Source organism: Peribacillus sp. NPDC097264 (assembly GCF_050277925.1).
Lineage (GTDB): Bacteria > Bacillota > Bacilli > Bacillales > DSM-1321 > Peribacillus.
The window spans coordinates 346,030-403,700 of record NZ_JBNNSR010000001.1 but is presented as its reverse complement, the minus strand read 5'-3'; the positions used below and the strand labels follow the sequence as shown (position 1 = coordinate 403,700).

At 42.1% G+C, this 57,671-nt stretch carries 48 protein-coding genes and 1 pseudogene (1 of these 49 running past the window's edge); 34 read left to right on the top strand and 15 right to left on the bottom strand.

The window, feature by feature from the left end; genetic code table 11:
- From nuoL to spoIID, 7 genes are all read left to right on the top strand, one after another.
- Positions 1 to 1,700 carry the 3' portion of an NADH-quinone oxidoreductase subunit L gene (gene nuoL / locus ACQKL0_RS01905; protein WP_427685922.1) on the top strand. It extends 172 nt beyond the left edge of the window, so 1,700 of the gene's 1,872 nt are visible here — the last part of the coding sequence; its start codon lies beyond the left edge, outside the window; it ends in the stop codon at positions 1,698 to 1,700.
- The gene (locus ACQKL0_RS01900; protein ID WP_427685920.1) at positions 1,697 to 3,220 is read left to right on the top strand and encodes an NADH-quinone oxidoreductase subunit M; all 1,524 of its coding nucleotides are present in this window, start codon (positions 1,697 to 1,699) and stop codon (positions 3,218 to 3,220) included. The genes nuoL and ACQKL0_RS01900 overlap by 4 nt, the downstream gene beginning before the upstream one ends.
- Before the next feature lie 2 nt (positions 3,221 to 3,222).
- Positions 3,223 to 4,749: an NADH-quinone oxidoreductase subunit NuoN gene (gene nuoN / locus ACQKL0_RS01895; RefSeq protein WP_407408706.1), complete on the top strand. Its 1,527-nt coding sequence runs from the start codon at positions 3,223 to 3,225 to the stop codon at positions 4,747 to 4,749.
- Positions 4,750 to 4,898: 149 nt separating this feature from the next.
- Positions 4,899 to 5,141, top strand: a complete 243-nt coding sequence (locus ACQKL0_RS01890) for a DUF1146 family protein (protein WP_403079706.1) — start codon at positions 4,899 to 4,901, stop codon at positions 5,139 to 5,141.
- Positions 5,142 to 5,305: 164 nt separating this feature from the next.
- Entirely contained in the window at positions 5,306 to 6,055 is a 750-nt protein-coding gene (locus ACQKL0_RS01885; protein ID WP_402954858.1) for a YwmB family TATA-box binding protein, read from the top strand.
- A gap of 32 nt (positions 6,056 to 6,087) precedes the next feature.
- Complete coding sequence (gene murA, locus ACQKL0_RS01880; RefSeq protein ID WP_407408705.1) at positions 6,088 to 7,386, top strand: UDP-N-acetylglucosamine 1-carboxyvinyltransferase; 1,299 nt, start codon at positions 6,088 to 6,090, stop codon at positions 7,384 to 7,386.
- Between the two features lie 207 nt (positions 7,387 to 7,593).
- Positions 7,594 to 8,628 (top strand): stage II sporulation protein D, encoded by a 1,035-nt coding sequence (gene spoIID / locus ACQKL0_RS01875; RefSeq protein ID WP_402954852.1) that lies wholly within the window; start codon positions 7,594 to 7,596, stop codon positions 8,626 to 8,628.
- A gap of 21 nt (positions 8,629 to 8,649) precedes the next feature.
- Here spoIID and ACQKL0_RS01870 read toward each other — a convergent pair whose 3' ends face one another.
- Positions 8,650 to 9,075 (bottom strand): VanZ family protein, encoded by a 426-nt coding sequence (locus tag ACQKL0_RS01870; protein WP_407408704.1) that lies wholly within the window; start codon positions 9,073 to 9,075, stop codon positions 8,650 to 8,652.
- Positions 9,076 to 9,227: 152 nt separating this feature from the next.
- On the opposite strand from ACQKL0_RS01870, the gene ACQKL0_RS01865 reads away from it, so the two are divergent.
- From ACQKL0_RS01865 to ACQKL0_RS01830, 8 genes are all read left to right on the top strand, one after another.
- Entirely contained in the window at positions 9,228 to 10,127 is a 900-nt protein-coding gene (locus ACQKL0_RS01865; protein ID WP_402954846.1) for a peptidoglycan DD-metalloendopeptidase family protein, read from the top strand.
- Between the two features lie 438 nt (positions 10,128 to 10,565).
- The gene (gene spoIIID, locus ACQKL0_RS01860; protein WP_402870395.1) at positions 10,566 to 10,838 is read left to right on the top strand and encodes a sporulation transcriptional regulator SpoIIID; all 273 of its coding nucleotides are present in this window, start codon (positions 10,566 to 10,568) and stop codon (positions 10,836 to 10,838) included.
- 298 nt (positions 10,839 to 11,136) lie between these two features.
- Positions 11,137 to 12,138 (top strand): rod shape-determining protein, encoded by a 1,002-nt coding sequence (locus tag ACQKL0_RS01855; RefSeq protein WP_402870397.1) that lies wholly within the window; start codon positions 11,137 to 11,139, stop codon positions 12,136 to 12,138.
- A gap of 285 nt (positions 12,139 to 12,423) precedes the next feature.
- Positions 12,424 to 13,260 carry a flagellar hook-basal body protein gene (locus ACQKL0_RS01850; RefSeq protein ID WP_427650258.1) on the top strand — a complete coding sequence of 279 codons (837 nt, stop codon included), beginning with the start codon at positions 12,424 to 12,426 and terminating at the stop codon, positions 13,258 to 13,260.
- Positions 13,261 to 13,314: 54 nt separating this feature from the next.
- A complete protein-coding gene (locus ACQKL0_RS01845) occupies positions 13,315 to 14,163 on the top strand; it encodes a flagellar hook-basal body protein (RefSeq protein WP_427591717.1) in 849 nt (282 codons plus the stop codon).
- A 180-nt stretch (positions 14,164 to 14,343) separates the two neighbouring features.
- Positions 14,344 to 14,607 (top strand): DNA-directed RNA polymerase subunit beta, encoded by a 264-nt coding sequence (locus ACQKL0_RS01840; protein ID WP_402870404.1) that lies wholly within the window; start codon positions 14,344 to 14,346, stop codon positions 14,605 to 14,607.
- A 129-nt stretch (positions 14,608 to 14,736) separates the two neighbouring features.
- On the top strand, positions 14,737 to 15,165 hold the full coding sequence (gene fabZ, locus ACQKL0_RS01835; RefSeq protein WP_402870407.1) for a 3-hydroxyacyl-ACP dehydratase FabZ: 429 nt from the start codon (positions 14,737 to 14,739) through the stop codon (positions 15,163 to 15,165).
- 274 nt (positions 15,166 to 15,439) lie between these two features.
- Positions 15,440 to 15,754 (top strand): hypothetical protein, encoded by a 315-nt coding sequence (locus tag ACQKL0_RS01830; protein WP_402954837.1) that lies wholly within the window; start codon positions 15,440 to 15,442, stop codon positions 15,752 to 15,754.
- Positions 15,755 to 15,818: 64 nt separating this feature from the next.
- On the opposite strand, the gene ACQKL0_RS01825 is transcribed toward ACQKL0_RS01830, so the two are convergent.
- Positions 15,819 to 16,265 carry a YwpF family protein gene (locus tag ACQKL0_RS01825; protein ID WP_402870411.1) on the bottom strand — a complete coding sequence of 149 codons (447 nt, stop codon included), beginning with the start codon at positions 16,263 to 16,265 and terminating at the stop codon, positions 15,819 to 15,821.
- A 320-nt stretch (positions 16,266 to 16,585) separates the two neighbouring features.
- On the opposite strand from ACQKL0_RS01825, the gene ssb reads away from it, so the two are divergent.
- The 9 genes from ssb to ACQKL0_RS01780 all read left to right on the top strand — a co-directional run bounded on the left by ssb (position 16,586) and on the right by ACQKL0_RS01780 (position 27,799).
- Positions 16,586 to 16,951 (top strand): single-stranded DNA-binding protein, encoded by a 366-nt coding sequence (gene ssb / locus ACQKL0_RS01820; RefSeq protein WP_427685916.1) that lies wholly within the window; start codon positions 16,586 to 16,588, stop codon positions 16,949 to 16,951.
- Positions 16,952 to 16,969: 18 nt separating this feature from the next.
- The gene (locus tag ACQKL0_RS01815) at positions 16,970 to 17,242 is read left to right on the top strand and encodes a hypothetical protein (protein ID WP_402954828.1); all 273 of its coding nucleotides are present in this window, start codon (positions 16,970 to 16,972) and stop codon (positions 17,240 to 17,242) included.
- 322 nt (positions 17,243 to 17,564) lie between these two features.
- On the top strand, positions 17,565 to 18,569 hold the full coding sequence (locus ACQKL0_RS01810) for an ABC transporter ATP-binding protein (RefSeq protein ID WP_427685914.1): 1,005 nt from the start codon (positions 17,565 to 17,567) through the stop codon (positions 18,567 to 18,569).
- Positions 18,550 to 19,518 carry an ABC transporter ATP-binding protein gene (locus tag ACQKL0_RS01805; protein ID WP_402954822.1) on the top strand — a complete coding sequence of 323 codons (969 nt, stop codon included), beginning with the start codon at positions 18,550 to 18,552 and terminating at the stop codon, positions 19,516 to 19,518. The genes ACQKL0_RS01810 and ACQKL0_RS01805 overlap by 20 nt, the downstream gene beginning before the upstream one ends.
- A 41-nt stretch (positions 19,519 to 19,559) precedes the next feature.
- A complete protein-coding gene (locus ACQKL0_RS01800; protein ID WP_427685912.1) occupies positions 19,560 to 21,179 on the top strand; it encodes an ABC transporter substrate-binding protein in 1,620 nt (539 codons plus the stop codon).
- Between the two features lie 116 nt (positions 21,180 to 21,295).
- Positions 21,296 to 22,300: an ABC transporter permease gene (locus ACQKL0_RS01795; RefSeq protein ID WP_427686050.1), complete on the top strand. Its 1,005-nt coding sequence runs from the start codon at positions 21,296 to 21,298 to the stop codon at positions 22,298 to 22,300.
- Between the two features lie 12 nt (positions 22,301 to 22,312).
- Positions 22,313 to 23,215, top strand: coding sequence for an ABC transporter permease (locus ACQKL0_RS01790; protein ID WP_402870427.1), 903 nt, complete (start codon positions 22,313 to 22,315; stop codon positions 23,213 to 23,215).
- Positions 23,216 to 23,436: 221 nt separating this feature from the next.
- A complete protein-coding gene (locus tag ACQKL0_RS01785) occupies positions 23,437 to 27,177 on the top strand; it encodes a S8 family serine peptidase (RefSeq protein WP_427685910.1) in 3,741 nt (1,246 codons plus the stop codon).
- Positions 27,178 to 27,376: 199 nt separating this feature from the next.
- Positions 27,377 to 27,799, top strand: coding sequence for a hypothetical protein (locus tag ACQKL0_RS01780; RefSeq protein ID WP_402954813.1), 423 nt, complete (start codon positions 27,377 to 27,379; stop codon positions 27,797 to 27,799).
- A 35-nt stretch (positions 27,800 to 27,834) separates the two neighbouring features.
- On the opposite strand, the gene ACQKL0_RS01775 is transcribed toward ACQKL0_RS01780, so the two are convergent.
- Positions 27,835 to 30,807 carry a DEAD/DEAH box helicase gene (locus tag ACQKL0_RS01775; RefSeq protein ID WP_427685908.1) on the bottom strand — a complete coding sequence of 991 codons (2,973 nt, stop codon included), beginning with the start codon at positions 30,805 to 30,807 and terminating at the stop codon, positions 27,835 to 27,837.
- Positions 30,800 to 32,422 carry a hypothetical protein gene (locus ACQKL0_RS01770; RefSeq protein ID WP_427685906.1) on the bottom strand — a complete coding sequence of 541 codons (1,623 nt, stop codon included), beginning with the start codon at positions 32,420 to 32,422 and terminating at the stop codon, positions 30,800 to 30,802. Before ACQKL0_RS01770 ends, ACQKL0_RS01775 begins: the two co-directional genes overlap by 8 nt.
- 145 nt (positions 32,423 to 32,567) lie before the next feature.
- Between ACQKL0_RS01770 and ACQKL0_RS01765 the strand changes: the two genes are divergently transcribed.
- Positions 32,568 to 33,116: an REP-associated tyrosine transposase gene (locus ACQKL0_RS01765; protein WP_427685905.1), complete on the top strand. Its 549-nt coding sequence runs from the start codon at positions 32,568 to 32,570 to the stop codon at positions 33,114 to 33,116.
- A gap of 200 nt (positions 33,117 to 33,316) precedes the next feature.
- Here ACQKL0_RS01765 and ACQKL0_RS01760 read toward each other — a convergent pair whose 3' ends face one another.
- On the bottom strand, positions 33,317 to 34,210 hold the full coding sequence (locus tag ACQKL0_RS01760) for a helix-turn-helix domain-containing protein (RefSeq protein ID WP_427685903.1): 894 nt from the start codon (positions 34,208 to 34,210) through the stop codon (positions 33,317 to 33,319).
- A gap of 196 nt (positions 34,211 to 34,406) precedes the next feature.
- Between ACQKL0_RS01760 and ACQKL0_RS01755 the strand changes: the two genes are divergently transcribed.
- A complete protein-coding gene (locus tag ACQKL0_RS01755; RefSeq protein ID WP_427685901.1) occupies positions 34,407 to 34,535 on the top strand; it encodes a hypothetical protein in 129 nt (42 codons plus the stop codon).
- A 218-nt stretch (positions 34,536 to 34,753) separates the two neighbouring features.
- Positions 34,754 to 35,086, top strand: coding sequence for a hypothetical protein (locus ACQKL0_RS01750; protein WP_402870447.1), 333 nt, complete (start codon positions 34,754 to 34,756; stop codon positions 35,084 to 35,086).
- A 31-nt stretch (positions 35,087 to 35,117) separates the two neighbouring features.
- Here ACQKL0_RS01750 and ACQKL0_RS01745 read toward each other — a convergent pair whose 3' ends face one another.
- The gene (locus ACQKL0_RS01745) at positions 35,118 to 35,264 is read right to left on the bottom strand and encodes a hypothetical protein (RefSeq protein WP_402954797.1); all 147 of its coding nucleotides are present in this window, start codon (positions 35,262 to 35,264) and stop codon (positions 35,118 to 35,120) included.
- A 223-nt stretch (positions 35,265 to 35,487) separates the two neighbouring features.
- Here ACQKL0_RS01745 and ACQKL0_RS01740 point away from each other — a divergent pair, with 223 nt between their 5' ends.
- Together ACQKL0_RS01740 and ACQKL0_RS01735 are read left to right on the top strand one after the other, a co-directional pair.
- Positions 35,488 to 36,927 (top strand): hypothetical protein, encoded by a 1,440-nt coding sequence (locus ACQKL0_RS01740; protein ID WP_427685899.1) that lies wholly within the window; start codon positions 35,488 to 35,490, stop codon positions 36,925 to 36,927.
- A 152-nt stretch (positions 36,928 to 37,079) separates the two neighbouring features.
- The gene (locus ACQKL0_RS01735) at positions 37,080 to 39,092 is read left to right on the top strand and encodes a penicillin-binding transpeptidase domain-containing protein (RefSeq protein WP_427685897.1); all 2,013 of its coding nucleotides are present in this window, start codon (positions 37,080 to 37,082) and stop codon (positions 39,090 to 39,092) included.
- A gap of 95 nt (positions 39,093 to 39,187) precedes the next feature.
- Here ACQKL0_RS01735 and ACQKL0_RS01730 read toward each other — a convergent pair whose 3' ends face one another.
- The gene (locus tag ACQKL0_RS01730; RefSeq protein ID WP_427686059.1) at positions 39,188 to 39,385 is read right to left on the bottom strand and encodes a hypothetical protein; all 198 of its coding nucleotides are present in this window, start codon (positions 39,383 to 39,385) and stop codon (positions 39,188 to 39,190) included.
- Between ACQKL0_RS01730 and ACQKL0_RS01725 the strand changes: the two genes are divergently transcribed.
- Both ACQKL0_RS01725 and ACQKL0_RS01720 read left to right on the top strand, forming a co-directional pair.
- The gene (locus ACQKL0_RS01725) at positions 39,318 to 39,470 is read left to right on the top strand and encodes an SH3 domain-containing protein (protein WP_427686048.1); all 153 of its coding nucleotides are present in this window, start codon (positions 39,318 to 39,320) and stop codon (positions 39,468 to 39,470) included. The two genes, ACQKL0_RS01730 and ACQKL0_RS01725, sit on opposite strands and share 68 nt — an antisense overlap.
- 187 nt (positions 39,471 to 39,657) lie before the next feature.
- The gene (locus ACQKL0_RS01720) at positions 39,658 to 40,872 is read left to right on the top strand and encodes a right-handed parallel beta-helix repeat-containing protein (protein WP_427685895.1); all 1,215 of its coding nucleotides are present in this window, start codon (positions 39,658 to 39,660) and stop codon (positions 40,870 to 40,872) included.
- Between the two features lie 49 nt (positions 40,873 to 40,921).
- Here the strand turns inward: ACQKL0_RS01720 and ACQKL0_RS01715 are convergent, their stop codons facing one another.
- The 3 genes from ACQKL0_RS01715 to ACQKL0_RS01705 form a co-directional block, all read right to left on the bottom strand.
- Positions 40,922 to 41,497, bottom strand: coding sequence for an undecaprenyl-diphosphatase (locus tag ACQKL0_RS01715; protein WP_427685893.1), 576 nt, complete (start codon positions 41,495 to 41,497; stop codon positions 40,922 to 40,924).
- A gap of 115 nt (positions 41,498 to 41,612) precedes the next feature.
- Positions 41,613 to 43,031 carry an alkaline phosphatase gene (locus ACQKL0_RS01710; protein WP_427685891.1) on the bottom strand — a complete coding sequence of 473 codons (1,419 nt, stop codon included), beginning with the start codon at positions 43,029 to 43,031 and terminating at the stop codon, positions 41,613 to 41,615.
- A 92-nt stretch (positions 43,032 to 43,123) separates the two neighbouring features.
- Positions 43,124 to 46,633 carry a YhgE/Pip family protein gene (locus ACQKL0_RS01705; RefSeq protein ID WP_427685890.1) on the bottom strand — a complete coding sequence of 1,170 codons (3,510 nt, stop codon included), beginning with the start codon at positions 46,631 to 46,633 and terminating at the stop codon, positions 43,124 to 43,126.
- Positions 46,634 to 47,220: 587 nt separating this feature from the next.
- On the opposite strand from ACQKL0_RS01705, the gene ACQKL0_RS01700 reads away from it, so the two are divergent.
- Positions 47,221 to 49,011, top strand: coding sequence for an IS1182 family transposase (locus ACQKL0_RS01700; RefSeq protein ID WP_427686046.1), 1,791 nt, complete (start codon positions 47,221 to 47,223; stop codon positions 49,009 to 49,011).
- Here the strand turns inward: ACQKL0_RS01700 and ACQKL0_RS01695 are convergent.
- The gene (locus ACQKL0_RS01695) at positions 48,972 to 49,628 is read right to left on the bottom strand and encodes an NlpC/P60 family protein (protein WP_427685888.1); all 657 of its coding nucleotides are present in this window, start codon (positions 49,626 to 49,628) and stop codon (positions 48,972 to 48,974) included. The genes ACQKL0_RS01700 and ACQKL0_RS01695 overlap by 40 nt on opposite strands.
- Before the next feature lie 241 nt (positions 49,629 to 49,869).
- On the opposite strand from ACQKL0_RS01695, the gene secA2 reads away from it, so the two are divergent.
- Positions 49,870 to 52,254, top strand: coding sequence for an accessory Sec system translocase SecA2 (gene secA2, locus ACQKL0_RS01690; RefSeq protein ID WP_427685887.1), 2,385 nt, complete (start codon positions 49,870 to 49,872; stop codon positions 52,252 to 52,254).
- The gene (locus ACQKL0_RS01685; RefSeq protein WP_427685885.1) at positions 52,254 to 53,135 is read left to right on the top strand and encodes an accessory Sec system S-layer assembly protein; all 882 of its coding nucleotides are present in this window, start codon (positions 52,254 to 52,256) and stop codon (positions 53,133 to 53,135) included. Before secA2 ends, ACQKL0_RS01685 begins: the two co-directional genes overlap by 1 nt.
- 88 nt (positions 53,136 to 53,223) lie before the next feature.
- Here the strand turns inward: ACQKL0_RS01685 and ACQKL0_RS01680 are convergent.
- From ACQKL0_RS01680 to ACQKL0_RS01665, 4 genes and pseudogenes are all read right to left on the bottom strand, one after another.
- Positions 53,224 to 53,643 (bottom strand): annotated as a pseudogene (locus tag ACQKL0_RS01680) (transposase).
- A gap of 69 nt (positions 53,644 to 53,712) precedes the next feature.
- Positions 53,713 to 54,174 (bottom strand): hypothetical protein, encoded by a 462-nt coding sequence (locus tag ACQKL0_RS01675; RefSeq protein WP_427685884.1) that lies wholly within the window; start codon positions 54,172 to 54,174, stop codon positions 53,713 to 53,715.
- 524 nt (positions 54,175 to 54,698) lie between these two features.
- Complete coding sequence (gene galU / locus ACQKL0_RS01670) at positions 54,699 to 55,583, bottom strand: UTP--glucose-1-phosphate uridylyltransferase GalU (RefSeq protein WP_427685882.1); 885 nt, start codon at positions 55,581 to 55,583, stop codon at positions 54,699 to 54,701.
- Between the two features lie 336 nt (positions 55,584 to 55,919).
- Positions 55,920 to 57,464 (bottom strand): right-handed parallel beta-helix repeat-containing protein, encoded by a 1,545-nt coding sequence (locus tag ACQKL0_RS01665; protein ID WP_427685880.1) that lies wholly within the window; start codon positions 57,462 to 57,464, stop codon positions 55,920 to 55,922.
- Positions 57,465 to 57,671: the final 207 nt, after the last annotated feature.

The following is a 57,671-nucleotide window of genomic DNA, read 5'->3' as shown; positions in this document are numbered from 1 at the left end:
ATAAGATGGCGATGGATTGGCTTTCTATCAGTGGGACGCAACTCACGGCAGGATTTGAAATCAATCAGCTGAATGCCTTGATGCTTGTGGTCGTATCTCTGGTGAGTCTGCTTGTTCAAATTTATTCGGTGGAATACATGAAAGGGGAAGAGCGGTTTTCCACTTTCTATGCTTACCTTGGTTTCTTTACCTTTTCCATGCTTGGGCTTGTCATAGCACCGAATTTACTGCAGCTATATATCTTCTGGGAGCTTGTTGGAGTTGGCTCATTCCTATTAATCGGATTTTATTTTCATAAACAGGAAGCAAAGCTCGCTGCAAAAAAGGCATTTATCATGACCAGGATTGGCGATGTGGGGCTTCTCATTGGAATTATTCTATTATTCTGGGAAACTGGAAGCTTCGAATATGGGGATATTTTCTCAGCTGTTCAAACGGGGGAAATCTCGATGGGAAGGTTGACGCTAATCGCCATTCTGATTTTTATCGGGGCTGTCGGAAAATCCGGACAGTTTCCACTTCACACATGGCTTCCTGACGCGATGGAAGGGCCCACACCGGTCTCCGCTTTGATCCATGCGGCAACTATGGTAGCGGCAGGCGTTTACTTGGTAGCCACGATGTTTCCTCTGTTTCTTGCAAGTTCGGCAGCTATGCAGGTCGTAGCCGTGACGGGTGGCTTTACCGCGATCTTCGCCGCTAGCATTGCTCTCGTCCAAAAAGACGTGAAGCGAGTGCTGGCCTACTCAACCATCAGCCAGCTTGGATTCATGATGCTGGCGTTGGGCACGGCGGGGTATGTCGCAGGGGTGTTTCATTTAATGACCCATGCTTTCTTTAAAGCTTTGCTGTTCTTGGCAGCAGGTAGTGTTATTCATGCTTTACATACACAAGATGTAGAAAAAATGGGTGGGATATGGAAGAAGTTGAAGGTAACGGGTCCGTTGTTCCTAATTGGTACGCTCTCGATATCGGGGTTTCCCCTTTTATCAGGATTTTTCAGTAAGGATGAAATCTTGATGTCGGCCTGGGGGAATGGGAGCTACTTTCTATTCACGCTCGCTTTGATTGCCTCCTTTTTGACGGCCTTTTATATGTTCCGTTTGTTTTTCATGATTTTCGCCGGAGAATCAAGAGGTCCTGCCAATCAAGTCGAAGATCCTTCTTCTTTCATGTTGGTTCCAATGATGGTCCTTGCGGTGCTTGCCGTGCTCAGCGGATATATACAAACTCCATGGTTTGGGGCCTTTCTTGGAGACTGGCTCATCGATGGAAATGAATCGCTGTTAGGCGTCAGTCATCATGAGGGACCGGTTTGGATCATGTTGTTAGCCATTCTCGTTTCAATTGCTGGTATATTCCTGGCGTATCTCATCTACGTAAAAAGGGCGCTATCACGGAGTTGGCTGGTGGGAGAGGACTCCATGATATATAGAGTTTTAGATAATAAGTACTTCATAGATGAGATGTACTACTTTACCGTAGGCTATCTTACCAGAGGCCTTAGCTTGTTTCTATCTTATATGGAAAAGTTCATTATCGGAGGATTGGTGTCCACAGTGAGTAACTCCATAGAAGGTTTAGGGAAAATGGGGGCTAAACTTCAAACGGGACAGGTACAGCAATATGGCGTTATAGCCTTTCTCGGACTTGCGGTTCTGATGGTCATCTTTGCGTTCACTGGGGGGTATTTAAGATGAACGGATACTTACTCACATTGTTGGTGGCTTCCCCGCTGCTTGGTATGGTGATGGTGGCCCTCATGCCTAGGACCGAGGAAAGGACCATTAAGCAATTTGGTTTCTTTGGGACACTGCCGCCCCTTATACTGACGTTATTTTTACTTGTACAGTACTATTCAGGGATAGCACTCTCTTCTTTTGACATCAAGGTGAACTGGATTCGATTTGGGAATCTTTCGATGTATGACCCAAATTTATTCGCGGTGAATTTTGAATTGGGTCTGGATGGTTTAACCCTCGTCTTTCTATTGTTGACGACAATCATTTCCTCTTTGGCGGCCCTGGCATCCTTTTCCATAAAGAGGGAGTGGAAAGGGTATTACCTATTATTTTTACTTTTAGAGATTGGGATGCTTGGCGTCTTTACGGCGGAAAACCTCATCTTGTTTTTCATCTTCTTTGAAATGACCTTGGTCCCGACGTTCTTCTTGATTGGCAAGTGGGGATATCTTGAGAAAGAAAAAGCTTCTTATCAGTTTTTGATCTATAACGGAATAGGATCGGCCATTTTATTGGTGGTGATTCTGATATTGTTCGCCCGGACAGGTACGACGAATATCGCGGCTTTGACACAGATGATGACAATGGGTGGTGTATCTCTATTCGCACCGGTTTCCGACTCGATGAAATATGGACTATGCTTGGCCCTCCTGATTGCTTTTGCCATTAAACTGCCCATGTTTCCCTTCCATACTTGGATGGTGCGGGTTCATGCCGAGGCGCCACCATCGATTGTCATGATCCATGCAGGGATTCTCTTGAAGATAGGCGCTTACGGAATCATCCGGTTTGGAATGGGAATCTTTCCAGACCAATATCAAACGCTTGCCTCCATCATTGTTCTCTTTGGGGTCATCAGCTTGTTGTATGGTGCCTTCTTAGCGTTAGTGCAGACAGATTTCAAGCTTGTTTTAGCCTATTCGTCCGTTTCACATATGGGAATCGTGATGATGGGGCTTGGTGCCTTGAATGAAGCGGGTTTGCAGGGGGCTATTTTTCAAGTGGTATCACACGGGTTGATTGCCGCTTTCCTATTCTTTTTGGTTGCTGTGTTGTATGAACGGACAGGTACGACGGTGCTTAACCGGCTTGGAGGCCTAGCCAAGTCGATGCCGCTCTTTTCCGGATTTCTGCTGGCCGGGGGGATGGCTTCTCTTGGTTTGCCGGGCATGTCAGGGTTCATCAGTGAATTCATGGCCTTCCTGGGCCTATTTAAGAGCCAGCCGGTGCTTGCTGCAATTGGCGCCATCGGTCTCATCTTAACAGCTATCTACGTCTTGAGGGCTGTCCTGACGATGACATTCGGCAAGGATAATAGCTTAATAGAGAAAGAGATATATGATCTTAAGGGTAAGGAAATGGTACCGACGGCAGTGCTTCTCGGCTTAATTATAGCAATCGGTATATATCCGAATCTACTCGGCAGGCCTCTTCAAGGAACGATTGACGCAATCATGCTAGCCGTAGGGGGGCGATGAAGATGGATTGGAATACGATGCTTTCATATCATTGGGGAGCGATGATGCCGGAATTCGTCATCCTTGGAACGGCGATGGCCCTTTCCATATTGGACTTATTCTGGCCGAAGCATTTTAATCGGAGAAAGCTGGCCTGGTTGGCCCTTACCGGTATCATACTGGCCTTTTTCTCCTTGATAAGTTTGTTTTCTTTTGAAACGGTAAGTATCTTATCCGATACTTTTCGGTTAGATTCTTTTGCAAAAGCGTTTAAGCTAATCTTACTGTTAGGAGCGGGGTTAATCATCCTGCTTGCAGAGAGCTATGAGCCCAAGGAAGGGTTGAAGGAGCATCGCGGGGAATTTTATTATCTGTTCCTGGCGGCGTTGCTTGGAGCAATGATCATGACATCAAGTGGGGACTTGATCACGTTATTTGTTGGCCTGGAGTTGCTATCACTTTCTTCCTATATATTATCGGGCATACGTAAACAAAATACGAAGTCCAATGAAGCGGCCATGAAATACGTAATTAATGGAGGAATCTCTACAGCCATCACTCTGTTTGGCATGAGTTATTTGTATGGTGTGACGGGATCGGTGAATCTGGGGGAAATGAGCCGAACGATGGCAGGCATGACAGATGGTCAACTGCTCTACATTACGGGGCTCGCTTTCTTCATGGTTTTCATCGGTTTATCTTTTAAAATTGCCGCTACCCCCTTTCACATGTGGGCTCCGGATGTTTACGAAGGGGCGCCTACGCCCGTCACCGCCTTTTTAAGCGTCATCTCGAAAACAGCTGGATTTGTAATCCTTCTGCGTATTTTTCTCTCCTTATTCTTGACTGCACCTGGGGATACTCTCGGGGCATTCGACTTTTTCGAGAAAAACAGTGGATATATCGCTTTAGTGTCAGCGGTGACGATGATCGTAGGGAATGTGATTGCATTAAGACAGCAAAATTTAAAACGGTTATTCGCTTATTCGAGTATCGCCCATGCAGGATACCTTCTTGTAGCCGTAACCACATTGGGCGGCGGGTACTTCTTGATGGATACAGTCTGGTTTTACTTACTTGCTTATACACTGATGAACATTGGTGCTTTTGCAATTATTCAAGTGCTCTCGATCCGAAGCGGTTCAGAGGACATCAGTATCCTTGCGGGGCTAGGGAAGAAGTCACCATATCTGGCCATAGCCTTTACTGTGTTTATCCTCTCATTGGCAGGCATTCCGGGAACGGCAGGCTTTATTGGCAAACTGAATATCTTTCTCGGCGCTTTCATTACGGAACCGGGATATTATGTCCTTGCAGGAATCATGATTGCGGCAACAATCGTGTCCTATGTCTATTACTTTGGATTATTGGTCCAAGTCTTTTTCCGGCCGGACCATTCCGGTAAGTTAATAAAGGTGCGTTCGGGTTTGTCCATCGTTATAATGGTTTGTATAGGCGGCACGATCCTATTTGGATTAGCTCCTAATCTTGCCTTTGATTTCCTGCATAACCATTTTGGGGATTTTAAAGACTTTATTTCAAGTGAGTGATATAATGCCTTTATCAGAGGCTGGTTCCAATGGATACAGTCTCTGTCTTTCAATTCTGAAAGATTTTTCACGATTTTTCCTTTTAAATTCCAAATTTAAAGGGGATTTGTGATAGAATGAAAGATGGGTGTCTTTTAGGAGGTATGTACATGTTTTCAACAATGGGACAGCAGGCCTTGCTGGGTATCATTTCCCACTTGTTCTTCATCGCAGTTACATGGTGGGCTCTGCAGGCTTTACATTTTGATAAGATATTAAGATCCAATTCGGTCATTAAGGCTAGGGTACTTTATATTTTATTGACGGTGGCCATTGGTTCTGTTGTGAGTGATTTCTTCCTTGACTACCTAGGACTTGCTAACCAACTTCCATATATGTTTAGCGATGATTAAATAAGCTATAAGATTTCATGTATAGCAAAATATGATTCTTCTTGTATTCGCCATTATTCTACTGATTTTTATAGCATTAGCAGAAAGCATCATCAAATGTCAGGAAATGAAAAGTATGAACTCTCCTTTTTTGGAAATAATGCTTTAAAGGGGAGGGATTTAACATGTTTGCAGAGAGTAAAAAAATGTTATTATACATAGTAATTCTTGGTTTGACGGTGTTTTTAATTGGGAATAGTACAATTGTGGCAAAAGGCAAAGCCGATATAGTGAAATTGGTGGAGCTACTGCAACAAGATAAAGCGGTAAACATAGGAGATTGGTCTGTGTACGCGCGCGAGAAAAATAAAGAGATCACAACTAAACAAGAGTTTGAAAGAGAAGTGATCGCATTAAAACGAAAATATCCTCAATTTGATTGGAACCGGGAAGACGGCGCTTCCGCACAGAAGGCTGAGGCGTTACTTTACCATGCCGATTCGGGCCTGACGGAGTCTATTAAATTGATGACAACCGAGGATGAATCTGATAAAGTTACCTATGTCATTTACGAAGTCAAGGGACAAGAATGGAAGGAAGGCTACCCTGCTTACTTTACCAGTACGTACCAAAATAGAGTGAATGACATATTTAAGGGAACTCCTTCAATTTTTTCTTGTATTACGGGGTCTATCAATGATAATATGGATTCGATTTTAAACTCTAAAACCGAAAGCCTGTTAGATAAGTTCCAAGCGAGGGAAATTGAGAGTGTGCATGAAACAAACTTTACATCTATATCTGCACATTCAACTTTGTTTAAACAACCTTTGACTAAAGAAAAATTAAATTTGCAGTTTGGGCTACGGACAGAAGGATTGGGTGACCGGACGAACTTTGTAATTGGCACACCAATCATAACGTTTGAATATTAATATAGAGAAAATGGACGCGGAGGGGAATACTTTTGGAAAAAATCATCGTCCGCGGCGGCAACAGGCTTAGCGGGACAGTTAAAGTAGAAGGTGCTAAAAACGCCGTTTTGCCAGTTATCGCTGCAACATTATTAGCAAGTGATGGGAAAAGTATCATTAAAGACGTTCCTACGCTCTCCGATGTATATACAATCAACGAAGTATTGCGCAACTTAAACACAGATGTTGCCTTTCAAGATAATCAAGTAACTGTAGATGCATCAAGAGAGTTATTAGACGAAGCACCATTTGAATATGTACGTAAAATGAGAGCTTCCGTTTTAGTAATGGGATCATTATTAGCAAGGAATGGCCGGGCCCGCGTTGCTTTACCGGGTGGTTGTGCCATCGGTTCCCGTCCTATCGATCAGCATTTAAAAGGCTTTGAAGCGATGGGAGCAAAAGTGAAGGTCGGCAATGGTTTCATTGACGCTGAGGTAGATGGAAGACTTAAGGGAGCAAGAGTGTATCTTGATTTCCCAAGCGTAGGTGCCACTGAAAATATCATGATGGCAGCGACACTTGCTGAAGGTACGACTATTCTGGAAAACGTGGCGAAAGAGCCTGAAATCGTGGACCTAGCTAATTTCCTTAATAAAATGGGTGCCAAAGTTAAAGGCGCTGGTACGGGTACATTGAAAATCGAAGGTGTCCATAAATTATATGGTGCTGAACATTCAATTATACCTGACCGCATCGAGGCTGGAACATTTATGACTGCTGCTGCACTTACTGGTGGTAACGTTCTTGTTCAAGGTGCCGTTCCTGAACATCTTACGTCCCTCATTGCCAAAATGGAAGAGATGGGTGTTACGATCATCGAAGAACAAGATGGATTGCGTGTAATCGGTCCTAAAACCTTGAAGGCCATTGATATTAAAACAATGCCCCATCCTGGTTTCCCGACTGATATGCAATCACAGATGATGGCATTATTATTGCGTGCTGAAGGAACAAGTATGATCACGGAGACCGTCTTCGAGAACCGTTTCATGCATGTTGAAGAATTCCGTCGCATGAATGCCAATGTTAAAATAGAAGGTCGTTCGGTTATTGTTAACGGGCCAACCAACCTTCAAGGTGCAGAAGTTTCTGCCACTGACTTGCGTGCTGCTGCTGCGCTTATCCTGACTGGATTGGTTGCAGAGGGCATTACCCGTGTTACAGAATTAAAGCATCTTGACAGAGGATACGTGAATTTCCATGGTAAATTAGCATCATTGGGTGCTGATGTGGAACGTATTAATGAAGAGGTTCCAGCAGAAACGAAAATAGCGGATTTGAACGCTTAAGAGTACTTATTAAAACCCATTCGGGCTTCATTCCTTGAAGCCCGAATGGGTTTTTTGTTGTGTGCTGGGATAAAGAAAGCTAACCTGGGCACCTGACACTTTTCTATTCATAAAAGCTTGTCCTTCGACATACATTTATCATGTAGAGAAACCTGCTGGATTTAGTTTGTAAAAAAGCAGAGAACAAGTGTAGGGAGGCCCAGGAATTTGAAAGCAATGAAACCTGTGATTGTACTATCCATAGCTGTAGCATTCGTCATTATCATGATTCCAGCAGTGCTTGTGCTTCCGTTTTCCAATGATGTAACAAGTGGGGAGTTAGCTGAACAATTAGAGAAAAAAGAGAAGGAAGAAGGAAAAGAAGTGGCTGCAAATAAAATGAGTTCCATTGATGTGGCCGTGTACCGGACGGCTACCCAAAAGATTCAAAAGCTTCCACTTGAAACATATCTATCTGGTGTTGTGGCAGCAGAGATGCCTGCGGACTTTGAGGAAGAAGCGTTGAAGGCGCAAGCATTGACGGCAAGGACCTACATCGTGAATCAGTTGATGAGCAATAATCGCCGGGGGTTGCCAAAAGGAGCTGATGTAGGGGATACGGTAATGCATCAAGTGTATAAGAATGATAACGAGCTGAAGAAGCAGTGGGGCTCTGATTATAAATGGAAAATGAAAAAGATAGATAAAGCCATTAAGGCAACGGAAGGCAAGATATTGACCTATGATGGAAAACCGATCACCGCCACTTTCTTTTCGACAAGCAATGGGTATACGGAGAACTCCGAGGAATATTGGCAAGCAGAGTTTCCCTACTTGAAAAGCGTGTCTAGCCCATGGGATAAAGAATCGCCGAAATTCTATAATAAGATGGTGGTCGATGCGGGAGATTTCGAGAGAAAGTTAGGAGTGAGTTTATCATCGGGGACGACAATCGGTACAGTCGTTCAAAGGACAACCGGAAATCGAGTGGCTCTAGTTGAAATTGGAGGGAAGAAATTGACGGGTATGCAAATCCGGGAAAAACTCGGGTTGAATTCCTCCGACTTTGATTGGGAGCGTCAAGGGAATCAAATCGTCATTACGACAAAAGGATATGGTCATGGAGTGGGAATGAGTCAGTATGGTGCCAATGGGATGGCCCGGGAAGGGAAAAACTATGAAGACATCGTGAAGTATTATTACAAAGGCGTCAAAGTACAGTCCTCAAGTAAGTGGATCAATACCATGACAGCAAAAAAATGAGAGTAGGGGTTTTCCCAGCTCTCATTTTTTTGCGCCGAATTTTTCTAGTAGGGTCAGAAAGCCTCGTTTATGCTTGAAGTAGTGATACTGCACATGAAAATAGACAGCGAGCACGCCAATGATGTCCTTCGCCACATCAATCAAGGATGCAGAGCGGTATGGGATGAATGACTGGTGATATTCATCAACGATACCGTATAGACCGGCAACGAATGCAGCTACCAAACTAAATCCAGGCTTCAACTTATGATGAACAGCAAGTGCAGAAACGAATAATATGTACAAAATCGCAAATTCGACTAAATGGAGCGCCTCTTTAATGAATCGATCCACTGTTGAGGACGGGAGGTCAAGGATGATGTCGTCAGGTTTACTCGACATTATCCAAATAGCAATCATGTAAAGAAAAGGTAGAATCGTTACTAAGATTTTAATGGTCTTTTTCATCAATTAAACATCCTTCAATAGCAAGATACCAAACATTTTACCATTCTACGAATAAAATCGGATTCTTTTTCATAAAATAAATCTAAAATTTTTTTCACTCGAATGTATATAATCTTGGCAAAATGTTCAGAATGGTTGCTGAGGTGATTAATATGAGAGAGGAAGAAAAAAGACCAACTTCCAAAATCCAACGAATACTCAAAAAGCGTTGGGCATTATCAGCAATCTATATCGCAAGTGCAGCCTTAATCTTAGCCGCGGCCTTTTTATTACAAAATAGTTTTGATGATTCAGCTAAGGACGAGAAAAAGGATTCAGCTGAAACAGGAAAAAACTATGATCAGCCTTCAGTCGAAGTGAATAGTGATCTGGAAACCGTTAAGATGCCTGTAGCCAATGCCGATAAAACGGTCATCAAAAAACAATTCTATGACGTGAATGCAGATGAGAAGGCACAAGAAGATGCGTTGGTCTTCTACAACAATAGATATGAGCAGAATAAAGGGATCGACATTGCAATGGAAGATGGAAAATCTTTCGATGTGAAAGCATCATTGAGCGGTAATGTATCGAAAGTACAGGAAGACGCTCTACTTGGCAATTTGATTGAAGTTGAGCATGAAGATGGCGTCGTTACTCGTTATCAATCTGTTAAGGATATCAAGGTTGCCGTTGGGGACAAAGTGAAACAAGGACAAGCTATCGCAACTTCAGGCAAAAGCCAAATCAATGAAGAGGCAGGCGTTCACGTTCACTTCGAAATCAGAAAAGACGACATCGCGTTGAATCCAGTTGATTTTATTGAAAAGCAAGCATCCGCTATACAAACAGCAACTGAAGAAACAGAAGGTAACAAGGATGATTCAGCAGGCAAAGAAGAAGCACCTGCTTCCGAGGGTTCTGAAAAAGGGACAGAGGAATCACCAGCAACGGGCGAATCTGATGCAGGCACTGAGCTAGAAAGTGGCACTGAAGATGATAACTCCACCCCAGCTGAAGATTCTACCGAGAAAAGCGATTCTTTGGAAGATTCATTAAAGGAAGCAAATTAATCACAATAAAAAATTCAAATACAATCAAAACATAAACCATGAGCGTTAAGAAGTACAACAACTGAAAATTTGGTAAAAAGAGGGCCGTTCAATTTGAACGGCTCCCTTTTTTAATTTCAGGGAAAAAGTGGAATATGTGAGAAAAAGTCTGAGTATCTGACATATTTCTCGGGAAATAATGCAGTTACTGGAAAAGGAACGGCAGAATATTGATAAATAAAACGAAACGCCCTGTCCATTAGGCATATATTCTTAACCAAGCTAATAAGATGTTATAAACCATGCAAAGAGAGTGTTTGAGGTGAGGGGTCGTTTATTACAAATAATCTAATAGTTGATCATTCTATCTTTCATTGTTTATAAGACAGGGGTATTCGATTCGAAAAATACGAATCTCATTTCACACTTCTCACATCCAATTTGGGGAGGTCGAGTGGTGTGCACGATTACATCAAAGAAAGAACTATCAAGATAGGCAAGTATATCGTGGAAACTAGAAAAACGGTCCGCGTCATTGCAAAAGAATTCGGTGTCTCTAAAAGTACAGTCCATAAAGATTTAACGGAGAGGCTTCCGGAAATTAATCCTGAATTGGCTAACGAAGTGAAGGATATATTGGATTACCATAAATCCATTCGTCACCTTCGGGGTGGAGAAGCGACCAAGCTCAAATATAAACGGTCAGAAAAAGAAGAAGAAATCGCTAAGTAAATCACAAATGCATTCCGGAAATTGGAAATGATTCCAAGGAATTAGGGTAAAGACAAAGGATGGCATATAAACATGTCCTTTTCTACACCTAAGTCAGGAACCTCCAACCCGGAATTTTTTTATGGATTAATTTTGTTAATATGGAAATCCTTTATATATCTATGTTAAATAGGATAATCCGGGGCAGGTTTCGTTTTTATTTGTATTTCATACTTCTTCTTGACAAGACGATATGGTAAAATAAACAATTAGGACAGAATTAGGTTTTATGTGAGGATATTCAAGGAGGATTTAAGAAATGTTTGCTAGAGATATTGGGATAGATCTTGGAACAGCCAATGTTCTAATACATGTCAAAGGTAAAGGAATAGTGTTAAATGAGCCTTCGGTAGTAGCCATTGATAAGAATACGAACCGTGTTCTTGCTGTTGGTGATGAGGCTCGTAAAATGGTAGGCCGGACACCAGGAAACATTGTTGCAATTCGCCCTCTAAAAGACGGTGTCATTGCTGACTTCGATGTAACGGAAATGATGCTTAAGCATTTTATAAATAAGTTAAATGTGAAAGGCTTTCTTTCTAAGCCACGGATTTTGATTTGCTGTCCAACAAACATCACGAGTGTTGAACAAAAGGCAATCAAAGAGGCTGCTGAAAAAAGTGGCGGGAAAAAAGTATTCCTTGAAGAAGAACCTAAAGTGGCTGCAATCGGTGCTGGCATGGATATTTTCCAACCAAGCGGTAACATGGTCGTGGATATTGGCGGTGGTACAACGGATATCGCGGTTCTTTCAATGGGAGATATCGTTACGTCTTCTTCGATCAAAATGGCCGGTGATAAATTCGATAATGAAATCTTACACTACGTTAAACGTAAGTATAAGCTCCTAATCGGTGAACGTACAGCTGAAAATATCAAAATGCAGGTTGCGACGGTATTCCCAGGTTCACGCAATGAAGAAATTGATATACGCGGACGTGATATGGTTTCAGGCTTACCTAGGACCATCTCCGTTAACTCGGAAGAAATCGAGGAGGCGCTGCGTGAACAAGTCTCCGTTATCGTACAAGCTGCCAAAGCCGTGCTTGAACGGACACCACCAGAACTTTCTGCTGATATTATTGACCGTGGCGTGATATTAACAGGTGGTGGAGCATTGCTTCATGGCATCGACCTGCTTTTAGCAGAAGAACTTAAAGTCCCTGTACTCGTTGCAGAGCATCCAATGGATTGCGTAGCGATTGGAACGGGAATCATGTTAGATAATATGGATAAATTGCCAAGGCGCAAATTCAATTAAAAAAAAGCGGCCGTAAAAAGCTGCATTATAAGATAAGGGTCTAAGGTTCAGACACACATGAAGCATAGTGAAAGTCCGTGCAGTTCTAGTACTGATGAGCAATAGACCCTATTCTTTTAGTTTGGAACTTTAACACTATTCCTTTAAATTTGACCTATCCTAAAACAAGAAATGAATGATTCTGGACCAAGCATTTATTTTCCCCTTAAATACAGACGATTATATCCGATAAGATACATATAGGAAATGAACGGAATACTTTTGTGGAATGAGGAGTGAAATAAAATGTTAAGAGGTTTTTATACAGCCGCTTCTGGAATGCTTACACAGCAAAGACGCACAGAAATGCTAACGAATAATATCTCCAATGCGAATACAACCGGGTTTAAAGCCGATCAAACCAGTGTACGGTCTTTTCCGGAAATGTTACTTGGCAATATGCAGCGTAATGCAATACCTACCGAAAATAATTTAAGCGTGCCCAAGTTATCGCAAGTGGGCAGTCTTAGTACAGGCGTTTATGTACAAGAAGCGAGTCCATTGTTCACGCAAGGGACCCTTGAAGAAACGGAGCTTAGTACCGATATTGCCTTAGCAGATGAAAATCTTCCCATCAATGAGGAAACGGGGAAGGCCGGGTCGGTCCTTTATACCGTCCAAGATAAAGACGGGCAAATGCGTTATACAAGGGACGGCAGTTTCACTCTGGATGGTCAAGGCTATTTGACGAATTCTAAAGGCTATTATGTTTTGGACGAGAACCATGAACGGATACAGCTTGAGAATGATCGCTTCACCGTGACCGAAAAGGGAATGATCTTTGAAGGCAATAATCAAGCGGCCCGCCTTGGCATCGGTTATGCAGACGACCCCACTAAACAGCTCGTGAAAGATGGCGAAGGGTTATATAGGGCTGTCGATAATGAATTGCCCAATGCGTATGCAGCAGAAGGATTGACCTTCTCCACGAAACAAGGTTTCCTTGAGGGATCTAATGTCGATCAATCGAGGACGATGACGGAAATGATGTCGGCGTACCGATCTTTTGAAGCGAATCAAAAAGTACTTCAAGCTTATGATAAGAGTCTCGATAAAGCGGTTAATGAAGTGGGGAAACTCTAATTACGGATTTGTAGAAGGAATCTTTAGGAAATTTGAACAGTAAGGGGAATGTCTATGAATCGAACGATGTTATCCGCGACGAATACACTCAACCAAATTCAAAGTCAAATTGATCAGATCAGCAATAATATTGCTAATGTGGATACCACGGCTTATAAAAAGACGCAAACCAGCTTTAGTGATATGTTAACCCAAAGTTTTAATAATCAGCCGAGTGAGACGAAGGAAATCGGAAGACTGACCACACCGGGCATTCGTCAGGGAACGGGTGCCAAATTAAATCCATCCCAAATCGTGCTGACACAAGGTTCGCTAAAGAATACCGATCGCAACCTGGATGTGGCATTGACGAAGGAAGATCTATTTTTCACGGTAAACGTACAGGATGACGGAGGGACCAACACTCGTTTAACGAGAGATGGCGCTTTTTATCTTTCTCCTAACGAGGCGAACCCAGATCAAATGATGCTCGTTAACTCAGCTGGACATCAAGTCCTTGATGAATATGGGAATCCGATTCTAATTGATGGCAGCATCAAAGATATTAAGGTTTCGGAAGAAGGTTTATTGAATGTGGATACAGAAGAATATGGAGAGCGAAGCTTCGGTCTTGGTATCGTTTCTGTAAAAAAACCGCAATTCCTGGAACAATTGGGGGGGAATCTGTTGGGGCTCCCGGGCAACCTCGGTGAATTGGGTGTTGCGGAAGACGACATCATGACGCTATTGACGGGGGATGACCGTACGGAAATCGCAGTGAAACAAGGTTCACTTGAATCATCAAACGTCGATCTATCAAAAGAGATGACGGATTTGATCAATGCCCAACGTCAATATCAATTTCAATCCCGGGCGATAACGATGGCCGATCAAATGGGTGGACTGATTAATGGGATTCGGTAAGCGCGATAGGGTATAAAATCATGGCTTTAGGTTTCATATTGAAGCGTTTTTCATTATACTTTAGCAAAGAGGACCGTTGACGCTCATTCATTTTGACATGGCATGTGATTTGATGCTTCTATTTATGTATAAGCCAAGACGCTTTTATTCGGCGAGTTTTCTGAAAAAAGGAGCTTTTGTATGGGTATGGAACAAAAAAGTGTAATGAGACAAGAAGTGAGTGAAGAGGTCAAGGAAGCAAAAACAACGCAACCGAACCGAAGAATCAAGGTCCGGCTTTTGCCGATCTGGCTGCGTTTACTTATGATCATCGGATTGATATTCATCGCTTTACTTGCCGGTTCACTAATAGGCTATAGTGTGATTGGCGGAGGGCAGGCAACGGATGTTTTCAAGAAATCCACATGGACCCATATCATCGATATTGTAAATGAAGATGCATAGAAATAGTCTGTCGACGCAGTTGCCACCGTTTTAGAAAATTTCAATTGGCAACAACATGCCTCTTCCCTATGTAAGGGAGGGGCGAGTTTTCGTTAAAAGTAGGCAATATCATTATTAGGAGGAAAAGCCATGTTAGATATTACGCAGATAAAGGACATCATCCCCCATCGTTACCCTTTTTTATTAGTTGACCGGATTATTGAAGTGGAAGATGGGAAAAGAGCTGTAGGATTAAAAAATGTATCAGCCAATGAAGAATTTTTCAATGGCCACTTTCCGGATTACCCTGTTATGCCGGGTGTATTGATTGTGGAGGCGTTAGCGCAAGTAGGTGCTGTAGCTGTATTGAAACAAGAAGAATTTAAAGGGCGGCTGGCCTTTTTTGCAGGAATCGATAACTGTCGTTTCAAGCGCCAGGTAAAACCGGGAGATCAACTCCGCCTCGAAGTAGAAATTATTCGGTTAAGGGGATCGGTTGGTAAAGGAAAAGCGGTCGCAACAGTAGATGGCGAAGTTGCCTGTGAAACGGAAATCATGTTCGCTTTTGGAGATAAATAAGCTTAAAAGGGCTAAATATGGACATTTTGAGCAAGAATGTTTAAGAAGAACGAATTAGGTGTACATAATACATATACGATGCAGCTGATAGCTACAATGATTGCAGTTAGTTGTGTACAACCATTTTTTCTCCCTTTGATGCCGGACATTTATGTCCGGCATCTTTTATATGCAGAAGTTCAAGCATATTTTACTAATTAAAAATAAGGCGCAAGTTATTTTTACATTCGGGCAAAATACTAAATGATAAAGAATGAAGGGAGGTTACCTACTCATGATGAAGAAAAGACTTTATGCGCTAATCGGGGGATCTTTGATGTCTGCCATGTTCCTTGCTGGATGTGGAAATGATGATGACAACAATCCTGCACCCGAGAATGACAACATGATCGAAGAAAATCAAAATGATGGTGTCGATGATAACGGAGGCACTGGAAACGATAATAACAATCTTGATACGGATAACGACGGTATGATCGAAAATGATGATACGATGAATGGCGATGACAATAACAATACAACGAACAACAACAATGATTCCGATGATTTAATTGAAGATGCTGAGAAAAAAGGCAAAGATAACAAATAAAAGGCATATAAAGAGGACTGGCTTAGCAATGGCGGGTGTAATTCCCTTCAGCTAAGCCAGTTTTTTATTTTATGGACGATTTATAGGTGGCCAGTTTAGGTCTGGATTTAATTTTTTTCTTGAATTCCCTGATTAAATCCTCGCCCTCCAAGCCTTTATAGACTAAATCCTCAAGAAGAAGTTCTGCATATTTTGTGTGGTTTTTTTTGATATGGCCGACAAATAAAAGGCTATAGTGACCATCGACTTTTTTAATGGTGCGCAGGACGGTATCGAATAAAGCGGGTTCATTGTCTTTTTTCGTTATAACAGCCTGAATGGTCACTTCTCCATCAATATCAGGAAGTGAGGATGCAAACTCATGAAAATGTTTTTCTGCCACAAAGGCCTCTAGGAGCCACGAGCTGATATCATTTTCTTTATTAATGATGAGTCCATCGGCTAAGGGTATATCAATTAATCGTGAATCCTCTGTAACAATCTGTAGATAGATTAATTTGAAAGATTTCATTAAATACCTCCATTCCTTGCCTTTATGAAGAAGACAGTCAAATGCCCATTTATCCCTGTTAATTCCTTTTAAAGGTAATTATATCATACTAGAATATTTTGATTTTTTAAAATGATAAACCTAAAAATACGCTAAAAGTAAAAAAAAGTCCAAATTGATAGGTTTAAGCTTTTTAGTAAACAAGTTTTCTGCAAAAAAGAGTTATGGGTGTAATATAACGTTTTTTAAAGCTAAAATGAGTGGCATTCGTCCATTTTGTCGATTTCCCCTTTTTAAAAGAAAATCTTATGATTAAATCATGAAAGGAAAGGAGGAAGAAGATGATAAATCAGGTAACTCTTGTCGGACGATTGACGAAGGATCCCGAATTAAGGTATACGCCAGATGGCAAGGCGGTTTCCAATATTACTTTAGCTGTGAACCGTAATTTTCGTAGTAATGCAGGGGATTACGAGGCTGACTTTGTACACTGTACCCTTTGGAAAAGAACAGCCGAAAATACAGCACAATATTGTAAAAAAGGTTCGATTGTCGGGATTACGGGCAGAATTCAAACGAGGAGATATGACAACCAAGAGGGTAAAAAAGTATATGTCACCGAAGTTATTGCCGAGCTGGTTCAATTCATAGGGACTAAGCAACAGAATGATGGCAAGGCAAAGGAATTCGAACATATTGGTTTATAGCTTACTTGGAGGTGAAGCATGAGTGAAAAAAGTGGAATGCTTTCCAACGGGCAGAAGCGAAACCGACTCCTGTTCAGTTCGATGCAGGATAAGCAACGAGTAGAACAACTCATTGGTGACTTAATTGGGCATGTGGCCAAGACCCATGTCCAAACAAAAGAGAATGAAGATGAGTTGAAACACCTCAGGTTAAAAGTAGCCCAATTAGAATCGTATAACAAGTATTTACATGAACATAATGAAAAATTAGACAAAAGGGTTACAAATTTAGAGAAAGTTGGTGAATTATAAAAAGCGATACCCTTCGAAAAGTATACTAATAGTGGCAAGTCCCTGTTATTTTCCTATTTCCCCAAGCCGACTTGGCTTTTCCCCGCAAGTGTCCCCGAATCCCCTCATAAAAAGAATCAAAAGCTTGATTCTTCCCCTTTTTGGAATGACTGTACTTGTACAGTCATTCTTTTTATGAAGCTAATACTATAGAACTAAATAAAAAATATTATTCTGTTAAGTTAGAATTTTAAGAAAATATATTGTAAAATGTTAAGTTTGATGTAATAATAAACCAAATAATATTAAAAATGTAAAATATGGATATAAAGGAAGTGATATTATGAGTATTCCAATTATTGAAGTCAACGGGTTACGAACGAGTTTTCGTACTGACGATGGAGAGATTCCTGTCGTGAACTCCATCGATTTTCATATCAATCCTGGTGAGGTGTTAGGAATTGTCGGGGAATCGGGCTGTGGGAAAAGCGTAACCTCTTTGTCTATCATGGGGCTTGTGCCTTCGCCTACCGGTAAGGTAGAAGGGGAAATATTGTTTAAGGGAAGTAACATTGCCAACGCATCTGAAGCTAAAATGAGAAAGATTCGGGGAAATGAAATCGCTATGATCTTCCAGGAACCAATGACAAGCTTGAACCCTGTCTTCACAATTGGAGAACAATTGGTGGAGACACTTCGGATACATAGAAAATGGAATAAAAAACAGGCCCGCCAAAGAGCGGTCGAAATGTTGAAGTTGGTTGGGCTTGGACGAGCCGAAGAACTGATAGATGAATACCCTCATCAGCTTTCGGGCGGGATGAGACAGCGTGTCATGATTGCCATGGCCATGATTTGTGAGCCAAAGCTACTTATAGCGGACGAGCCTACCACGGCCTTGGATGTCACGATTCAAGCCCAGATTTTAGAATTGATGAAGAACCTGAACAAGGAGACAGATACAGCAATCATGATGATCACCCATGACCTTGGTGTAGTGGCACAAATGTGTGAGCGTGTCATAGTCATGTATGCCGGAAGGGTGGTCGAGGAGGGAAAAGTGCAAACGGTTTTTCAAAACCCGAAGCATCCGTATACGATTGGCCTCCTGCAATCGATTCCTGATATGCGCGTAAAGAAGGAACGGCTTTATTCAATTCCTGGAAATGTGCCAAAACCGGGAACGAGCAAACTTGGCTGCCAGTTTGCCCCTCGCTGTTCTCATGCGATGGAGCAATGCCTGAATGAAACCCCGTCTCTTCTGGCGTTTGATGGAGGGCAACAAGTGCGTTGTTGGCTGTACGAAGATGCGAAAGGAGCACCATTGCATGACTCAACCATTAGTTAAGGTAGAAAACCTGAAGAAGCATTTCCCAATCAAAGGGGGAGTGCTCGGTAAAACGATCGGCGAGGTGAAAGCCGTCGATGGCTTGTCATTCTCCATAAACAAAGGGGAGACGCTTGGCCTTGTCGGTGAAAGCGGATGCGGTAAATCGACGACGGGCAGACTTTTGCTTCGATTACTCGAGCCAAGTGAAGGTAATGTCTACTTTGAGGGTAAGGACCTGACGACACTATCCACCCGTGAAATGAGGAAGATGCGCCGCGAAATGCAAATGGTCTTTCAAGATCCATTCGCCTCGCTCAATCCTAGGCACACGGTTGAAAAGATATTGGAAGAACCACTCATCGTCCATGGTGTCAAAGATAAGAAAGAACGGAAAAAGCGTGTGCAGGAGCTACTTAAGGTTGTTGGGTTAAGCAGTTACCATGCCAAACGATACCCACATCAGTTCAGTGGTGGTCAGAGGCAACGTATTGGCATCGCCAGGGCTCTAGCCGTCAATCCGAAGCTGATTATCGCGGATGAGCCTGTTTCGGCTTTGGATGTTTCCATTCAAGCACAGGTGTTAAATCTCCTACAAGATTTGCAGAGGGATTTTGACCTCACTTATCTTTTCATTGCCCATGATCTAGGAGTCGTTAGGCATATCTCGGATCGGGTAGGCGTGATGTATCTAGGACATATTGTTGAATTGACGGAAAGTGAAGGGCTTTATGAAGATCCGCTACATCCGTATACACAAGCCTTACTATCGGCGGTTCCGATTCCGGATGTAGAGTATAAGGGCGATAGGGTCATATTGCAAGGCGATGTCCCGAGTCCATCCAACCCGCCTAGCGGATGCACATTCCATACAAGGTGCCCGAAAGCGATGCCAGAATGCAAGACTGTAAAACCAATTTTACAGGAACACAAACCAGGTCACTACGTCTCTTGTCATTTATATAATTGATAGGACGTATACATAAATTTATAGAAAATAGGGGGAAGAATATGAAGAAGACATTAGCTTTATTGTTAACCAGTATTTTAGCCATTTCACTTGCGCTTGCTGGCTGTTCATCATCAACATCGAAAGATAAGGATGACGAAAAAGGCGGCTCAAGCGAGGCAAAGGGCGGCGGGGTTTTAATATACGGTAAAGGCGGAGATGCGGTTTCACTTGATCCTGCTATCGTAACGGATGGCGAGTCTTATATCGTCACACAGCAAATCTATGAAACACTTGTGAAATACGGAGAAGACAATACGGAAATCGAACCGGGTCTTGCAGAGTCATGGGAAGTTTCCGAAGATGCGAAAACTTATACGTTCAAGCTGAAAACAGGCATTAAGTTCCACGATGGCACGGATTTCAACGCGGAAGCGGTCGTTAAGAACTTTCAGCGCTGGGCAACAAGTAAGGATGAAGCGAAATTTGCTTACTATGCTTCCATGTTCGGTGGCTTTGAAGGTGACGAAGGCCACGTGATTAAAGAAGTAAAAGCTCTTGATGATAGCACAGTGGAATTCACACTAGTACGCCCACAAGCACCATTCTTGAAAAACGTTGCGATGTCACCATTTGCCATTGCAAGTCCAACGGCAGTTGAGAAAGATGGAGACAATTTCGGCAAGAATCCGTCTGGAACGGGTCCTTTCAAGTTCAAATCATGGAAACCAGGCGACACGATTGAAGTCGTGAAAAATGAAGACTATTGGCAAGAAGGATTGCCAAAACTTGATGGCATCACGTTTAAAGTCATCAAAGATAACTCGGCTCGTTTGAATGCAGCAATCAAAGGTGAAGTCGACCTAATGGACGGATTGAACCCAAGTGATATCAGCAAAGTGACAGGGGACAAAAATCTTCAAATCTTTGAACGTCCATCCATGAACGTTGGCTACTTTGGATTTAACGTTGAAAAAGCGCCATTTGATAAAAAAGAAGTGCGTCAAGCCATTTCCCATTTGATCAACAAACAGGAAATCATCGATAACTTCTTTGAAGGAACGGCTGAGCCTGCGAAGAACCCGATGCCACCATCCGTTTCTGGATACAATGATGAAATTGAAGACTACGATTACAATGTAGAAAAGGCAAAAGAACTTTTGAAAAAGGCTGGACTTGAAGATGGATTCAAAATGGATCTATGGGCCATGCCGGTACCACGTCCATATATGCCTGATGGTCAAAAAGTCGCTGAAGCCATTCAAGCAAGTCTGAAAGAAGTCAATATTGAAGCCAATATCAAGACGTATGAGTGGGCTGCATACTTGGAAAAAGTACAAGCCGGTGAAGCTCCATCATTCATGCTTGGCTGGACTGGCGATAATGGAGATGCCGATAACTTCCTTTATACATTATTGGATAAAGATACAATCGGTTCAAACAACTACTCTCGCTATGCAAACGAAGAAGTGCATAAATTATTGATTGAAGCTCAATCTACTGCAGATGAAGCGAAGCGTAATGAGTTATATGGAAAAGCACAGGAAATCATACATGAAGAAGCACCTTGGGTACCACTTGTACATTCGTTGCCACAATTAGCTGGTACTAAGACAATCAAAGGATTCGTTCCGCATCCTACAGGTTCTCAGTCTCTAATTAACGTGTCAATCGAAAATTAATTGTACGGACCGGGGGGTATGAATGTATGCTCCCCGGTTTTGTCATGCGAAGTTTAAAGAGGTAAAGAATGAAGGGCGATTAAAAGCCCATGTGTAAAAAAAGGCAGGTGAATGTTTTGTTTTCCTATACCATAAGACGTTTGGGTTCTCTCATTCCGGTGCTTCTCGGAATGGCGTTTATTGTATTCATGATGATTCGGGCGATACCGGGAAACCCCGCCCAGGTAATATTAGGGCAGCAGGCAACGAAAGAAGCCGTCGCTGCCATGACAAAGGAGCTTGGTTTGGACCAACCATGGTTCATTCAGTTCTGGGATTACTTAATTGGCCTGTTAACAGGCAATCTAGGGGTTTCTCTAAAAACGAATACCCCTGTTTCAGAGGAAATTTGGCCTTACTTGACGGCCACGATGGAATTGGCCCTGATTGCGATGATCATAGCGGTTATCATCGGCGTAAATGCCGGAATCATATCGGCATGGTTCCAAAATTCCTGGTTTGATTATACGGCCATGATCGTCGCCTTAATTGGCGTATCGATGCCGATATTCTGGCTTGGTCTTATGGAACAGTATCTCATTGCGATTCAGTGGGACTTGCTTCCAACAACTGGACGGGACAATATAAGAGACCCTGTGGAAGCGATAACGGGCTTTTATTTAATAGATACTCTTGTTTCCGGTAGATTCGATCAATTTATTGAAGTGGTGAAACATCTTATCTTACCGGGAATTGCACTTGCAACCATCCCGATGGCGATCATTGCGAGAATGACACGCTCATCCATGCTAGAAATCATGAGGTCCGATTTCATCCGGACGGCTCGCGCGAAGGGCATGAAAATGTTCTGGGTGGTTTATAAGCACTCCCTGAAAAATGCTTTAATTCCAGTGGTCACCGTTATCGGTCTGCAAACGGGTCTACTATTGGGTGGCGCGATTTTAACGGAAACCATCTTTGGATGGCCGGGTATTGGAACATATATCTATGAAGCTATCCTTTACCGGGATTATCCGGTTATTCAATCGGGAATTCTCGTCATCGCCTTTTTGTTCGTCATGATTAACTTGATTGTGGACCTTTTGTATGCAGCGATTGATCCTAGGATTAAATATAAATAGGGAGGATATCTCATGGCTGAAATTGTTACGAATACACCGCCGATCATTCCCCCTCAAGAGGTAGAGGAAAAAGCCATTTCTCCCTGGAAGGAAGGTTGGAAAAGCTTCAAGAAAAATAAGGTTGCCCTGGTTGGCCTCGGCATTGTCCTATTTTTCATTATACTGGCTATTTTCGCCCCGCTTATTGCACCCTATTCCTACGAAGGGCAGAAGCTCAGCGATAAACATTTGTCCCCTTCGTCAGAGCATTGGTTTGGCACGGATGAGTTTGGCCGCGATATCTTGAGCCGAATCATCTATGGCTCTCGCTTATCTCTATGGGTCGGCTTTTTATCGGTGGCCGGTTCTGTAGTGGTCGGATCTTTCCTCGGTATCATTGCCGGGTATTATGGCAAGTGGATCGACACGATCATTTCGAGGCTGTTTGACATTGTACTGGCGTTTCCGAGCATCCTGCTAGCCATAGCGGTTGTTGCCGTATTGGGACCATCTCTGCGCAATGCACTCATCGCGATTGCAATCGTCAATGTGCCTACGTTCGGTAGACTTTTGCGATCACGGGTTCTGACTGTAAAAGAAGAGGAGTATGTAACGGCCGCTAAGGCGATTGGTATGGGGGATGGTCGGATTTTGATTCACCACGTCCTGCCGAATAGCCTTGCGCCCATCATCGTTCAAGGGACTTTAGCGATCGCGACCGCCATCATTGAGTGTGCAGCGCTTGGATTCCTTGGGCTGGGTGCACAACCACCTTCACCTGAATGGGGAAAAATGCTTGCTGATTCGAGACAGTTCATCATTCAGGCGCCTTGGACCGTTCTATTCCCAGGGATCGCCATCATGTTGACCGTACTTGGCTTCAACCTGATGGGCGATGGCCTACGTGATGCATTGGATCCAAGAATGAAAAACTAAAGAGGAAGAGGCGGTGATTTTCATAATCACCGCCTTTTTTGCGCCTTGATATTTTCCATAATCTCTTAATGATGACAGGTATTGAAAAATAAACATATTATACTAGAGTCTTCTAGGAAAATAGTGACTATTATCTCTTAAATTCATGATAAAGGGTGTGATACTTTTATACCTATAAGGAAAAATATAGAAAATTCTAATTTTATAGGAGGAATCATTCATTGATTAAACGCATTTTGCCCATTCTAGCAATCTTTCTATTAGTATTTACAGCAACGGTTTCCGCTGCCAATCTTCCTGATCCTTCGATTGGAAAGAATGCGGGACAGAAAAATCAGGAAAGTATCCTGAAGTTGAAGAAAGAAGAGACAGATAAGAAGTACAAAACCGATGAAAAGGTCAGGGTTATCGTACAGATGAAGGAAGCCCCGGCCATTGAATATGCCTCTAAGGAAGGTAAACGATTTAAAGACCTTTCTAAAAGCAAAAGGGAAGAATTAAAGTCTAAAAAACTATCAGGCCAGAAAAAAGTGAAAAATAAAGTAAAAGAGAAGAAGATAGCTTTAAAGGAATTTGAAAGTTTCACGACAGTCTTGAATGGGTTCAGTGCAGAGCTACAATATGGAGAAGTCAAAGAAGTGGCAGCTTTGCCTGAAGTGGCTGAAGTACATATTGCGAATGAATATAAACGACCTGTTGAAAAACCGGATATGGTATATAGCAAGGAACTGGTCCAAGCCCAGGAAGCTTGGAGGGAGTACGGCTATACGGGGGAAGGGATGGTCGTCGGAATCATTGATACCGGGATTGACCCATCTCACCGTGACATGATCCTCAGTGATGCTTCAAAGGCGGAACTGACGAAAACGGAAGTCAGTGAAATGATACAAGCAAACCAGTTACTTGGAAAGTATTATACGGAAAAGGTCCCTTACGGATATAACTATATGGATGACAATCAAGAAATCCTCGATCTTGCTGAGGGAGCTTCGATGCATGGGATGCACGTTGCCGGGACCGCAGCGGCTAATGGGGATGAAGAGAATGGCGGCATTAAAGGGGTGGCCCCTGAAGCCCAGCTTTTAGCTTTGAAGGTGTTCGGGAATGACCCTGCTGTGAAGACGACCTGGGGGGATATTTACATCAAGGCCATTGATGATGCCATTATTCTTGGGGCAGATGTCTTGAACATGAGTCTTGGTTCGACGGCAGGCTTCGTCTCAGAGGAAGATCCTGAGCAACAGGCCGTATCAAGGGCCGTGGAAAATGGAATCGTGATGTCGATTTCCGCAGGAAACTCTGCCCACTTCGGAAATGGGTTCGCGAATCCATGGGCAACGAATCCAGACATCGGCATAGCGGGTTCTCCGGGACTTGCCTATGATTCGCTTCAAGTGGCATCGATTGAAAACAACTATCTTGATTTAGATGCTGCTACCTATCAGTTGAACGGGCAGGAAGGGAAAGCACCGTTCATGTCGGCTTCCAGTGTGCATCCTAACGCTTTAAAGGAAAAGACGCACGAACTAGTCGATGCAGGCCTTGGAACCCCTGAGGAACTAGCCAAGGTGGATGTCAAAGGCAAGTTTGCCCTTATCGAGCGTGGGGGAATCACTTTTATCGAAAAAGCGCAAAATGCTCAGAATGCAGGAGCAACAGGTGTCATCATCTATAACAATGCCGATGGATACGTATCCATGGCAACAGAGCCTAGCATAACGATTCCACAGCTATTCATGCTTAAATCGGATGGTGCGAAGCTGCAAGCCGCCTTATCGGAAGGTGAAAAAGTGACGCTCACTTTCAAGGGGGATAAGGTGAAATCAGCTAATCCCGAGGCTGGGAAAATGAGTGCTTTTACTTCATGGGGCGTCGCGCCGAACCTTGATTTCAAACCGGAAATCACAGCGCCGGGCGGACAAATCTATTCGACATTGAACAATGATGAATACGGCATGATGAGCGGTACATCGATGGCGGCTCCTCACGTAGCGGGAGGCTCTGCCCTCGTATTGGAAAGAGTCGATAAAGACTTGAATGCAAAAGGTTTCGATCGGGCAAATCTGGCCAAAAACCTAATGATGAATACCTCTCGACCTGTAACCGATCAAGGCATGGTCAATGCTGCATTTGGATGGGATATTCCCTACTCGCCGCGCAGGCAGGGAGCCGGGATCATGCAATTGAATTCCGCGTTGGCTACGCCGGTGGTCGTGACCGAGGCATTTACGAATGTTGCGAAGGTTGCATTGAAAGAAGTTGGAAATACGTTCGCTTTTACTTTGAAGGTTGAAAATATAAGTGACGAAGCGGTCAAATATGATGTATTGGGGAATATCCAAACAGACTATTCGATTCAGGGACAGCTTGGTTATGCAGCCAATCAATTAGAAGCACAGGAAATTCAGGATGCTACGATAAAAATCAATAACCGTGAACAAGAAGAAATCACTATACCTGCAAAGAAATCGGTCAACATTGAAGTGAAGGTGGACCTATCCAAGGCTAAGGTGCTTGGGGACGACCTCCAAACGCCAGTCGCAATCGATAAGGTCTTTCCAAATGGGTACTTTGTTGAAGGGTTCGTGACACTGAAAGACCCGGCAGACAATAATCCAGAACTGAACGTTCCATATGTAGGGTTCAAAGGAGAATGGGACAAGGCACCTATCTTGGACGGGACGAAATATGATGAGGAATCATACTACGGCATGGCTGGGGCGGTATCAACTGCAGGTGAAGACTTTACCTACCTGGGTTATGAGCCGGTTGGAAAGATATTTGACCGGAAATATATCGCGATCTCCCCGAATGGCGATGGAGCGCAGGATGATTTTATCCCGATTCTATCATTCTTGAGAAATGCGAAAAAAGTAGAATTTAATATCATGGATGACTCGAAAAAATCGGTCCGGACAATCCTTACGGAGAATCAGGTGCGGAAGGACTATTATGACGGCGGAAGCGGGACGGCCTATACGTTAGACCCCGCCCGTAAATGGGATGGCAAAATCAATAATAAGCTCGTTGCAGACGGCGAATATATCTATGAAGTCAAAGCAGTGATCGATTACGAGGGAGCTAAATGGCAGACGTATAAGATCCCTGTCAAAGTCGATACAGTGGCGCCTATGGTCAAGATTTCAAAAAGTGGCAAGGTGGTCGCCATTGAAGGATCGGATAATGCCAATGGATCAGGCTTGGCGTATTACGATGTGCAGATAGACGGGAAATCAATCATAACGGAACCGCTAGCTGCGGATACAAAGGAATATACTTTGCCGGATGTGAAGGGTGAGAAAGTACAGGTTGTTGCCATTGACTTCGCAGGTAATGAAAAGACAGCTGAAGCGGACTTGACTCAGGATACGGAGCCGGTAGAAAAAGATAAAGCGGCCCCATCCGTCTTTATCACGAGTCCTGAAGTGATGAGCGTGACCAATACGAAGAATGTGACGATTACGGGGTACATTAAAGAAGCATCTGGCATCAATGAATTCAAGATCGACGATAAAAATGTCCCAGTGAAATATAATGAAGAGAAGAAACAATACGAATTCTCGTATAAAAAGAAATACAATGACGGCGTCCAAAGCTTCGTGGTTAAAGCAACGGACATAGTCGGTAATACAATTTCCTTCAAACGGATGTTCATGGTGGACACAAAGAAACCAAGCTTGAAGGTCAAAGGAGCACCCCTGATGGTAGGGGCCAAAAAACCGAACCCGAAAGTGGATGTGACCGTCGAGGACAACTTCGATGAAATCCGCCTTTACTTGAACGGAAGTGAAGTATTCTATCATGAATTTAAGGAACCGTACAAAATGCGTTCTTTTAAAGAAACGATAGAGGATGTTGAGTTGCCACTTGAAGTGGGCAACAATACATTCGAATGGAAGGTCACGGATATTGCCGGAAATGAGACGAAGAAAACGACCTACATCTATAAAGCGAAACGATAATAGAATGGCAGTTCCCTTTTTACAGAGGGGGCTGCTTTTCTTATGTTTAGGCTGCGTATACACCCTTTCACACGTTTTATGGATTATTACGTTGCTTATAACGTAATCCATGAGAAGCATTCTTTTTTTGAAATAGAGAAGGAAAATAAAATGATGATACCGAAATAGGTATATGGAACTAAACAAGAGGAGGAAATCGATGAATTTTAAAAAAGGTCTGACTACGAAGGAATATGGTCGTGGTGTTACAGTTAAATATGAAAATTATGATAGGTCACTAGCAAAAACGAGTTTCTTTGATGCACTTCAACTTGCTAATTCTCCATTTGAAAAGGAACCCCGGCACGATTCGTCTTATCAAGAATATCCGCTTATTCCGGATGTAACCCTTTCGCTTTTTGAAAAGGATATGGCTAAGACTTCGATCACATATGATCCCCATAGAGAAAAGGTCATCATTGAAGAACGCTCAGAGAGATATTTGCCCAATAAAGGTGAAGCGCTTACAACAGCATTGGAGCATATCATGATCAGTCATGGAAATTACCAATCTTTTTTTATAGTCAATCCGAAAGATTGGAACACAAAAAGAAAAACCACCCATAGCTTGAAACCCGATTAATCAGGAAAGCTATTGAGTGGTCTAACTAGCAAAACTTAGTGAAGAGAGACGAGGTCCTTGATTTCATCAGTGGAAAGTTCTGTGATCCAGTTATCACTACTGATGATTTCATCGTTCAGCGCCTGTTTTTTGTCGAGCATCTGATCGATCTTTTCTTCAAGCGTCCCGGTACATATCAATTTATGAACGTGAACGAACCGCTGTTGCCCGATGCGGTAGGCACGGTCAGTGGCTTGATTTTCAACCGCAGGATTCCACCAGCGATCATAGTGAATGACATGGTTTGCCGCCGTTAAATTCAGGCCTGTGCCCCCAGCCTTCAACGAAAGGATGAAGATTGGGAAATCGCCATTTTGGAAGCGGGTGATCATATCATCACGCTGTTTCTTGTTCGCACTTCCGTTCAGGAAGGGAACTTCAAAGCCATAGCGTTTTTCGAGCAGTTTTTTCATCATGTTCCCCATACCGATGTATTGGGTGAAAATGAGGCAGCTTTCCTCCTGCTCGCGGACAGCATCCACGATTTCCGTTAGCTTCTCAAGCTTCCCGGATCGGCTAGCTGCCATCATGATGTTTTCCTTTTCAGTTTCCTTTAGATAAAGGGCAGGGTGATTGCAGAGCTGTTTCAGTTTATTCAGCATCTGCAGAATGATCCCTTTGCGTTCAAAGGTGGACAACTGCTCGATGTCTGCAAAGGTATCCTTGATTAGCTGTTCATATAATGAAGCCTGCTCGGTGGTGAGCGGCACGAATTCTTTTTGTTCCTGCTTATCAGGCAGGTTCAATGCGACCTCTTTATCCCGTTTTGTCCGACGAAGCAGGAAGGGCTGAATTAAGCGTTGCAGCTCTTTGATTTTATCTTTTTGTTCTTCCCGCTCGATGGTGGTCACGTATTTTTCCTGGAATTGACCAAGCGTTCCCAGGTAGCCTTTGTTAATGAAATCAAAGATGGCCCATAACTCGCTTAAGCGGTTTTCCATCGGTGTACCCGTTAAGGCAATATGATGACGTCCATCAAGCTTGCGGACCGCCCTGGATTGCTTCGTTTGGGCGTTTTTGATATTCTGTGCTTCATCAAGGATGACGCTGCTCCAATGGATGGAGGACAATTCCTCCACATCTTGGTGGGTCAGGCCATACGAAGTCAGGATGATGTCGTGGGTAGCAGCTTTTTTAATGAACGCATCACCCTTGGACCGACTCGAACCGTAATGAAGGTGAACCTTGAGTGATGGAGCGAATTTTTCCAGTTCCTTCTGCCAGTTGCCGAGTACCGATGTAGGGCAGACAATCAACGCGGCCTGAACAGGAACATGATCAGGCGGGTTGGTGATTACTTCGACCTCATCGGCGCTTTCCGTTTCACTTTCCTCATCGACAATGATGGGTTCGCTCGTTTGCACCTTTTCCTCATGGGTAGGTAGCTCCTTGTCAGTCGCTTCGGCATTCTTGACATAAAGGAGGTAGGCAATCATCTGGACAGTTTTCCCAAGTCCCATATCGTCGGCGAGACACGCGCCAAAACCATATTCCCTTAAGAACAGAAGCCAGCTCATGCCCAGTTTTTGATAGGGACGTAAATCACCTTGCAGTGTCCCAGGGACTGGCATGATCGAAATGTTCTTGGTTTCCCGCAGTCGTCCGACCATTTTTCTAAGCTCCTGATTCAATTCGAATTGAATTCGGAGCATTTCGCCGTTTTCAGGGTCATCCTCGATTTCTTCCCCTTCACTATTTAAAAGCTCCTGTTGCAGCAAATCGGTCAGTTGGATGCCTTTTTCATTGGCAGTTTCCATCAGACTCTGGATTTGCTTGATGAAAGCGGGGTCGAGCTTGACCCATTGGCCACGGATATAGACAAGCCTGCGCTTCTCATCGACGAGCTCCGCGAACTCGGACTCAGTGAGCTCCTTACCGTTCAGGGAGAATCTCCAGTCGAAGTCCATCAATGCTTTCAGCCCAACGTAGGAAGGGCCGCGATTCGATTGGCTCTTCACTTTTGCCTTCACTTTGAGGGAGGATTCCTTCAAAGCGACCCACCAGGATGGAAGGAGGATTTCGACACCGAGAAATAGCAGCTTTTCGCTTGCATCGGTCAAAAACTCCCAGGCATCGATTTCGGAAAGCTCGCTTTTTAACCGGCCCTTTTCCCCGATCCATGGGACGACAAGCTGCCAGCGTTTCGTCGCCCGTACGACTTCACTTGCGTACTTATTCCAGCCACGCGGCAATTTCTTGCCAGTATACGTTTCGATGATGCTTTCATCTTTTTTAGAGCGAAGCGTGACGGCTAGCTTCCATGGGCCATTTCCTTCAGGTGGTTCGGTTAAGCGTAGGCCAATGGTGAAGGGTTTAGGATCCGAGTTAACGCCAAGCCATTCCTGCCAGCTGTCCTGATCGAAAAAGGCCTGCAACTCTTCCGGAGAAAGCCTTGAATCCTTTAAGGCCCCAACTGCTTCGCTCCATTTATTGTGCATCGGCGAGTAGGTCTTCAAATACATATTAGCGGCGCCATTATACCATTTCTCGATAAAGGTCCGATTGGTTTCCACTTCAGGTGAAGGGAGGTCCAAAGGAATCTCCTCTTCCCAAAAGGAAGGAAGGAATTCTTCTTCGACCTCTTCCGGCAGTTTCCAACCGATGGAGTCCAACTGTAAATTCGTGAAATCGGGCACAGGAATCCCCGCTTCAATCGATTCATGAAGTACGGGGGCTGCGGATAGGCATAAGGATGAGAGCTCGGACCATTCCCATTCTATAAAGGAGTTAAAGCTTTCCTTCGCGAAAAAGTTCAGCAGTCCCCAGGCATCAAGAATGAAAACAGGGTTTTCGTTTATTGTATCTGTCGTCATTTTTGTGCCATAAAAACTGGCGTCATCCCAGTTGAACAGCAGTCTTCGAATGTAACTTGTATTGAGGAAGCTATTCTCTTCATTGACGACACCAAGGACGTAGGATCCATTTTCGAGAGCCGCTATTTTGATTTTTAATTTTCCTGTATTAAACATCGATTAGCTTTCCCCTTTTTAATTCTTCTTGAAAAGCGCGCAGTCGTTTCGTCGAATCGACTACATATTGCATATACCGTTCGAATACCTCTTCCTTTTTCATCTTTTTATAGATGGTACGCATCTTTTTCAAATAACGGACTGCCTGTTTATAGGCTGGCCTGTTTTTCAAGGACACTTTTTCCTGTACCGCATGATAATAGAGGGGAAGCATCACTTCCGGATCCTTTGAGACGACTTCCTTGATGGATTCAGTGCTTATTAAGTCAATGCTGATTTCGGAGTAGATATGCATCTCCACCCATTTTTTATATTGGCCCTGTTCAAAAAGAAAGTTCGCATAGTTCCAATAGCTATGGGGAAGGGTAGCCCGAAAGAATTTCTCAAGCAAGTCATTCCGCTTCAACTTAAAGCAACAGCTTGTGATCAGGGTCGTGAAGGTCCGGACAAAATCGACCCGCTGATAATAATCGGATAGGTCAATCAAGAATTCCTGAACATGGGCGTTGATGAATTCAATGAAAGGAATGGCCCGGGTACGGTCCTCTGAATCGGAAAGGAACTCCAGCCAATAAAAAATATACGGACAGGCTTCCTTCTTCAATTCGTGGAGAAGCTCGATCGCTTGTCGGTCCTGATTCTCCATCAGAGATAGGTGAATCGTAGCCAGGGTATAGGAAATGCGCTCCGTCGTGCCTGCATATTGCTTGGGCAGTTCCTCCTGAACTCGGTTTAGCTCCTCTTTACGCCACGAAGATGTGGTGAACAGGTAGCTCCAGATTTCCCGGTAGAGGTCGATTTTTTCATACTCCAGCCCTTCGCTGCCATCCAGTAGCTTCGCTACATCTTCCTTAATGCTAAAGACGAAGGGGTCAAAAGCAAAGGGACGGGCCTGTCTGCTAAGTGGCTGCACCGTTTCATGAAGCTCTTCGGCCAAATCGGCGGCGAGCGCATAAAAGACACGGACCGCTTGGGTGTTGCTTTTATGTAGCTGGATCATTCTCATAGTCAGCTGCAATGTACAAAAATGGGTCACAAAATGATAAAGCAGCTTCCATTCCCGTTCCATCGGGGTTTTGGAGCTGAGACGTTTAAAGAAAGTCTGTATATGATTCTCAATCATGTAAGGCGGTTCCTCTATATAAGGCTCCACTTGCTCAGTGAAGGTATCGTGCACGAATTGCTTCCATGATGGATAGCTTTTTTCTAAAATGATGGATTTCTCCTTTGTATGTTTAAATATTTCACTTGCCCGCTTTACCTGCTGCAAAGCCTGGGTAGGTGTGGATTTTGGCGCGTTCCATTCGCTAACCCAATCGGACACACTGGCGTGCTCGGAATATCCGGAGAAGAATACGGCCATTTGGTGTCGGCAAATAAACCTGGAATCGCAGGTGCAGCTTCCATCCTGAGGGAAAAGTAAATTCAGCCTTGCCTTATAGCGCGTGCCATCCTGCACCTCCGCGGTAATCAAGTCTTCCGCTTCCTCTTTCAGATCAACGAGCCCCTGGCGATATAACTGAAGACCCTCATTCACAACAGCCAAATCATCCGGATCACCGGGCTCCAACAACTCCGCCAGCCGATCCCCAACAAACAACAACTCCCGCTCCATACTCTCCTCCTTTTTGGGGTCACCTTTAGGGGTCAGACCCCATTTCCCAAAATTATATTTTTGTATTATCATTGATCTATCAGTACTTTAACAACACCGGATGGGGGTCAGACCCTATTTCCCGGCATAGGAAAGGATGATGTTCATGCCTCGTAGACCGAGGATATGGTACCCTGGTGCGATGTACCATATTACTAGCCGCGGCAACCGCCGCAGTGATATTTTTTTAGACGACAAGGATCGCCTTCGTTACCTGCGTTATGTAGAGGAAACGAAAGAAAGGTATTACTTCGAACTCCATAGCTACTGCCTCATGACGAACCACGTGCATCTACTCCTCGAAACGAAACAACACCCGATTAGTGATATTATGCATAAGCTGAATTCCCGCTATGCCATCTCCTTCAATAAACGGCATGACCATGATGGTCACCTCTTCCAAGGTCGTTACCATTCCGTCTTAATCGAATCGATCGAGCAATTCACTGCCACGAGCCGTTATATCCATTTAAACCCTGTACAAGCCAATATCGTCAAAAACCCCGCCGAATATAAGTGGAGCAGCTACAAAGTCTTCCAAACAGGAAAACCAAGCAAACACGTCAACCCCACACGAATCCTTCATTACTTCCAAACCCCACAGAACTATGAAACCTACGTCATGCGGGGGTCAGACCCTATTTCCCAAACTTAACAAAAATCCAAAAACCTTTGCCAGTCAAGGGGTATGGAACATTCGGTAAGGGGTCAGACCCCATTTCCCGGCACCATTTCGAGGTCATCTCTTTATTATACTTCATTTGGGCTTGGAATTTGAAATGTTGTATACAGGTTTTGGAATATGTTGTGGTCGGAATGTGAAAAGCCATTCCCTGAATGGGGAATGGCTTGGTGTTAATTTGTTTCTACGAGAGCTTCCCACACTTTGAATTTCTCATCGATAAAGGTGACAAAACGGTTTTGTTTTTGTAAATCGAATATGAGGCGGGCTCGTTCCATATATTTTTTCGCTTGTTTATAGTTATTTTGCAATTCGTAGTTATATCCCAGGTGGTAATGGAGTTCAGCTAAAAGGTATAGGTGGTCTTCCTCCAAGCACCATTTGATTGCTTTTGTACAATATATAATGGAAGCTTCATAATCCTCTAAGCGGGTGGAAACCCTTGAGGAATTGTAGAAAAGCCTGGTCTTTATCGTTTTATCATTTAAATAAGGCAAGTGGTTCATATGAGTAAGAGCCAGTTTGTATGTACATAAAGCTTTTTCATAGAGTCGTTCTTCGAAATAGATCACACCCATACTTAGCAAATATTCGATTTCCCGTTCGGAATACATCTTATCCGTTATATCGGATAAAGAGATGGCTTCCTCTAGGTACTGTATCGCTTTATCTATGTCATGGTTTACCATATACTCATAAATCCCTTTATGCCACACGAGCAATTGATGATTTTGCTTGTTTTGCGTGAATAGGGGGTTATTTTCCTCTGCCTTTACAATTTCCTTCATCTCTTGGTAGTTCATTGTTCGTCGAGCTATTTTTAATTGATGAGAAACTTCCTGTACATAATCTAAGCGGGGTGTCATACCGATGTCGAAGAAGTAATTGACATCAACCCCTAGTCTTTTAGAAATTAAATATAGAGTAGTGGCATAGGGATAGACCACGCCTTTTTCAATTTTGCTAATCTGTGCTTGCGTGCAAATTCCTTCTGCAAGTTCCTCTTGTGAAAGACCAATTTGTTTTCTTAGTTCTTTTATTTTCTTCCCAACCGCTGAAAAATCCATGTTAACTCTCCTTAAAATATGCCTAGAGTTATATTTATAGTGAAAAATAGAAGAATAAATAAGAATGGTTTATTTTCTTTATGTAATGTGTATGACCACAACGAAAACGCATTTGATAAAACTATGGTTAAATACAACTATAGAATTTATTTCTATTAAATCCAATATTTTTTATGAAAATAAGGAGGAATTACCCATGAAAAAAAGTCTTAAAGGGATGGCGGTATCCTTTCTTCTAGTAGCTGCTGTAGTCGTTGTCGGCGGTGTCACACCATCGGAATTACCAAGTGTTTTTGAATTACCTTCAGTATTCAAATCCCTATAAATTATAATTTTTACACCTCTTAGTAGGGGTGTCTTTTTTTTGCCTTCATCTAAAATATTCTTTCACGCATATGCCTTTAGTTATATTTATCCATGATTTGTCAATATAAGGGGGCATAGGAAGATGTGGAAGAAACGTGAGGGGCTATATGAACACATGGATGCATGTAGAAAGTTTGTTATAGTAAGAGTAACAAAACAGAGAGAGGTGGAAGAATGATGATTGATATTAATATGAAAGTTCAACCCTCTTTTTATGATGACGAATGTGCCATTGTATTTTCTTTTTACTTTGATAGGGCTGCCAAGAAGGTTGGGGAAGCTGTGGTTTACACATGCAAGAAATCAAATGAGAAAAAATACAACCAGGATGATATAGATACAGATGAACTCCTTGACCCGAGTAGTCAAGAAAAAATCGCTTATATAAAAGAGTTTTCCATCGTGGATGAATACCAGGCGAGCTCTATGAAAAAAATTCAACACTTTTTGGACGTAATTGGCATTCAAAATTGCGTGGGGCAAGATCATCAGAAAAAAGTTGCATATTAAGAACGTAAAGAAGCTCATGACATCTCATATGTCATGAGTTTTTGCTTGTTAATTGGGAGTTTTGTGCATTGTTTTTCATTTTTTTTATGAATTCGCTCATCCGCTTCCGGTCGTTTGATTCCGTAGGTTTTACCCGTTCTAATAACTCGAAATGGTATTTTTTCGTATCAGATTTCACGTTGTCGCCCCCTTACCAAATTCTTCTTATTATTTTGTACCCGTTTTGTGGTTGTTTAAACCAGAAATTACCTTCCGTCAATAAGGAGGGGAGGGTGGAAAATAAAAGCTTGTCCGTTTTCTTACCATATTATGCTTCGTTTTTGTTTGATAGAACTGGGGTAAGTGAATAAGAGCACGTGAATGAGAACCGGAGAACCCCGGTCAAGGCGGAGGCAAAAATTATGGCTATGAGTAATGAAAAAAACGACCGTACGAAGCGCTCCTTCCAACAATTTATTTTTCCGTTCATGCTAGAAGGAAATAAAATCGAAGGGTTTGTCAAACGCTTGCTTAAGGATGACTTTGTCTTTTTGGACCTGGATAATATGGACCTGCAGGACGATTTTTATGGCAATCATAAAGTTTCCCATCGTAACTTGGAGCAATACTTTATGCCGAATATTGTCCCCATTTTGTTTCCGAGCAGTTCAAAACAGAAAGAGGGCATACGCCGTTTCTCGAAGAAAATGGATCTGGGATGTACGTTCCGTTCGCCATTCTTAAAAACGGCTTTTATAATCAACTCCATTGATATCTATGTTTGCCCGTTTCATATAGGGATGATTAATATCCGGGTTACATTGCCTGAGAACCTTCCTTATGATGATGTCCTTTATTTCACGGATACGTTCCGGATTCTCGAACCCATTGCGGAAGACGAAATCGAGATGAAGGTCGGCTGTAGGAATAATGAGTATGGATACGTGAAAGATTTCATCTTTGAGGAGTTAATCCCTCCTGCTGAGAAATATATTGATGACGAAGAAGACCACACATCCTACTTCGGAAGTTTGCCTTTCTTCGTGGATGAACGCATGTTTGTCCTCAGTTATACGAATCTCCCGAAGGATCGGGAAATTACCAAATCGGATTTATACCGAACGAGTCAGTTAAATGGATATGATAATGATGGAGAACCCTATGTCGGCGCCCTGAACCCGAACTATATTGACAAGTATTACAAGGAGAGGGTGTACGATCGTTGGGGGGAGGAAACGTATTATGTCACGAGCGAGGGGCATTTTGCCTGTGTCACAAAAGCGACAGGCAAGCTAGAGAACCAACTTGCGAGTGAAATGTACGGGCAACACTTCTATTCCATGCTGCTTTACTTCTATTATAAAATAGTCCTGTTGAAACTGGCTCATGACCATTCCCAAATCGATGTGGAAAAAGACCAGTCGGATACGGAATTGTTAATCTTCATGATCACCGAGTTTTCGGCGAAGTACTTATTTGCTGAAGTGAACAGCACCTTCACAGGGAAAGAGCTCTTCAAAATGACGAAAGAAGTATTCAGGATCGAACCGCTCTATCAAGAAGTGAAAGAAACGCTTTCCTACTTGTACCAAAACCAAGATAAGCTATCCGGGAAAAGCAGTAATTACCTGCTGCAAATCCTTACCATCTATACGGTCATCTCCGGCATATTCGGGATGAACCTGTATATAGAGGATTGGCAAAAGAAATTGACGTTGGAAGATTATATGAATTACACACTCTATGAATGGGTGGCTGTATTGGTAACATCATCCGGCCTGATCATTTCCTTTGTCATGGGCTTCTTATTCTTGAAAAAATGGCTTCAAGAACAAAAGAGCCGGAAAAAGAAAGTGCTATAAAAATCAAGTCCTGCGCACATGCGCAGGACTTTTGTTTGTGTTCATGATCCTAAATAGTAAAAAGAGGGAAAGTGTCATTACAAATTTCCCCTTTTCCTCCCAACCTTTGATAAACTATAGATATCATTCTTACTGTTCACTAGGAGGAGATTATGAAAAGATTAGCATTAGTTTTCGGCTGTTTGTTGATGAGTGTATTGTTTTTGGCGGGGTGCTCGGAAGAACCTAGTCCAGAAGAACGCTTTGCGGCCTATACGAAACTATGGAATAAACAGGATTTTGCGAAGATGTATGATTATCTGTCAGCTGATACGAAGAAACAAGTCAGTGCAGATGAATTTGCAGAGCGATATAAAAAGATCTATAAAGGAATTGAAGCCAACCAAATCAAGGTGGGCTATACTCAGCCAAAAGAAGAAGAAGCAAAAGAACATAAAGATGATGAAAAGGTGAAATTGGCTTATACCGTTGACATGAACACGCTAGCGGGAGCTGTCAGTTCCGACCATAAGGCGACCCTTGTCAAAGAAGAGAGAGACAAGGAAGAAAATTGGTACATTAAATGGGATGAAAGCTATATCTTCCCGGATCTCAAAGCTGGTGAAAAGATATCAGTCGAGTCCTACCCGGCCATCCGTGGCGAAATTGTCGACCGGAATGAACGTGGCCTGGCGATGAATGGAACGGTTTCGGAAATCGGAATCGTACCAGAGAAAATGGGTGACAAAAAAGCCACCGTCAAACAGGTGGCCGGTACTCTTAACATGACAACGGATGAAGTTGAAAAGAAATTGAACCAATCGTGGGTACAGCCTAGTTACTTCGTGCCCATCAAGCAAATTTCTTCTGATGAGACAGCAACCTTGGATAAGCTGTTAAGCATCCCAGGGGTCTCTGCCAACAGTTCAGAGGAACGGATCTATCCTTATAAAAAGGCCACTGCGCATTTAATCGGTTATGTGGGAGAGGCGTCGGCGGAAGACCTGGAGAAATTAAAAGGCAAGGGGTACACCGCGAATGACGTCATCGGAAAACGTGGCCTTGAGCAAATTCTAGAAGAACGTCTAAAAGGGAAACCAGGCGGCAAGATCTTCATCAAGACAGAAGAAGGCGAGGAAAAAATCATCGCCGAGAAACCGGCTGAAGAAGGTGAAACGATCACGTTGACAATCGATGCCGAGCTTCAAAAGGATATTTTCAAACAATATGATAACGAAGCGGGATCGGCGGCAGCACTTGATCCGAATACCGGCGAGACACTGGCGCTCGTATCCAGTCCTTCTTTTGATCCGAACAAATATGTACTGGGCATCACGAATGCGGAACAGAAGGCATTAGAAGATGACCCGGACAAGCCGCTACTGAACCGGTTCAGTTCAACCTTTGCACCGGGATCGACAATTAAAGCATTAACTGCGGCGATTGAATTGAAAAATGGAATCGACCCTAAAGCTGCACTCAGCATTCAAGGAACAAAATGGGCGAAATCGAACTGGAAAGACCATTCCATCACACGGGTCTCCAACCCTGGAGTGCCGATCGATATGGAAAAGGCCCTCATCTATTCCGATAATATTTACTTTGCCCAACAAGCATTGAAGCTTGGCAAAGATAAATTCTCAAAAGGGCTCCAAGACTTCGGCTTTGATGAATCCCTGAACTTTGACTACCCGATTAAAGCATCAAGCATCGGAAAGCTCGATAGCGAAGGACGCCTGGCTGACGCTAGCTATGGGCAAGCCCAAGTCCAAATGAGCACCCTTCACTTGGCAATGACCTACTCGGCTTTCTTAAATGAAGGAAACATCATGGCCCCTTCCTTAGTGACAGGCGATAAAACGGAAAAGAAACCGTTGAAAGAAAACATCATTTCTGCAGATCAAGCAACTACGATCACCAAGATGCTCACACAAGTCGTGGAGCATCCTAAAGGAACCGCACATGACTTAAACGATCTTGGCGTGAAGCTGGCTACGAAAACAGGCACAGCCGAGACCAAAGCATCCAAGAATTCCAGCGGAACCGAAAATGGTTGGTTAGTTGCCATGGATACTGAAGACCCAGAGCTGATTATGGCCTGGATGATGGAAGACGTAAAAGGACGAGGCGGCAGCCATTTGGTAAGTGATAAAATGAAGCCGGTTCTGAAGAAATATTTGAAGTGACACAAATGCTTTAAAAATATAAGTCTCTTCAGTTAAATAAGACCAGTACCCATTACTTTTAGGCTCTGCGTTGAACAGTTGTATTATGAAATTCATCAATGTTTTTGAATGAGTGTATAAATTAAATAATAAACCGCGATTGATGGAAGTAATAACAAGAAGTCCGTCTCTACAAAAATCACCGTCAAGAAAACAACAAGAAACGTGACAGCTACGGTTTTGAACATGCGGGAGAAGACGAGCACAACTTCTAAAGTCGTCGGCCAGCTTAAGAAAAACCAAAATGTTACCATACTAGCCCAACAAGGGAACTGGTATAAGGTGAAACAAGGAAACAAAAGTGGGTATGTTTCCAAGGCCTATATAAAAAAAACATAAGATGTGACACCATTCATAAAACTGGATGGTGTCTTTTTATTCGTTTTTATAGAATTAAATGGAATATTAGTGGTCACATATGCTTAATTCGTCGAGAAAAATGATAGTATAGGTGAAGTGTTAAAAAAACCCTTTGTTACTCAAAGGGATTTTTAGGGAAAAGCATATAAAAAGGGGAGTTAGCATCATGAGGAAGAAAGTTAGATTGTTGTGTATCGCCGTTATGTTATTGATCAGTGGAGGATTGCCCAGGCATTCGGCAGTGGCGGCTTCCAAACCGACCTATACCATATCGCCGGCCAGTAAAACCTATAAGAATAAGATGATGAATTTTTCTACATATAACACGCATACAAAGCATTATTACTTATTGCGTTCCTATCTTGAACAGCTAGAGAAAAAGGGCGGCGGAACGCTAGTCCTGAAAAAAGGGACATATACGATCAGTAATACGCTTTATGTTCCTTCGAATGTGACGATCAAGATGAAGGATGGTGTGAAGCTGGTTAAAGGAAGCAAAACGGGTACGAGCCAGTTCGTTGCGGCCAAATCCATGTTCCAGTTGATAAGGCCATCAAAATCCCCCAAGAAGGGGGTATATGGTAAACATGATGGTGAGAAGAATATATCATTTATTGGGGAGGGTCATGTAACGGTCGACATGAAGTATATAAAAGATGGAATCGCCATCATCATGGGGCATAACAAAAACGTCAAAGTCGAGAATATCCAATTCAAGAATATGTATTCCGGCCACTTTATTGAGATGGATGCCTCGGATCATGTCATCGTCCGTAAAAATACGTTCATGGATTCAAAGGCTTCCGAGAATGTAAATAAAGAAGCCATCAACCTTGATACACCTGACAAAAGCACACAAGGCTGGAGCCAAACTTGGAGTAAGTTTGATAAAACGGCCAATAAGAACGTGACCATTGAACACAATACATTCAAGAACCTGGATCGTGCGGTGGGAACCCATAAATATTCCGAATCCAAATACCATGATAAAGTAGTGATTCAAAACAATAAAATTGAGAAAACGCGTAGCGATGCGATTCGCGTGATGAATTGGTCGAATGCCCAGATTAGGGATAATACCATCAAGAATGTGGAAAATGGCAAGGAGGACACCCGAGGTATTTTAGTCAGTGGGGCGATCAATCCAACCATTAAGAATAATACGTTTCAAAAGGTAGGGAGGACCGTCCAGTTGATGGCCTGGAAGAATTCGGGGCCCGGTTCGAAGTATGGGGTGACGTATAATGAGTTAAGTACTCAAAATAAACTAGACCTTACGAACAATAGAGCGAAAGACACAGCAGAAATATTTATCCGGATCAATTACCAGTATAATGAATTCCTTTTACGCACCGAAAGGATTTTCCTTGTAACCAAATAGACCTTATAAAAAAATCGCCAGTGAAGGGAACTGGCGGTTTTTTTGGTGATTACAATCCTCCTGATTTGGTTCGTTCTATGCTTGCTTGTGAATGAAACAGGCGTTTTGTTATCGCCAAGGGAGGCACGGTCTTGTAAACGATAAATGATACGACCATGCTAATCAATGCGCCGACCGTGATATCAGCAGGATAATGGACACCTACTCCTACCCGGGAAAGAGCGACTAGTACGGCTACGACCAACCATAGAAAACGGTATCGGCTCTTACTGAATAACCAGAAGGTCATACAAAAGGAAAAGAAGAGGATGGTGTGATCACTAGGGAAAGAGTTATTGATATCTTTCTCTATCAATTTATTTACATCATCCAATACGGCAAATGGTTGGTAATTCGTATGAAGCTTGCTCACTAACTTGCCGACTATCTCGGCAAGAATGAAAGTAAGCCCTGCACAAACGACCATGACCCGATTTCTTCCGTTTCTTGAAAAAAAGAAAATCAAAATGGCCATGGCTAAGAAGTATAGTGAGTATTCTGCGAAAAATATGAACAGAGGATTCAGGAAATCATGCTCTTTGCCTAAATCATTAATCATCCTAAATAACGTGATATTCAATTCCAAAATGGTCTTTTCCTTTCTATGTAAACTTGATATATGAATCATTATAATACATGTCCATTCCTTTTTGGCTAAAAGCATGAAATATAAAAAAACTAGGGATGACTATGTGTCAGCCCTAGTTTTGGGATACTTGTTGGCCTGGGGTAAAGGGTACTCGGGCCACTTTCGCAATGATTTGTGAGATGTCCGTATTGTCGAGTACGCCGTCGAATGCCTCGCTTCCAGGTCCGGTTGCAAAGACAGGTACCATATTGGCGGTGTGCCCTCCCGTTGAACTAGCTGCACGTATACTTCTGTCTGCTACTCCAGCTTTATAATGTTTGGCGATAGTACTGCCAATTTCCCAATCGATGCTATGCTGCGGGTAGACAAGCGTTCTATTGCTTTTTACATGATCAATGAACTGTTGAGCTTCTTCAGGTGTAAGGGAGATATGGGCATGGTTCTTGAATACAGCAATGACGCTGTTTGGCTCGATTTTATTGTCTTTATCAAAGGTAAGCTGTTTGGCCATATACTGAGTAGATACTTTGATCTTTTTCAATGCGTCAACGTCCATCGTTTCCGATGCGGAGATTCCCATCGTTTCATGGTCAGCCAACACGATAATCAAGGTATCCTCCCTTTGTTTAGCCCATTCCACAGCCTTCTTTACCGTCTGGTCCAATTCAATCGTTTCCCTCCAAATTCCCGTAAAGTCTGCGGCATGTTCCATTGAATCGATACGTGCCCCTTCCGCCATTAAAAAGAATCCGTTATCACTTTGAGATAAGACATCAAGGGCTTTAGCCGTCATTTCCGAGAGTGTGGGCTCCTGCGAGTGGACCACTTCTCGATCCAGCTTGAAGTTCATATAGGTAGGGTGGAAGAGCCCCAGCAGTTTTTTAGGGTGTTGAACGGAAGCAAGTTCTTCCTTATTTGCAGTAAACGAATAACCGGCTTCTTTGAATTTGGAAATCAGATTGACGCCATTTTGCCTTTCCTCTTCGAAATAGGAAGCGCCTCCGCCAAGAATGACATCTATCCGGTGATCAAAGAGCTGCCGGGCAATCTGGGAACCACCTGTCCAGCGGTTCTTTACGCTGGCACCGAAAGCGGCAGGGGTGGCATCGACGACCATATTAGTGGAAATGAGCCCGACTTTTTTTCCATGTGCTTGAAAGGCATCAAGAATGCTGTCGACCTCCACTCCGGTCGGGTCAACCCCGATTGATTCGTTATTGGTCTTGACGCCAGTGGCGATGGCTGACCCTCCGGCTGCTGAATCGGTCACATAATGATTAGTGGAGTAGGTACGCATCAGGGCGACATGTTCTAACTTTTCCATATGAAGCACCCCGGATTTACCATATTCGAATTGGCGGGCAATTTCGATGGCTCCTACACCCATGCCATCGCCAATGAGCAGAATTACATTTTTGGGAGGCTTTTGAGCTTGTCCATGAATCGGGTAGGCCAGGAAAATGAGGAGGGATAGGAATGCTAGATCATACGGGCGTATGAATAGTGGAATGCTTCTTGTTTTTTTAGTCATGTGGAATCCTCCATTAGATGTATGTCTTTCTTTCTATTATTAGTAGAGATCCATAAAAAAAACCTTCCTGAATATCAGGAAGGTAAAAACTTTTATGCGGCAACATCTGCACGTTCTGAATTTCTACCGGACTTGAACCAAATAACAGCCAGGGAAAGGGCAGCGAACAAGACAAGGAATATGGCAAGAACGCTGACGCTTGACCAGAATAAATCATAATTATTAAGAGTGATGATTGATTTAAAGCCGTTAATCGAATACGTAAGTGGTAGGAATTGACTTAGTGTTTGCAATCCTTCTGGAAGCATATGAACTGGTAAGCTTGAACCTGTTGTGGATAGCTGTAAAACCAAGAATGCAAAAGCGATGAAGCGCCCGATATTTCCAGCTAAAGCCACTAGGAAGAACACGATGGCCAAGAAAGTTAAGCTGATGAATACCGAGAATAAGATTAACATGATCCCATTTGTAAAGGTTGATTTTAAATAGAAGGAAGCGAAAACAGATGCTATAAGCGCCTGGGCTATCGCAAGCACTGCCATGTTCCTGAATTGGATCGCGTACCATCTAAATGCGGAGCCCTCTGTCACCGCTGGCAATTGTAAGTTGAAGAGACAAGCCATGACCAAAACACCTACGAATAATGCTAACGAAAGGATATATGGAGCATTCGCATAACGGTATCCAGGGAATGTATTGATGGACTTTCCACTCAATTCCACTGGTGCCGCAAACATGGCAATGTTCTTTTCATCCTTGTTAATGGCACTTAATTTATCAGCACCGCCAGATAAGCCGGTTGTCAATGTCTTACTGCCATCTTTGATTTGTCCGACACCACCGTCTACTTGTTGGACACCATCGGATAAAGTGCCCCAACCTGTTTTCACGGTTTTCGTGCCGTCACTCACTTGCGTCATTCCGTTATCCAGTTTGTTTGCACCAATTGTAAGGTCGTTCCATCCCGCTTTCACGGTTTGGTTACCTGCAGCAAGCGTGCCCGTTCCAGCGGCAAGCGTACCAGCACCAGCAGAGAGAGTCTTCGTGCCGTTAGCGAGCGTACCCGTTCCAGCGGCGAGAGTCTTCGCGCCATTAGCAAGTGTTCCCGTTCCGGCTGCAAGATCTTTACTGCCTTTGGCAAGTGTACTTGTTCCAGCAGCAAGAGTCTTCGTACCATTAGCAAGCGTGCCTGCACCGGCTGCAAGGTCTTTACTACCTTTGGCAAGTGAACCTGTTCCGGCTGCAAGGTCTTTACTACCTTTGGCAAGCGTACTTGTTCCGGCAGCGAGGGTCTTCGTGCCATTAGCAAGCGTACCTGCGCCAGCCGCAAGGTCTTTACTGCCACTAGCAAGTGTACTTGTTCCGGCTGCAAGGGTCTTCGTGCCATTAGCAAGCGTACCTGCGCCAGTAGCAAGGTCTTGACTGCCTTTGGCAAGTGAATCTGTACCGACGACAAGGTCCTTACTACCTTGAGCGAGGGTACCTGTTCCCGTTACAAGATCTTTACTTCCATTGGCAAGCGTAGTCGTTCCCGCCACAAGATCTTTGCTTCCAGAAGCGAGTGATCCAGTCCCGGCAACCAAATCTTTACTGCCGGTTGCCAGAGCTGCAGTACCGGCGGCAAGTGTATTCGTACCTTCTGCCAATGAACCAGTTCCTGTTACGAGTTGACTAGCTCCGGCGGAAAGGTCACCTGCACCTTTAGCTAAGTTCTGTGTTCCTGCGTACACTTGTTTTTGTCCTGCTACTAAGGTATTTAACCCAGCTTCTAAAGTGTTGGCACCTGTTGAAGCATCGGCTAGACCTCCTTTGATTTGAGAAGCTCCCGATACTAAACCAGGCGTTTGGTCGGCTAATTGCCCCAATCCGCCGGCGACCTGTTGACTTCCTGCTAATAGCTTTTGGAAGTCCGGACTTGCCTTAAGTTCAGGTACTTGCTCAGCAAGTTGGGCCAAGCCTGTTGCTACACTACTAGCGGCTGGAGATAATTGTTTCACCGCAGAGTTCACGCCTTCAGCACCTGTGGAAAGCCCTTTGCTGCCTTCAGCAAGTGTGGCAATGCCGGCTTTCAACGTATTACTTCCTGTCTCGGCACTTGTTAAACCATCTAATACTTGCTTGGCACCATCTTGTAAAGTAGTGGCACCCGTGGCTAATTCTTTTGTACCACTATTCAATTTTTGGGCTCCATCGTTCACTTGGCTTACCCCGCCCTGCAATGAAGTAGCACCAGCGTATACCGAACTGGCTCCTTCATTTAATTTTTGGGCTCCATCGTTTACTTGATTAGCGCCGCCGTTAAGAGCTTGAGCCCCTGAATTGACTTGGTTGGCACCGCCATTAAGGGCCTGGGCGCCTGTATGAACTTGATTGACGCCACCATTAAGAGCTTGAGCGCCTGAGTTGACTTGATTAGCGCCACTATTAAGAGCTTGAGCTCCCGTATTCAGTTGATTGGCACCTCCATTAACTTCTTGAGCGCCTGAGTTGACTTGATTGGCACCACTATTAAGGGCCTGTGCACCTGTATTTAGTTGATTGGCGCCGCCATTAACGGTTTGTGCCCCATCATTGACTTGATTGACGCCACCATTAAGAGCTTGAGCGCCTGAGTTGACTTGATTGGCGCCACTATTAAGAGCCTGTGCACCTGTATTTAGTTGATTGGCACCACCATTAAGGGTTTGTGCTCCATCATTGACTTGATTGACGCCGCCATTAAGAGCCTGTGCCCCTGAATTGACTTGATTGGCGCCGCTGTTAAGTGTATTGGCCCCAGTATTCAATTGTTGGGCACCAGCATCTAATTTTCTAGCCCCTCCATTTAAGGTCTGAGCTCCATTGTCTACTTGTTTGGCTCCATCCGCTAATTTGCCGATGTCTCCCTGTTTACCAGAAAGAGAGCTATACATCACGCTCGTTCCAGCTTTTAATTCTGTCGCTCCACTTGCAAGCTTTGCGATGTCTGGTGCCTTTTGTTTCAAGGAATCAAGGATTTGAGCGGTACCATTTTTCAGTTCTCCGGCTCCATCATTGATTTTTTGAGAACCATTCGCCCCATCTATGAAACCGTTTTCAATATCACCCAGTTGATTGAGCAAGCTCGTTGTATAAGTGGCGGTCACCTTATCAGCCAAGCTTTCACGGATACGTTCTGTAGCACTTTTGGTTACTTGGGCGGCCATGAAGTGCAACCCTTCATTCTGAGTATAGATCAGTTCGGGTTTTACCGGATTTGCATCCAAGACCGTTGTTACATTTTGTGAGAAATTTTCCGGAATTTCAATGACCATGTAGTAATCGGTATTCTCTAACCCTTTTTTAGCGGTCTTTTCATCAACGAATTCCCATCCGAGGGTATCGCCAGACCGCAACTCAGCCACTAAATCATTGCCGACATTAATGGGCTTCCCGCCTGAAGTGCCACCTACATCCTTATTGACGACAGCGACAGGTAATTTGGATAAATTGTCATATGGCCCCCATTTTGCAGTTAGAATGATTGCTGCATAGATGAATGGGATTAATAAGACAGCAATGATGGCAATAATCCATCCCGTCCTATTTTGGGAGCCACCAAACTGAAATCCTGAATCTTTCATACATAACCCCCTACCTATAAAATTTTATAAAAGTTGATTGGGAGCCGTCCAATCAACTTTTATAAGTATATTCTGACTATTTATTCCAATTCCTTCTTATTAATGACAACTATTTTATGAGTTTTTTTAGATTTTTAGGATAAAAGTTTCATGAAATAGTAATTATTTGGACAAATAAAAGATCCTAAAGTAGGATTTCAATTTCAATTTCTTTAAGAGTAAGGTAGATGAATGGTTATTCATTCATTTTTAAACAATTAAGTAATTAAGATTCTTATCCTTAAAACTGGAATAATAATTCTAAAAAAACAATAAGTATTTTTACGAAATCGCACAAAATGTTAATTTGTCGAATTGTAAAATGTGAAGAAAGTCGGAAACATTTAGTACAGAGATGAAAAAGATACTACTGAAAAAAGAAGGGGCTGTCCCAAAAGTCAGTAATATGACTTTTAGGGCAACCCCCTTTTTTATGAAATTTATACACAAAAAAATCGCCCTTTTTAGTAAAATGAAGTTACCACACAACATTTAAGAAACGACGATTTTTTATGAGCAATCAAAAGATCACTACAGAAAATTATAACATGGAACAAACTAAACTACCACTCACCATTCAAGAGGAAACTACTGTTCCTCAAAAACGAAATTCCACGCCTACTTTTATTCCCTATGATAACCAACAAACCACTGTGATTTTTGATATTCAGGATCTCGTTCCGGCTCACCACGTAGCGCGTGTAATTGATCAAATGATTGAATCAGTAGAAGATAAAGTCTTTTTCGAGCACTATAATGGTGGCGGACGTAGCTCTTACCATCCTAAAATGATGACGAAAGTCATTTTGTATGCCTATTCTCAAAAGGTCTATTCTTGTCGTGAAATCGCCAAACTGGTTGAAGAAAATATCCCAACCATGTGGCTGGCTGCCTTGCAGAAACCGGATTATCGAACGATTAATCGATTTCGTACACAACAAATGGAAAAGCTCCTTCCGAAGCTTTTTGAAAAAATGATCCATCAACTAATAGAAGAAAAGCATATCACTATGGAGAATTACTTCCTAGACGGAACAAAGATTGAAGCAAGCGCAAATAAGTATTCATTTGTGTGGAAAAAGGCGACGACCAAATTTGAGGCGAAGCTACAAGAAAAAATTGAAGAAACGTACCAACAGATTCAGACCATTACAGATGAAGAAGGTCATGAACTGTCAGCTCAAGAAGGAACATCCTCTTTAACTGCAGAGGAAAAATTAACTCAAATAGAAAAGGCGTTAGTGAAAAAAGTGGAAAAAGAAACGAATGGCATCCAATTTGAAGAAGATGTCCAGGTACGAAAAGAAAAACGACGGGAACTCAGTCCGGTAAAGAAACTATTGAAATTAGTACGCGAAGACTTAGGTCCACGATTAGTTAGATATAAACAACAAAACGCTCTATTTGGCGATCGAAATAGTTATTCAAAAACGGATACGGATGCGACATTTATGCGAATGAAAGATGATCATATGAATAACGGACAACTAAAACCTGGTTATAATATTCAAATGGCAACGGAAAATCAATTCATTCTTTTTTATACGATCCATCAACGCCCTACTGATACACGGTGTTTTAAGCCGCATATAGAAGCACTGAAGAATACATCGCTACCATTCCCGAAAAACGTCATCGCAGATGCCGGCTATGGCAGTGAAGAAAACTACCTCTACTCTTTGGAAGAAGAATTTGAAGCTTTGATTCCTTACAATACTTTTTTAACGGAACAAAAACGGAGCTATAAAAAAGATATTCGTCATGTGAGTAACTGGACATATGATGAACAAAAGGATGAATACACTTGTCCAAATAACCGTAAGGTTTTATTTAAGCGTTACTCGACTCGTACGGATAAAAATGGATTCACACGTGACTTTAAAATTTATGAATGTGAGGATTGTACGGATTGCCCATTAAAATCGCAATGTACAAAGGCGACAGGAAATCGTCAAGTGCATGTTAATCCAGTTTATGAAGAAATAAAAGCGAAAGCAAAAGTGAACCTTTGGTCTGAATCGAATGCACAAATTTACGCTCGACGAAAAATCGAGGTAGAGAGTGTTTTTGGTCATATCAAGGGCAATAGGTCGTTCCGTCGCTTTTCGCTTCGGGGCTTAGCGAAAGTCCAAACGGAGTTTGGCATCGTAGCCATGGCACATAATTTACTGAAGATAGCTGGATTGCGTCAGCTACTTTCAGTAAATTATTATAAAAATAGAAAAACAGGTGAAGAAAAACGAATCGTTTTTCTCCACCTGTTTTATTTTAGGGACTTATTAGACAGCCCCTTCTTTTTTTATAGGGTTTTCGACCCGATATATTTCGGCTTCCAGTAGGAGTTGTCCATGCTTGAGATGCTAACTCCTCTTGAAGTGGCTGAATGGATGAATTGATTATCACCTATGTATATTCCAACATGCGAAACACGTTTGCCATTTTTAAAGAAGACAAGATCACCTGGTTCAGGTTCAGATGTTTTCAAACCAACTTTTGAATACAAATCTGCAGCTGTACGTGGCAAGACGACATCTTGTGACTTTTCAAAGACATAGTAGATGAAGCCAGAACAATCGAAACCTTTGGGAGAGGTTCCGCCCCAGCTATATGGTACCCCCATATATTTCTTAGCTTTTTCTATTAATTTGTCATTATCTATGTTGTATACGCCCAAGGCATTAAAGGTGGATCGGTTGGATATCCCATTTTTCTTTAACTTGTGGTCTTTTTGAAAAGCTTTTACTGCCTTTGTAGTAGATTCATTATAATTATTTGAGTAGGAGCCTGATGGTTTATAGTAACCTTTAAACTTTAGAAGTTTTTGAAGTTGGCGTACGTCGGAATGTTTCATTTTCGGTTTTAACGTTTGGTCACCAATATTAGCAGATGCTTGATGCTGTAGAGGTGAAAGCAATAAGACGGCAGCGACGGCTAGACTACTAAATAACTTTTTCAATGAATTTTCCTCCTGAAACAAATATTGGTTCCTACATAGTATTATAGTCTTATTACAATAAACGACATTTTACATTACGTTTCTGTTACAAAAGTCAATTTATGCATAAAAAAGTGATAATTCAACCTTTAATTCTATTAATTATTTCATAAAGGTAATCTTTGCTAAAACTCCAGTATATAACTATATATGATATAATTTCTATAGTGCATTCAATTGATTTTATAGGAGAGAAAACCCTGTGTTAACTGGTATGAAAAAGATATTTAATGAGAGTTCTAAAGACTTAAAGCGAATTTATAAGCTTGTAGATAATGTGAACCAACTAGAGGGAAAGTTTGAAAAATATACGGATCATGAATTAAGAGGTATGAAAGATACGTTTAGAAGTTTGCTAGCTTCTGGTAAAACGTTAATGGATCTTCAAGCTGAGGCTTTTGCCGTAGTGCGGGAAGCATCGAAACGTGTATTGGGTCTACGGCACTATGATGTTCAGCTCGTAGGTGGGTTTGTCTTGAATGAGGGTGCAATCGCTCAAATGAATACGGGGGAAGGGAAAACTCTTGTTGCAACCTTGCCGAGTTATTTACATGCCTTGGAAGGTAAAGGCGTCCATATTATCACGGCAAATGAGTATCTCGCCAGCCGGGATAAGGATTTGATGGGGCAGGTGCATGAATTTTTGGGTCTGACAGTCGGCTTGAATATTTCACAAATGTCTCCTTCTGAAAAACAGGAGGCCTATGCTGCGGACATTACCTATGGGACGGGTACAGAATTCGGTTTCGACTACCTTCGGGATAATATGGTTTTTCGAAAAGAAGAGAAAGTGCAAAAAGGTCATCGATTTGCCATTGTCGATGAGATTGACAGCATCCTGGTTGATGAAGCAAGGACCCCGTTAATCATTGCAAGTAAATCAAGTGATGGAACTGAGCTGTTTCATATTACTGCTCAGATTATGAAGTCGTTTAAAGAGGATGAGGATTTTGAGGTGGCTAACGAAACAAGGGCTACCTTTTTAACAGATCAAGGCGCATCCAAGATTGAAAAGGCATTCGGAGTAAATAACTTATATGATATAGATCATCAAGAGCTACTGCATAATGTGACGCAAGCGCTTAAAGCACATGCCATTATGAAATTGGACGTCGATTATATCGTCAAGGATGGACAGATATCCTTGATTGATAAATTTACTGGCAGGGTGATGGAAGGCCGAAGTTTTAGTGAAGGTCTCCATCAGGCCATTGAAGCAAAAGAAGGCTTGGAGATTTCTGAAGAGAATGAAACACAGGCTACAATTACCATCCAAAATTATTTTCGTTTATATCATTCGCTTTCAGGGATGACGGGAAGTGCCATGCCTTCAAAAAAGGAGTTTTGGGAAACCTATCATCTGCCTGTTATTGAAATTCCAACAAATAGACCCATTCAACGACAGGATAAACCAGATTTAATCTTTAAAGATGAAGTAAGTAAAATCAAAAAAATCATTTCAGAAGTAACACGTATTCATAAAGAAGGAAGGCCAATTTTGATTGGGACGACTTCCATTGAGCAATCGGAAACGTTATCCATTCACTTGAAGAAAGAAAAAATCCAACATCAGATCCTGAATGCGAAGACGGAAAAAGGCGAGGCGGAAATCATCGCCAAGGCCGGACAAAAGGGTCAAGTGATGTTAGCGACGAACATGGCTGGAAGAGGTACCGACATTTTGCTGGATGAAGATGTTAAGGAATTGGGCGGGCTTCATATTATCGGTACGGAGCGGCATGAAAGCAATCGTATTGATATGCAGCTACGTGGTCGTTCGGGTCGGCAAGGTGACCCGGGCTCTACACAATTTATCATTTCTTTAGAGGACGATTTGTTTGTCTACTATGAGGAAGAAGAAATTGAGCGGTACGTAAAGAAAGTTAAAACAGATGAAACCGGTTTGGTCATAAGTCCTGCTCCAGAAAAATTTGTGAAAATGGTTCAGGAGACGATTGAGCAAACACATCAGTCTAGCCGTAATCATTTGTTGAAATTGGAACATGCATTAAATGAGCAAAGTAAAATTATCTATTCGATGAGAGATCGGATTCTGGATATGGAAACGGATCAAATGTTTACGATTCTCCTTGAATATATCGAAAGTTACATCCGTAAGCGCGTGGCGAAGTATTACCCTGAATATATGGAAGAACCGAATTCGAAGGCTTTCATTGAAGAGCTGTCCCTTGTCTACTTATCGTTGGATTGGAAAGAGGACGATTTGCAAGGTCTTACCCGTTCTGAAGTAGAAGCAAAGGCACTGTCTGCATTCAAAGAAATGGAAACTATGTTATTGACTTTACAAGAGGATGCTGAGTGGGGAAGCCGGTTACGTGCCTATATGTTGAAACAAATTGATACGAACTGGATGAGTCATTTAGACGAAATGAATAGAGTGAAGGAGGGCATAGGGTTAAGTGGGTATGGTCAACAAGACCCTTATATGTTATTCGAAAAAGAAGCACTAATACAGTTCGAACAACTTATAAGTCAAATCGAGTCAGGCATCAGTGTCCATTTTATGGAGTATGTAAAAAGCCAAAGGGATCAAGAAGAACTTGATGAGAAGGGGGAAGATGAATAATGGGTCTGTTTAGTAAAAGTGGAAAAGCAAAAGAAAAAGTCAAAATCGAAACAGCAACAGCGGAAGAGTCTGTCTCAAATGCAGAAGATGCAATCTATACTACCTTGGTTTTTCATGAAGACTCTAATTTATCCAAGCAAGAAAAATATGTTTACCAGTTCCACCATCAACAATTGCCATCATTAAAACCAAATCAAATTTCCATTTCAGGAGTTAAATTATCAAGGTTTGAAGAGGAAGTAGTGGTTATGGCCTTCATCCGTAATACATTAGATAAAGCGATCCGCTTTGAAGTAGTGGATTTATTATTATTGGATGAAAACGGGCAGGCTCTGGCGAAGAAGTCATTTGATTTATCGGAGATGGGTGAAATCCCTGCTGTTTCCTGTATGCCATGGAGCTTCTTATTTGAAGAAGAGGATACCTTAGCCCCCATTCTGGATAACGGCTGGAAGATAGCTTTTGAACTGAAAAATCAGGCTCCTCAAGAACATACATTGGATTTGGCACCAACATGGAGAGAGCAGCTTTCGGATGCTCAACAGCAGAATCTGCAACAACTTGTTGCCGGGTTACCCAAGCTTAACCAAGGCGAAGTGAACTTCATGGGACTAGAAGCCACGTTCAAGGAGAATGATCAATTAGCCGTGACGGTTTTAATTCGGAATGGTAGTGATAAGCAAATTAAGATTGAAAAACTGCCATTGATTGTCGAGGATGCGGATGGAGATCAAGTTTGCCAAGGTGGTTTTTCCCTTGATAACTTTGAAGTGAAATCAAATACAAGTAAGCCCTGGACATTTATTTTTCCAGGAGAACTCGTGAAAAAGAAAAACCCTGATTTGTCACGTTGGAAAGTATATCCGCTTAGTTCTATATAAGATCCTGAAAAGGGGCTATCTAATAAGTCCCTAAAATAAAAACAGGTGAAGAAAAAAGAATCGTTTTTCTTCACCTGTTTTTCTATTTTTATAATAATTTACTGAAAGTCTGACGCAAGCCAGCTATCTTCGGTAAATTATGTGCCATGGCTACGATGCCAAACTCCGTTTGGACTTTCGCTAAGCCACGAAGCGAAAAGCGACGGAACGACCTATTGCCCTTGATATGACCAAAAACACTCTCTACCCCGATTTTTCGTCAAGCGTAAATTTGTGCATTCGATTCAGACCAAAGGTTCACTTTTGCTTTCGCTTTTAGTTCTTCATAAACTGGATTAACATGCACTTGGCGATTTCCTGCCGCCTTTGTACATTGCAATTTTAATGGACAATCCTTACAATCCTCACATTCATAAATTTTAAAGTCACGGTGTAAACCCATTTTTATCCGTACGGGTCGAGTAACGCTTAAATAAAACCTTACGGTTATTTGGGCAGGTGTATTCATCCTTTTGTTCATAATATGCCCAGTTATTCGCATGACGAATATCTTTTTTATAGCTCCGTTTTTGTTTCGTTAAAAAAGTATTGTAAGGAATTCTTCCAAAGAGTAGAGATAGTTTTCTTCACTGCCATAGCCGGTCTGCGATGATGTTTTTTCGGGAATGGTAGCGATGTATTCTTCAGTGCCTCTAAAAATGTGTCTTGAAACGACGCGTATCAGTTGGGCATTGATGTATCGTATAAAAAAGAATGAATTGATTTTCCGTTGCCATTGAATATTATAACCAGGTTTTAGTTGTCTGTTATTCATATGATCATCTTTCATTCGTATGAATGCCGCATCCGTATCGGTTTTCGAGTAACTATTTCGATCGCCAAATAGAGCGTTTTGTTGTTTGTATTTCACCAATCGTGGACCTAAGTCTTCGCGCACTAATTTCAATTTAACAGGACTGAGTTCCCGTCGCTTTTCTTTTCGTACCTGGACATCTTCTTCAAGCTGGATGTCATTGGTTTCTTTTTCAACTTTCTTCACTAATGCTTTTTCTATTTAAAATGTACCCTATAGAGTAAATACTTTAAAAAAGTCTCTCTGTAGGGTGCTTTTATTTGTATAAAGAAAAGATAGGATTGGAGATACATCACAATGAGCAAAAAGACTTTTACAGAATACTAATGTTAAGGCTGTTAGCCCCAAGGGGATTACATATACAGATGACCAAGATATTGATCTACAATATTTTCAAAATATTTTTGTTTGTTAATATCATAAAACCCTTTTAAGAGTATGTTTGCACATGCTATCACGGCTAATCTTAAAAGGGTTTTCTCGTTTCACATCATAAAACGCTCATAATCTCTTATTATCAGGAAAGGTTGTTTTCTGTTTGTGACAGTCACGAGCACATTTATCATCCATATATCACTTTCGTGTAAACATAAAAATCTTGCATTGGCAAAAAAAGAGAGACACACCCGACGAGAATCGACTTTGCCTACTCTTTTTTGTTTTAAAATAGAAGTATAAAACTTGGGGTGATTAAGCTGCTTTCGAAACAATTAATTATGAATCATTTCTTTCTTAAGCAATTCTCCCATAATTTTAAGAACGTCACTACGCAACTCATCGTGTTGCAATGCAAACTCAATTGTAGTTTTTACAAACCCTAATTTCTCACCGACATCAAACCTATTTCCTTCGAAATTATAGGCGTAGACCCTTTGGATCTCATTCAAACTTTGAATAGCGTCTGTCAATTGTATTTCCCCACCGGCACCTGTTTCTTGGTTTTCCAAGAACTCAAATATTTCAGGTGTTAAGACATAACGTCCCATTATTGCTAAATTAGATGGTGCAGTCCCTTGCTTTGGCTTTTCAACAAAATTACTCACTTGATAACGTCTACCTTCTATAGTAGAAGGATCAATAACCCCATATCGATGTGTTTCATTGTTTGGTACTTTTTGTACTCCTATAATGGAAGAGCCTGTTTGCTCATATTGATTAATCAATTGACTTACACATGGAGTATCACTTTGAACAATATCATCACCTAAAAGCACGGCAAATGGTTCGTCTCCAATGAAGTTACGTGCACACCAAACAGCATGACCTAATCCTTTTGGCTCTTTTTGTCGTATATAGTGAATATTCGCAAGATCCGAAGGATAACGTACTTTATCTAGAAGGTCTAATTTCCCTTTTTCTAGTAAGTTCCGTTCAAGTTCTGGAGCATTATCAAAGTGGTCTTCTATTGCGCGTTTCCCTTTACCCGTAACAATTATAATATCTTCGATTCCTGAGGCCACTGCTTCTTCAATAATGTATTGAATTGTTGGTTTATCTACAATGGGTAACATTTCCTTCGGCATAGCTTTCGTAGCTGGTAAAAATCTAGTACCTAATCCTGCTGCTGGAATTATTGCTTTTTTTACTTTTTTCAAATTTAACTCCCCCGATTATTTTATTTATCTATGGACACAACAAAAATCTAATAAAAAATACATGAATTAATGAGTTTTTTATTAGATATCTATTTATTAGTCTATTTGACCTACTATGCTATAATAAGTAATTTTCATGTTATAATCAAGTTGCATTTTTGTAATTTTTTAACATTAACATAAGATCCTTTAATTTTATATATCTTTTTGCTGGAAACAGGTATGTTATCCATTCATATATAGGCTACAGTCTCAAAGTAATTTGAATTATTGAGACCTTTCGAGAAAAATGCATTTTTCCCTTCTTCTTACTTACGTGACATTTACTATTATATATTATTGATTCACATCTGTAATAATCGTATTCTTGGAAATTTCACCATTAATGGATAAATCATCCACATAAATACTATTTTTCTCAGGGCTAGTTGTAATTTTATTCTCTTTGATAGTAAATCCTTTTGTGTATTGAACTAATAGCCCCATTCTACCAAAATTCGAGAGATTATTTTGCGTTACTTCAATATTATTTGTATATCCTTTATGTTGATAGTTTTTATCAGGTTCGTCTACTAATAATCCGTCGGTTGCAATATTTTCCAACGTATTTTCATTAATCGTTACATTACTAGCAAACCCCAAATATATTCCGAGATAGGAATTGGAGATCCTATTGTTTGAAATATATACATCATCTACCCACTTAAGATAAATGTTAGGCCTTTGATTACCACCAAGTTGATGATTAAAGACGTTATCAGATATAATAACGAACTCTATTTTTGCAATATTTGAATGGCTAGGCCAACCCTCACCATATATATTCTCTCTACGAGTATTTTCAAATATGTTTTTCGATATCAACGTATGACTACCTGATTGTGGTAGTCCAGTTTGAATACCATTTGATGTTTTCGAAGATTCCCCTTTTCCATTAGGGTTAGAAAGAGCTATCCCTCTGTTACCATCTAAAAAGGTATTGTTTTCGATGGAAGTATCTTTCCATTTAAAGTTACGAATCGCTACGAAGGTCATTCCTTTAAATATGTTATCGTGTATCTTAATATCCGTGCTGAATTTGTTGTGGACAGAACCATGGTTTCCAATTCCTACTGGCCAAGCAGATGTCCCCTCAGTTCCACTAGCACCAAAGTAACAGTTGCGAATTGTGACATTTTTGGAAGGTGTTCCATCATACTCTCCATATTGACTAAAACCTAATTTAGTGTGCTCAGAAACTTGGATAGCTTCTGAATAAAAGCGGGAGTGGTCAGGGGTTGTATCCTTAAATCCCAAAAATTCGCTATTTTCTATTACAACATTTTCGGAAGCGTTTATATCAATTGCATGATCACTGGCTATATCTCTAACTTCTATATTTCTTATGGTAATATTTTTGCCTCTTGCAATTCCAATAGCATTGAACGGGTCTGGGTAGTTTGTGATATTGCCATCCCAGATCCCACCCTCTATTGTAATATTGCCATGTCCATTATAATCCGTGTACATAGCCCCAGCATCACCATTGACCATAATTGTATTGTCATGACTACGCAATAGCACAGCACTATTTTCTAGAACTAAATGAGTATTTTTATATATACGCAACGTATTTGTAAGTTTATATGTTCCTTTAGGAATGAAAACCTTAATCGGCGTTTTACTTGTCTTAGCCAAGTCTAAGGTTTCTTGAATTACTTTCGTATCGTTATTAATACGATCCCCTTTTGCACCCAATTCTTGTACATTGAAGACAGAATTAGACTCATTATCTTTCAAAGATTTTATTCCTTCGAGAATTATAGAAAAGGCCAAAATAAAAAAGATGATGATAACCGTTACTTTTATTTGTTTGGTTATTACACTTTGTGTTTTTTTCATATGTAATATATTTCCTTCTGTTTGTAGTTTGATAGTTACTTATCAGCTATAACACTTATTTTTTAACTATTTTTATTACGAATAGAGACCAAGCCATTAATTAAGTTTTTATGAATAATGTAATAAACGGAGATATATGGTTCTCCATTATATCTTCAACTATTATCCATCTTTACGCAACTACAAACAAAAAATCCTTATGGTTTG

Excerpts from the sequence above, each read along its gene's own strand:
- ACQKL0_RS01890 (WP_403079706.1), top strand. The coding sequence starts at position 4,899 with ATGTTTTCAACAATGGGACAGCAGGCCTTGCTGGGTATCATTTCCCAC.
- ACQKL0_RS01845 (WP_427591717.1), top strand. The coding sequence starts at position 13,315 with ATGAATCGAACGATGTTATCCGCGACGAATACACTCAACCAAATTCAA.
- ACQKL0_RS01900 (WP_427685920.1), top strand. The coding sequence starts at position 1,697 with ATGAACGGATACTTACTCACATTGTTGGTGGCTTCCCCGCTGCTTGGT.
- ACQKL0_RS01865 (WP_402954846.1), top strand. The coding sequence starts at position 9,228 with ATGAGAGAGGAAGAAAAAAGACCAACTTCCAAAATCCAACGAATACTC.
- ACQKL0_RS01735 (WP_427685897.1), top strand. The coding sequence starts at position 37,080 with ATGAAAAGATTAGCATTAGTTTTCGGCTGTTTGTTGATGAGTGTATTG.
- ACQKL0_RS01725 (WP_427686048.1), top strand. The coding sequence starts at position 39,318 with ATGCGGGAGAAGACGAGCACAACTTCTAAAGTCGTCGGCCAGCTTAAG.
- ACQKL0_RS01720 (WP_427685895.1), top strand. The coding sequence starts at position 39,658 with ATGAGGAAGAAAGTTAGATTGTTGTGTATCGCCGTTATGTTATTGATC.
- ACQKL0_RS01710 (WP_427685891.1), bottom strand. The coding sequence starts at position 43,031 with ATGACTAAAAAAACAAGAAGCATTCCACTATTCATACGCCCGTATGAT.
- ACQKL0_RS01790 (WP_402870427.1), top strand. The coding sequence starts at position 22,313 with ATGGCTGAAATTGTTACGAATACACCGCCGATCATTCCCCCTCAAGAG.
- ACQKL0_RS01775 (WP_427685908.1), bottom strand. The coding sequence starts at position 30,807 with ATGTTTAATACAGGAAAATTAAAAATCAAAATAGCGGCTCTCGAAAAT.
- ACQKL0_RS01870 (WP_407408704.1), bottom strand. The coding sequence starts at position 9,075 with ATGAAAAAGACCATTAAAATCTTAGTAACGATTCTACCTTTTCTTTAC.
- ACQKL0_RS01780 (WP_402954813.1), top strand. The coding sequence starts at position 27,377 with ATGAATTTTAAAAAAGGTCTGACTACGAAGGAATATGGTCGTGGTGTT.
- ACQKL0_RS01740 (WP_427685899.1), top strand. The coding sequence starts at position 35,488 with ATGGCTATGAGTAATGAAAAAAACGACCGTACGAAGCGCTCCTTCCAA.
- ACQKL0_RS01765 (WP_427685905.1), top strand. The coding sequence starts at position 32,568 with ATGCCTCGTAGACCGAGGATATGGTACCCTGGTGCGATGTACCATATT.
- ACQKL0_RS01665 (WP_427685880.1), bottom strand. The coding sequence starts at position 57,464 with ATGAAAAAAACACAAAGTGTAATAACCAAACAAATAAAAGTAACGGTT.
- ACQKL0_RS01815 (WP_402954828.1), top strand. The coding sequence starts at position 16,970 with ATGAGTGAAAAAAGTGGAATGCTTTCCAACGGGCAGAAGCGAAACCGA.
- ACQKL0_RS01825 (WP_402870411.1), bottom strand. The coding sequence starts at position 16,265 with ATGAAATCTTTCAAATTAATCTATCTACAGATTGTTACAGAGGATTCA.
- ACQKL0_RS01685 (WP_427685885.1), top strand. The coding sequence starts at position 52,254 with ATGGGTCTGTTTAGTAAAAGTGGAAAAGCAAAAGAAAAAGTCAAAATC.
- ACQKL0_RS01705 (WP_427685890.1), bottom strand. The coding sequence starts at position 46,633 with ATGAAAGATTCAGGATTTCAGTTTGGTGGCTCCCAAAATAGGACGGGA.
- ACQKL0_RS01805 (WP_402954822.1), top strand. The coding sequence starts at position 18,550 with ATGACTCAACCATTAGTTAAGGTAGAAAACCTGAAGAAGCATTTCCCA.
- ACQKL0_RS01770 (WP_427685906.1), bottom strand. The coding sequence starts at position 32,422 with ATGGAGCGGGAGTTGTTGTTTGTTGGGGATCGGCTGGCGGAGTTGTTG.
- ACQKL0_RS01840 (WP_402870404.1), top strand. The coding sequence starts at position 14,344 with ATGGGTATGGAACAAAAAAGTGTAATGAGACAAGAAGTGAGTGAAGAG.
- ACQKL0_RS01750 (WP_402870447.1), top strand. The coding sequence starts at position 34,754 with ATGATTGATATTAATATGAAAGTTCAACCCTCTTTTTATGATGACGAA.
- ACQKL0_RS01850 (WP_427650258.1), top strand. The coding sequence starts at position 12,424 with ATGTTAAGAGGTTTTTATACAGCCGCTTCTGGAATGCTTACACAGCAA.
- ACQKL0_RS01755 (WP_427685901.1), top strand. The coding sequence starts at position 34,407 with ATGAAAAAAAGTCTTAAAGGGATGGCGGTATCCTTTCTTCTAGTAGCT.
- ACQKL0_RS01800 (WP_427685912.1), top strand. The coding sequence starts at position 19,560 with ATGAAGAAGACATTAGCTTTATTGTTAACCAGTATTTTAGCCATTTCA.
- ssb (WP_427685916.1), top strand. The coding sequence starts at position 16,586 with ATGATAAATCAGGTAACTCTTGTCGGACGATTGACGAAGGATCCCGAA.
- ACQKL0_RS01760 (WP_427685903.1), bottom strand. The coding sequence starts at position 34,210 with ATGGATTTTTCAGCGGTTGGGAAGAAAATAAAAGAACTAAGAAAACAA.
- ACQKL0_RS01700 (WP_427686046.1), top strand. The coding sequence starts at position 47,221 with ATGGAACAAACTAAACTACCACTCACCATTCAAGAGGAAACTACTGTT.
- ACQKL0_RS01810 (WP_427685914.1), top strand. The coding sequence starts at position 17,565 with ATGAGTATTCCAATTATTGAAGTCAACGGGTTACGAACGAGTTTTCGT.
- nuoN (WP_407408706.1), top strand. The coding sequence starts at position 3,223 with ATGGATTGGAATACGATGCTTTCATATCATTGGGGAGCGATGATGCCG.
- ACQKL0_RS01885 (WP_402954858.1), top strand. The coding sequence starts at position 5,306 with ATGTTTGCAGAGAGTAAAAAAATGTTATTATACATAGTAATTCTTGGT.
- ACQKL0_RS01830 (WP_402954837.1), top strand. The coding sequence starts at position 15,440 with ATGATGAAGAAAAGACTTTATGCGCTAATCGGGGGATCTTTGATGTCT.
- fabZ (WP_402870407.1), top strand. The coding sequence starts at position 14,737 with ATGTTAGATATTACGCAGATAAAGGACATCATCCCCCATCGTTACCCT.
- ACQKL0_RS01855 (WP_402870397.1), top strand. The coding sequence starts at position 11,137 with ATGTTTGCTAGAGATATTGGGATAGATCTTGGAACAGCCAATGTTCTA.
- ACQKL0_RS01730 (WP_427686059.1), bottom strand. The coding sequence starts at position 39,385 with ATGGTAACATTTTGGTTTTTCTTAAGCTGGCCGACGACTTTAGAAGTT.